Source organism: Stenotrophomonas sp. 3(2025), assembly GCF_052665395.1.
Map to the genome: position 1 here is coordinate 113,610 of NZ_JBQOIF010000008.1, position 55,275 is coordinate 168,884.

Consider the following 55,275-nt stretch of genomic DNA (forward strand, 5'->3'; position numbering starts at 1 on the left):
GGTCGCTTCTTCCTTGCTGATCTTTCCGTCCTTGTTCTTGTCCATCGCAGCGAACGCGGCATCGATCGAGTCAGCCTGCTTGCTGAAGCGTGCCTGCTGATACGTAGCAAACTCGCCCTTGTCGACGCGACCGTCCTTGTTGCTGTCCATCGCGGTGAAGGTGGAATCGATATAGGCCTGTTTCGGGTCGGCTGGCGCCGCCTGTGCAAGCAGCGGGGCGGCGCACAGCGCGATCAGCAGGGCGGTCTTGTTCATATGCATTGCATGTAGTCCTTGATCGAGGGAGTCAGCGGCAGGGGTAGGTGTAGCCATCGCGGTCGCGATAGCTGTCGGTACGCCGGTCGTAGTTGCCGTAGCGGTTCATGCAGTAGTCGGCGCGCTCGCGTGTTTCCCGCTCGCGCTTCGCCGCTGCCGCGATCACGCCCGCTACCACAGCCGCGCCCACGACGCCCACCACCACGCCCGTGGTCTTGGCATCGTGCCGACGCTCACGCTCACGCTCCCGCTCGCGGCGCTGCCAGTCATCGCGTTCGCGGTCACGATAGTCCTGGTTCCACTGCGGGTTGTAGCGGTCGCCACGCTGCGCATGGGCATCGCCGGAATACGGCATCAGCACCAGCAGTTGTGCGGCTGCTGCCAGCAGCAGCGCAGTCCTTCCTGTTTTCAGAAACATCGTCCAGCTCCTGTGCGGACATCGTCGGTAGCTGCAGTACACACCGCAGACATTGCGCGAACCTGCCGTCACCGCAGGCAATTGCAACGACTACCGGATCAGTGCTTCCACCGGGTCCAGCTGCGCCGCGCGACGTGCAGGCAGGAAGCCGAAACCGATGCCGATCAGGCTGGAGCACGCGAATGCCGCAATGATCGAGCTCGCCGAGAACACCAGGCTGAAGCCTACGTCCGCCAGTGCCAGCACCGCGCCCAGCAGCAACGCCACACCAATGCCCAGCACACCACCAAGCAGGCACACCAGTACCGACTCGATCAGGAACTGCTGCAGGATGTCGCTGCGGCGCGCGCCCACGGCCATGCGTACGCCGATCTCACGGGTGCGCTCGGTCACTGATACCAGCATGATGTTCATCACTCCTATACCACCCACCACCAGCGCGATGGCGGCAATGGAGCTGATCATCATGGTGAGGATGCCGGTGGTCTGTTCAATCGAGTGGCGGATCTGCGCGTTGTTGCTCATGTAGAAGTCGGTACTGCCGTGGCGGCGGGTCAGCAATCGTGCGATGGCCTGCTCGGCCGCTTCCATGCTGATCGCATCGGATACGCGCACGGTGATGCTGGACACATGGCTCTGGCCGAGCATCCGTGCCATGGCGGTGGTGTAGGGCATCCATACCCGTAGCAGCGAGGCGTCGCCGGCGGCGCCGGCATCTTTCTTCACTACACCCACCACGCGCACCGGCACGGTGCCCAGCAGCAGGGTCTGCCCGATGGGGTTCTCGGCTGCTGCGAAGAAGCGCGCGCGGGTGTTGGCGTCGATGATCGCCACCTGCTGGTACCCAGCCACACCCTGCGCGCCGAAGAAGGTGCCTTCGCCCAGCTTCAATCCATGCACGCGGAAGTACTGTTCGCTGACGCCCTGCACCTGCACGCTGGCGGAGCGGTTGCCACGCATCGCGGTACCCGTGGTGGCTACGCCAGGGGTGGCACTGTCCACGAACGGTTGCCCTGCCAGGGCCACGCTGTCACCTGGGGTAAGGGTCTCCACCCGCGCCGCGTGCAGGTCGCCAAAGCCGGAGCCTGGATAGATCTCGATGGTGCTGGTACCCAGCGAAGAGATGTTGGACAGGATGGCCTGACGCGCGCCCGTACCCAGCGCGACCACCGACACCACCGAGGCGATGCCGATGATGATGCCGAGCATGGTCAGGAAGGTACGCATGCGGTGTGCATTCATGGCGCGCAGGGCCATGCGGAAAGCCTCGGAGAAGCGATCGCGCACGGCCTGCCAGCCGATGCCATCGTTGCGTTGCGGCAGCGCGGACGGCGCCATGCCCGCTGCCGAGCCAGCACCCGTGGCACGATCATCGACAATCCGACCATCGCGGATCTCGATGATGCGCTGGGCGTGTTCGGCCACCGCCATGTCATGGGTCACCAGCACCACGGTGTGGCCTTCGGCATGCAGCTCGCCGAGGATCTTCATCACTTCCTTGCCCGACTGTGTATCCAGGGCGCCGGTCGGTTCGTCGGCGAAAATCACCGCACCGCCATTCATCAGTGCGCGGGCAATCGACACGCGTTGCTGCTGGCCCCCCGACAGCTCGCCGGGCAGATGTTGCATGCGTTCCCCCAGGCCCAGCCGCGCCAGCAGTTCGGCGGCCCGCGCGTGGCGCGCGGGGGAGGGCATGCCGGCATAGATCGCCGGCACTTCCACGTTGCCCAGCGCGGTCAGGTCGGCCAGCAGGTGGTAACGCTGGAAGATGAAGCCGAAGTGTTCGCGGCGTAGTTCGGCCAGTTCATCGGGCGACATCTGCGCGGTCTGGCGTCCTGCAATCTGGTATTGGCCGGCAGAGGGCCGATCGAGGCAGCCGAGTATGTTCATCAGCGTCGACTTGCCCGAGCCGGACTGGCCGACAATGGCCGCCAGTTCACCGGCATGGATGTCCAGGTCCACACCGTCCAGTACCACCAGCGTCTGCTCGCCGGCGGCGAATTCACGGCGCAGCCCACGTACGCTCAGCAGAGGCTCGCTCATGGGGGCGCTCATCGGGGCTGCGCGGGTGCGGCGGCGTCTTCGTCGCCGGCTTGAGCAAGAACGACCTGCTCGCCTTGCTTCAAGCCGCTGCGTACTTCCACCTGGATCTGGTCATCCAGCCCGATGGCGATGCGCCGCGCCATGGTGCGCCCGTCTGCACCGCGAACCTGCACGCTGTAGCTGCCGTCGCCGGCCCGCGCACCCAGCGCGGCGGAGGGGATGGTCAGCACGTTGTTGGCACGGCCGAGCACGATGCGCACCTGGGCGGTCATGTAGCTGCGCAGGCGCCCATCACTGTTGTCCACGTCGAACTGGCCGTTGTAGTACATGGCGGTACGGCTGCCGGCGGACAACGCCGGTGACGTGAGGCTGGATGCATCTTCGTTGGTGATCGATTCGGGCGCGGGCGCAATGTCGCGCAGCGTGCTGCTGTAGCGGCGGCCCGCATCGCCAAGGATGGTGAAGAAGGCCTCCTGGCCGACCGTGGTGTGCACAACGTCGGCCTCGGAGATTTCGGCATAGACAGTCATCACGTCCTGGTTGCCCAGCATGACGATGGTGGGTGCGCTCTGTACCGCGTTCACCGTCTGCCCCTGACGGGCGACCACCGCCAGCACCGTGCCATCGGTAGGCGCGGTGATGCGGGTGTATTCCAGATTGGTCTGCGCGATGTCCACCTCGGTCTGCCGCTGCACGATCTCCCCATCCAGCGCTTTGATCTGTTCGCGTGTCGCCTCCACCTTGGCGGTGGCTGCGTCGAAGTCCGCGCGGGCAACCAGCTGCGATGCGACCAGCCGTTGCTGCCGCCGCAGGGTCAGTTCGAACTGGCGCAGATCGGTGGCCAGTGCATCGCGGTTGGCGCGTGCGGTGCGCTGCGCTGCCTGCGCACTCAGCAGTGCATTGCGCTGGGTACGGGAGTCGATGTCGGCAATCGGGTCACCTGCCTTCACCTTGTCGCCCAGCTTCACGTGCAGGGTTTCGATGCGTCCGGAAACCTGCGCGCCCACGCTTACCAGCCGTGATGGCTTCAGGGTGCCGGTGGCTTCCACCACCTGTTCGATGTTTCCGCGCACCACGGGCGCGAGCTGCAGCGGTGGTGGCGGTGCCGGTCGGAGCCAGAGCCAGGCAGCAATGGCAGTGCACAGTACGGCACCGGCGGTCATCAGCAGTCGGCGGTGTTTACGCGGTGGCGTGCTCATTCGCACTGCATCCAGAAGGGGCAGGTCATCGGTGGTCCTCGCGGCAGGAGAGATGCACGCGCCGGGTACCGGGCGTGGATGGCCGTCGAGTCTCAACGTGATGGATTGCGTGAACCTTGCGGCGCTGTCGTGGTTGTCAGGTCACTTCCATGGCGATGACCAGCGCCACGGCGACGAACTGCAAGGCACTGCCCAGCACCAGCAACGCGTTGCGAAGGCGGTTGGACGTCATGCGCAGGCTGCAGAGCTGGCACAGCGTGCCGATCACCAGCCCTGCGGCAGCGAGTGTGCTGGTCGGCTGCGCGTGCACGCGATGTATCACCAGCGGGACCCACGCGCTGGCCAGCATCATCCACGCTGCATGCCTGTCTACGTTGCGCAGAGCAGCAGGGAGGGTTCGCGCTGTAGTTGATCGCCATGCGGACAGCGCATGCAGCACGGCATGTGCGACGACGAAGAGCAGCACTGCGCTGGTCAGTGCTGCGTGTGCATGGCGGTGCGTTGAAACCACCAGTGCACTGCCGGGCAGCAACAGGAACAGCGCGGCAAAAAGGCGCATCAGCACGTTCGGACGCTTCGCCGCAGGGATCGCGCGCAGCCACTGTGGCCAATGCGGCAGTCCGCGCGCGCGATCGGCATGCGAGCGTCTATTCCACGCAGCCGCGGTCAAACCAGATGTAGCTGGTGTCGCGCGGGATCGGGTAGAAGAGGAGGGTGGAGGAACTCCTTCGGTCACGTGCAGGCTTCCTGTCAGGATGGAACGCGATGGCACCGCAGATGCCATCGATTCGATGCTGCGCAGCGAACATTGCCGCAACCTTGCGTGTCATCGCTGTCTGCAGCGCATGGACAGGCGGCAGTCACCGATGTGCGGACGTCCTCAGTGCTCTAGCGATGGCGCAGAGGCAACGCCCGGGTGCTGTGGGAATTCGACGCGGATCAGCGCGCCGCCACCGGGGGCATCCAGAATAGTGACATGGCCACCGTGACGGTCGATCACCTGCCGCACCAGGTTCAGTCCCAGGCCGGCGCCGGTCTGCCGTGGGCGCAGTCGCTGGAACGGCTCGAACACACGTTCGCGCTGGTCCACCGGAATGCCGGGGCCATCGTCTTCCACTTCCAGGCAGCTGCCCTGCACCCGCACGATGATCTGGCGGCCACCGTGCTCGGCGGCATTCAACACCAGGTTGGAGATCACCCGTTCGACCGCGCCAACCTCACCCAGCACCGGGAAGTGTGGTTCCACCGCCACCGCCACCGTCTTGTCCGACTGGATCAGCAGGGGCGCTAGATCGGCCGCCACCCGTTTGGCCACCCGGGCCAGGTTGAGGGTTTCCTTCGGACCGTCCTTTTCCATGCGATGAAGGTCCAGCAGCTGCTCGGCCAGGGTCGCCAGACGCGCGACTTCCACGGCCAGGCTGCGCGAAGTCGAATCATCCGCGGCATCGATCTTTACCCGCAGGATCGCGATCGGCGTGCGCAACTCATGCGCCGCTGCGGCGATGAAACGGCGTTGCCGCTCGTGTCCTTCATCCAACCGACCCAATGCATCGTTGACGGCGGTTACCAGCGGCGCGATCTCCACCGGCACCGCGGTCTCGGTCAGGCGGATGCCACGACGGCTGGCCGAGATGTTGCGGGCTTCCTGCGCGATGCGCTCGACACCGGCCAGTGCCCGCCGCACGATGATCGGCGTCAGGATGATGGTGGCCAGCGCAAGCAGCAGGAAGATCGGCAGAGTGATGATGTGCGCGGCCAACGCCATCTGCATGGTCAGCGAATCGGTTTCGCCATGGGCCATGATGGTCAGCTTGCCGGCCGGTCCGCTGTGCTGGCGTACCACCACGGCCAGGCCATCGCTGCGATCACGCCCGCGCAGGTCGCCATAGGGAATGCCATCAAGGGCGCCGACCAGCGAGGCATAGGCCGGTGGCACATGACCGAAGGTGACGTGGTGCCCATGCTCGTCCTCGGCGATGAACCATGCGCCAGGGACGATCTTCAGCAGTTCGGACAGCTCCGGCGTGTGCTGCACGTACAGTTCGCCGTTGCGGTCGCGGTGCACCGCCTCGGCCGCCACCGGTGCGAAGGTCTGGATGGTGTAGTAGCCACCGCTGTCGGCACGAACCAGCACCATCAGCAGGGCGAAGAAGGCCACCAGCAGTGCGAGCAACTGGTAGATCAGCGTCTTGACGATCAGTGGGCGCTTCAACGACGGGCGACGCGCCATCACTTGCTTTCCCGCATCAGATAGCCAACCCCGCGAATGGCGTGGATCTCCACGCCCGCATCGGCGTCAGCGAGTTTTCGGCGCAGGCGCGAGACGTGCGAATCCAGGGTGTTGGAATGGATGCCGTCGTCGAAGCCATACACCGCCATCTCGATGGATTCGCGCAGCACGGTGCGGCCCAGGCGCCGTGCGAGGGCGGCCAGCACCCGGATCTCGCGCCGCGGCAGCTCCAGCCGTTGGCCGCCCACACTGGCCTCGCCCGAGGCGGGGTCGAACACCAATCGGCCGATGCTGATGGACTCCACCTGCAATCCGCTTGGACGACGGCCCGCAGCACGGATCCGCGCGAACAGCTCCTCCAGCGCGAAGGGTTTGGCCAGGTAGTCATCGGCGCCTTCATCCAGCCCGGCAATCCGGTCCGGCAACTGGCCCAGCGCGCTCAGCACGATGATCGGCACCCCGGGGTTGCGCTCGCGCAGCACCGAAATCAACGCCAGGCCATCGCCATCAGGCAGGGTGCGGTCCAACAGCACCAGATCGTGCAGGCCGCACAGGGCCGCCTCCCGCGCCAGTGCCAGGGTATTGGCCACGTCCACCACATAGCGCTCGCGCTGCAGGGCAGACTTGAGGGTGGCGGCCAGTTCGGCTTCGTCTTCGATCAGCAGGATGTGCATCAGCAGGGCTTGGGCAGGGTGGGGCCGCAGAAGGGCGGTTCGGCACGCGCCGGCACCGTATTACAGGAACATTGCGTGAACATGGCGTGCCTGCACAGCCGCCGGCAGGTCATGCAGGGACGCGATGACGCCGTGGGGACGGCGCAAGGTTCACGCAATCCAGGCGCTCCAGCCTTGGCACCCATTCGCAGTTCCCATCCCTGGAGTCACCATGAAGTTGTTCGTTCCGCTGCTGTTGCTCGCCACGCTGACCGGCTGCACCACCGCCAAGATGACCGTCACCCCCGACGGCCGTCGTGGCGTTTCCATCGACTGCAGCGGCTCCAGTTCCTGGAGCGGTTGCTACGAGAAGGCCGGGCAGATGTGCCCCGGTGGCTACGTGGTCTTCAGCAAGGATGGCGACGAGGGCAACGCCATCGCGGTCGGCAACAAGAACGGCTTCACCTCCACCCAGATGGCCACGCGCTCGATGCTGGTGTCCTGCTCGGGCTGACGCCGGTCGGGGAAGTGGCCATGCCACTTCCCCGTCGCGTTGCTCTGCAGCGCTGGCCTAGAAGCTGTAACCGGCCTGCACATACACCCGGCGCGGCTCGCCCGGGAAATGGCCGTTGCGCTCGATGAATCCGCTGGCGGCATACACCTTGTCGAACAGATTCTTGACGTTGGCCTGGAACTGCCACTGCTTCCACGTGGTTTTCCAGCTCATGTCGAACACGGTGTACGGCTTCACGCGCTGGCCATCCAGGCTGATGCGCTCATCCACGTAGTCGGCACCGAAGCCAATGGCCGAGTTGATCGCCGGCAGGTCGTAGCGCGTCCACAGCCCCAGCTTGTTGCGCGGTGCATTGGCGAAGCGATCGCCGGAGGCGTTGGTGATGCCATTGGGGCCTGCGTCTTTCACCCGCGCATCGTTGTAGGCGTAGGTCAGGTTCAGCACCCAGCGCTCGGTCACGTCGGCCAACAGATCCATCTCCATGCCGGTGCTGCGCACCAGGCCCAGCGCCGCCAGTTGGTTCACACCATTGATGACCTCGCCAGTGGCCTGCACGATGTTGCTGCGGTCGATACGGTAGGCCGCCAGGTTCAGGCTCAGGCGCTCGGCAAGCAGCGATTTCATGCCCACTTCCCATTGCCTGCTGCGCTCGGCATCGAACGGGCCGCCTGCGGCGGAACTCTGGTTGGCCGCCGACTGCGGCACGAAGCCGCTGGCCACGTTGGCATACAGGTTCAGTCCATCGCGAACGGTGAACGTACTGCCCAGGCGCCAGCTGATGTCGTTGCCATCCACGCTGCTGCCGGCAAGGCGGTCATCGTCCTTGAACCCATCCCAGCGCAGGCCGGCCAGCACGTGCCAGCGCGGGGTCAGGGCCAGCTCGTCCTGCAGGTAACCGCCATAGCGCCTGCTGCGCGTGCTGGTGCTGCGCCAGGGCAGGCTGGACAGGTTGTAATCGTGCCAGGTGCTGGCGCCATACACCGGATTGAACAGGTCGATGCCACGCACCGGGCCGGCGCCGCGCGCGAGGTCGGCGCTGTTGGCGGTCTGCGCGGTGAAGTCCGCATCCAGCTGGTACACGTCCGCACCGAACAGCACCTTGTGTTCCACCGGACCGGTGCTTACCCGCCACACCGCATTGGCGTTGGCGGTGAACGCCTCGTTGTCGCGGATCTGGTTGCGCAGCTGCCGGGTCATCCATTCGGCCACACCATCGCGGTCGCGGTCGATCAGGCCCATCGGCTCGTGGTACATCTGGTGTTCGTTGTTGCTGAACCAGCGCGCGGCAATATCCACGTCCAGGTTGTCGCGCGGCGCGAAACGGTACTGTGCCAGCGCCACCTTGGCCCGCATGTCCAGGAAGTCGCTGGCCTCGTTGTGGTTCCAGCGGCGGTCGGTCAGGAAATTACCCCTGTCATCGACCGGAACACCGCGCAGGCGATTGCCGCCCAGGTTCTGGGCAATGTCGGTGAACTGCAGCACCAGCTCGCCGGTGTCGCCCACGTCGAAGGCCAGCGAGGCATCGCCGATCACGCTTTCACTGTCGGTGTTCCAGCGCACGCCCTGCTCGTTGTCGCCATACAGGCCGGCGCGGTAGCGCACCGTGCCGGCTGCATTCAACGGCCCGGTACCTTCGATCGAGCCGGCGCGGAAATCCTTGTTTCCCATCTGCAGTTCAACGCGGCGTTCGGCAGTGGCCTTCGGCTTGCGGGTCACGTAGTTGATGACGCCGCCAGCGTCGCCACCCCCGTACAGTGCGCCGGCCGGCCCCTTCAGCACTTCCACCCGCTCGATGTTGAACAACTGCGGTACCGAGAATCCCGCATAAGGGTCGCCCCGCAGCCCGTCATACAGCACGTTCTCCTGGCGGAAACCGCGCAGGGTCACCCCGGCATAGCTGAAGTAGCTGATGCCGCTGATGCTGCGATAGAGATCGGTCACCTGGCGTGCGGCCTGGTCGTCGATCAGCTCGCGCGGCAGCACCTGGATGGACTGCGGCACCAGTTCCAGCGGCGTATCGGTACGGGTGCCGACAGCCGCGTCATCCACCCGGTACAACGTCTGTGCGCGGCCACGCACCTCCACCTTGTCCAGCTCCTGCACGCGGCTGGGCGGGGCGTCGGCCGCGTATCCGGGGGTGGCGAAAGCCAGTGTCGTCGCCAGGCACAGAATGCTGCGGCGGGGCAGGAAATGGGGCATCGGCGTATCGGGCTTGTCTGCAAATGAGAAAGATTAGCATTTGCAATGAACGGGTGCCCATCCCCCGATTGCGCTATGGACGCGCGGACGGATCCGTATACGGCGTACCAGCCAAAGCCACCAGCACGCCGGTGGCGCCGCGCACGATCAGCGGCAGCATCGCCTGCCGCGGATCGCCGCCGAACGACAGGACGCGCAGTCCCTGTTCATAGGCGGCCACCATCGACGCCATCAGCATCGAGGCGCCCAGTCGCGCCTCGGCATCATCCGCGGGCCGCCGCGCCGACGCGGCCATCAGCTGTGCCAGGTCGTCGGTCAGCAGCGCCTGCAGCTGCCGCGCATGGGCCACCAGTACGGTGCTTTGGGCCACGGTTTTCCAGAACGACGCCGCACCGGCGTTGATCCGCAGCAGCGGATGGCCGGTGTCCAGCAGTTCCCGCACCAGCCCTTGGAAGGCGGCCAGCGGCGTCATCGACGTGCGCACGGCCATGCCCTCGCGCAGCAGCTGGCGCGCTTCCTCGTCACGGTCGAACACCAGCTGTTCCTTGCTGGCGAAGTAGTTGAACACCGTCTTGCGCGAAACCCCGGCGGCATCAGCAATCTCGCTCATCGACACCGCCTCGAAGCCGCGCTCGATGATCAGCCGGGTAGCGACGTCGGAAATCGCCTGTCGGGTCTCGGCTTTGCGCTGCTCGCGGCGGCCGGGTGGCGGGGGCATGGGCGGGTCACTTGTGGAAAAGTACACCGAGTGTAACATTGTGGCCGCCAGAGTGCCGACCGGGTGCTCACGAGGATTTCCAATGCGGTACGACGTCGTCATTGCCGGGGCTGGCCCGGTGGGACTGCTGCTGGCTTGTGAACTGTGTCAGGCAGGAAGCGCGGTGCTGGTACTGGAGCAGGCGGCCTCGCCGGATTCGCCGCTGAAGCGCCTGCCGTTCGGGCTGCGAGGTTTGAATGCCCCGACGCTGGAGGCGCTCGACCGGCGCGGTCTGCTGGACGCGGTGGCAGCCGGCCAGCTGCTGAAACCGGAGAAAGGCCCGCCGCCGCCGGGAACCGCGCACTGGCTCTCGCAGCCACGCAAGCTGGGTGGTCACTTCGCGGGTATTCCGTTTGCACTGGACAATGTCGACAGCGGTCGCTGGCCGTGGCGCCTGCCCAGCCCGGTCGGCACGCAGATGGCGGTGGAACTGCAGGCGCTGGAGGCCGTGCTGGCCGAGCGCGCGCAGGCGCTGGGCGCAGTGATTCTGCGTGGTGCAGGCGTGCAGAGCGTGCGGATGGGGGCCGACGAGGTCCAGGTCGAGGCGGGCGGACAGGCCTTCCGCGGGCGCTGGCTGGTCGGCTGCGATGGAGGCCGTAGCACCGTGCGCAAGCAGTGCGGTTTCAGCTTTGCCGGCACCGATCCAGAGTTCACCGGCCACTCGCTCAGTGTTGAACTGGAAGATCCGACGGTACTCAGCCCGGGGCGTCACACCACCGCGCAGGGCATGTGCAACTTCAATCCGCCGGGCACGATCGCCCTGGCCGACTTCGACGGCGGCGCGGGCCACCGCCAGCCACTTGATCGCGAATCGGCACAGGCGCTGCTGCGCCGCATCTCCGGCCGCGAAGCAACGATCACCGCACTGCATCTGGCCACCACCTGGACCGACGGCGCACGGCAGGCCACCGTCTACCGTCGTGGCCGCGTGCTGCTGGCCGGCGATGCCGCACATGTGCATTCGCCGCTGGGTGGGCAGGGTCTGAATCTGGGCCTGGGCGATGCGATGAACCTTGGCTGGAAGCTCGCCGCCGTCGTGCGCGGCGAGGCAGCTGATGCGCTGTTGGATACCTATCAGGCCGAACGCCATCCGATCGGCGCGCGCGTGCTGGAATGGTCGCGCGCGCAGGTCGCACTGATGCGCCCCAGCGCAGGCTCGCGTGCACTGGCTGCCATCGTCGCCGATCTGGCCGAAACGTGCGATGGCGCCACCTATCTCGCCGAGCGCGTATGGGGCGTGGGCCAGCCGCTGGATCTGGGCCATACCCATCCGCTGGTGGGCCGCAGCACGCCGGATTTCCTGCTGGCCGATGGTCGCCGCATGGGCGAACTGTTGCGGGCAGGGCAGGCGGTGCTGCTGGTGTTCGATGCTGATGCCTCGTTGTGCGAGGCGGTTGATGTCGAGCGGGCCCGCATCCTGTCCATCGCGCAGCCCGCTGTCGATTCGCTGGGCCTGTCGGCGCTGCTGGTTCGTCCGGACGGCATTGTCGCCTGGGCCAGTGATGGCGCCGATGCGGCAGGACTGGCGCAGGCGGTACAGGAATGGACGAGCTCAGCTGGCAGGGAAGCAATTGCCTGAGTTCCGGCGCAGCCCGCGCAGGGCTGCGCCGCCGTCTTTCAGAGATCCTTCTTCTTGCCGCTCAGGTCCAGCGGCTGGTCACTGCCTTTGCGTTCGCTCGACCAGACCTCAATGCTCTTGCTGCATCGGCTTTCGCGGGCGGCAACCTCAGGCGGCAGGTCCTTCACATGCGGCGACTCCTGGCAGGCTGCGTGCATGGCCGAGTCATCATAGGTGGCACAGGCGCTGATCGAAACGAGTGCAAGGACACAGAGGGCGGAGCGGAGCAGGGGCTGCAGGAGGCGCATGGGGGGATCTCAAGAGGGCCGGTCTGGCCATCGAATTCAATCCGTGACCTGACTCACGCGCAATCCGACTGGCAGCACTTGTTATTGAGTAACAATTGTGGAAGTGCTCAAGGGTTGCCCGCTGCACAATCAGGCAATGCAGATCAGGAACACCGTCGACAGCGCGAGCATCAGCACGAACACGCGCCGGCTCAAGGCCAGGCAGGTCAGGCAGGCCGCCAGCGCCCATGCAGCCAACACAGCACACCCCAGCAGCCACAGCGCCACCGTCATCATCGAGCCTGCCGCCGCCGCGGAGAGTGCAAAGGCCTTGAACAGCGCCACGCCCAGGACGCTGCCCAGCGCGCCGGCCCGCAGGGCAATCGCATCGTGGCAGGTGGGGGAAAGCTGGCGGTGCATGAGGGCTGTGTCGCGCTTTGGGAGAGGGCGTGCGCAACTCTGCAGCAAGGCGGATCTACGCCGCGTGTTCGTCGCACCGCCAGCGCGCACATGCCGTGATGAGCTGACCACCGCATGTGCATGCTGCCTGCCAGTGCTGCCCGGTCAGCGCGCCGGTTGGGAGGCCAGCCTGTCGCGCCCACGCGGGGTCAGATCGATATCCGCATCTTCCGCCTGCACCGCCAGGCCTTCCTTCACGGCCCACGTCGCTGCATCGCTTCCTACTGGGCGCGCATCGGCAATGGCGCGCAGGATGGTGAGCTGTTCTTCAGTCAACGGCATGGTACGTCCTCATACGCCCAGCAGGGGCGGCAGTTGCCAGTCCGAAAGGCGCGCATTGCTGATGGCCTGATGGCAGCCACAGGCATCACAACGGAACAGGGTACCGCCCGGCAGGTGCAACAGGTTTGCGTCCTGGGCGCAGGTGATTTCCGCACAATGACGGCATGACACGGTAAGCGAAATGATGCGCTCCACGTCGCCGGAAATGTTGAACGCGGCCTCGAAGGCATGGATGGCGAAGTGGCCGGTGTCCGGCATGGTGTTCTCGGTTGCAGACAGGTGTCTCCATCCTCGTTTTCCCACCGTGATGAGGCTGTCAGGCCAGCGCGGTGGCGAAGTCAACGAGGTCCGCTGCTACGCTTCAGGACTGCGCATGCGGCTGGGATAGCATGCAGGTTGAATTTCCACTCGCCGCTGGCAACGGAGTAGCCTGCAATGGACATCGAACTGGACGGCAACCGCATCCACAGCGAGCGGGCATTCCACGAGACGCTGGCGCTCGCACTGGGTGTCGAGCGCGGTTATGGGAACAATCTCGACGCCCTCTGGGATCTGCTGAGTGCCAGCGTCGAGCGACCGCTGCAGCTGACCTGGAGCGGCCATCAGGTTTCCAGAGAGGCGCTGGGGCCTCGCTTCCAGCAGATCGTCGACGTGCTTGAGCGGGTGCAGCGCCAGGATGAGGCCATGGCACTGGACGAACGCTTCAGCTATTGCCTGCGGTAGGTTCGGTGTGCAGCCGCTGCCAGTGCGGTGCTACCTGTTGCCTCCAGGGCAACACCGTCGCCTGGGCGACGGCTGACGAACCGTGCGCAGTTCAGCGGCTGCCGGCGATGGCAACCCTGCGCTTCTCCAGCATCACCGACACGCACCACAGCAGCAGGCCGCCGACCGCCGTCGCCGCACCGACGTAACCGGTGGTGGCCGGGCTGAAGCCGGCGCTGATCGCCATGCCGCCCAGCCACGGGCCGAGTGCATTGGCGGTGTTGAACGCCGCATGGTTGGAGGCGGCGGCCAGGGTCTGCGCCTCGCCGGCCACGTCCATCAGGCGCGTCTGCAACACCGCAGCCAGGGCGCCCATCGTGCCCACGGTGATGATCATCGGTCCAATGGTCCACACCGATTCTGCAGCAAGCGGGTACAGCAGCAGCATCACGATCGACCACACCAGCACCACGGCGGCGGCCTTGAAGTGGAATTTGTCGACCAGCCAGCCGCCGGCGATGTTGCCGATGATCGCGCCGATGCCGAACACGCCCACCGCCAGCGGCATCCACGATTCGGCCACGCCGGTCACCTGCACCAGGGTCGGTGCCAGGTAGGTGAACACGCAGAACATGCCGGCAAAGCCCACCGCACCGATCGACAGCGCCAGCCAAACCTGGGTGGTGTTGAATGCCCGCAGCTCGCGCATCGGCGAGGTCCGCACCTCATCCGGATCGGGCAGCAGGAAGCGCGCGATCATCGACACCGTGGCGATGGCCAGCACGCTGACCAGGGCGAAGGCAGTGCGCCAGCTCAGCTGCTGGCCCAGCCAGGTAGTCAGCGGATTGCCGATCAGGATCGCCACCGACAGCCCCAACAGCACGCGCGACATCGCTTGCCCGCGCTGGCCGGCCGGGCTGATCGCTGCGGCCACCAGCATCGCCACGCCGAAGTAGGCACCATGCGGCAGGCCAGCGACGAAGCGCGCCACCAGCATCGTGCCGTAGTTCGGCGCCAACGCGCTGGCCAGATTGCCGACGGCATAGAACCCCATCAGCGCCAGCAGCAGCTTGCGGCGCGGGAAGCTTGCGCCGACGAAGGCCAGGATCGGTGCGCCCACCACCACGCCGATGGCGTATGCGCTGATCAGGTGGCCGACCTGCGTCTCGCTGATCGACAGGCCGCGGCTGATCTCCAGCATCAGGCCCATGCTGGCGAATTCGCTGGTGCCGATGGCAAAGCCGCCCAATGACAGGGCGAGGATGATCAGGGTGCGCTGGCGCGGCGTCAGCCGAGCGGCCAGGGGGGAATTGGGGCTCATTCGGGGGCGCAAAGGGGCGGGGAAGCGCCCCATTGTACTGCTGCACCGCAACAGGCATCAGCCGGGCTGGGGGTAAATCAGTGTTCGATGGGTGGTGCTGCCGGCGTGGCCGGCTGGCCAAGCGCCGCCAGGGCCCGTCGATACTTGTCACGCAGGCGCTCGGCGGTGGCGGCATCCAGCGATACCAGCCGCGCTTCATCGGCATTGTCGGCGATGTCGGCCAGCTTGACCTTCAGTGCCAGCGGATCCGCCGAAATTCGTGCGTAGTACGTGTCGGCATCCGCCGCAGACGTCCGGCTCAGCAGCCGGACCGCGTCCTGCAACGGGGCGGGAAAGGCCTGCACCCGCCCAGCGAAGGCCGGGCAGTCCTCGATCACATCATGCAGCCAGGCCACCGCCTCGGCTTCATCATCGCCGCGCACGGCAGCGGCCACCCGGCCAACGTGGCCGATGTAGGGGTGTCCCGCCTTGTCGACCTGGCCGGCATGGGCCTCCAGCGCCAGCATGCGTGCACGTGCTACCCAGTCCATTGCGATCTCCCCGGTGCAAGCGTGTATTGTCGTACGGACTGTCTGCATGCCGCCACCACGGCCGTGCAGGCATCATCGGACGCTGCAGGAATGGCATCTGGATTCCATCAGGGAGATGAGACATGCAGGAATACACCCATCAGCTGGAACTACGCGGCCGCTTCCGTCTGGTAGCGGTGACCCACGAGCCGGTGTACGCTCCCGGCGATGTGGTCGGCCATGCGGTCATCGTCGACGGTGGGGAACGTCTGACCGACCTGATGTCGTTGGCCGATGCGCGCCGGTACCTTGAGGAACTGGTGCGGGAAGAGGGCGTGGAGCCCGGGCTGGAGAATGAAGTCAACCTGCGGAGGAAGGCGTCGCAGCGACGCCGCCGCTAAGCCGTCGCGCCCTCGGGCGCATCATGGAGGATTCGGGTGTTGTCCAGTAAGAAGTATCTGCTCATCGCCATCATCACGCTGGCGACCCTGCTGCTTGGGTTCGTGCTTTCCGGTTACCTGACGCTGCTGCTGCTTGGTCTGGATACCAAGCTGCTCACCTGGAATACCTATTACCAGTATTTCCACGCCATCGGCCAGCCGCAGGTTGCCCCGTTCGTGGGCAAGATCAAATGGGCCGGCTACCTCGGCTTCGGCCTGCCGCTGCTGGTGCTGGCCATCGTCGGCCTGGTCATGCTGCTGAAGAAGGACAAGCGCTCGCTGCACGGCGACGCGCGCTTTGCCACCAGCGCCGATCTGGCCAAGCATGGCATGTTCAAGAAGAGCGGCCAGAGCATCGTGGTCGGCAGCCATGGCGGCAAGCTGGTGCGCCTGGACGGGCAGCAGTTCGTGATCCTGGCGGCCCCGACCCGTTCGGGCAAGGGCGTCGGCGTGGTCATCCCGAACCTGCTGGAGTACGGCGAATCGCTGGTGGTGCTGGACATCAAGCAGGAAAACTTCGACCTGACCAGTGGTTGGCGCGCCAGCCAGGGGCAGGAGATCTACCTGTTCAACCCCTTCGCCGAAGATCGCCGCACCCATCGCTGGAACCCGCTCAGCTATGTCTCCGACGACCCGGCGTTCCGTGTCTCGGACCTGATGAGCATCGGCGCGATGCTGTATCCCGATGGCTCGGAAGACCAGAAGTTCTGGATCAGCCAGGCGCGTAATGCTTTCATCGCCTTCACCCTGTACCTGTTCGAGAACTGGGATGACGAGCGCAGCAGCGGCTTCCCGGGCGGGCAGGGCACGCCGACCCTGGGTGCGGTCTACCGCCTGTCCTCCGGCGATGGCAGCGACCTGAAGAAGTTCCTCAAGGGCCTGTCCGAGCGCCCATTCCTCAGCAGCAACGCGCGCTCGGCATTCGCCAACATGCTGTCCCAGGCCGACGAGACCTTCGCCTCGATACTGGGTACCTTCAAGGAACCGCTGAACCCCTGGATCAACCCGGTCCTGGACAAGGCCACCAGCACCAACGACTTCCTGCTCACCGACGTGCGCAAGAAGAAGATGACCATCTACATCGGCATCCAGCCCAACAAGCTGGCCGAAAGCCGATTGATCATCAACCTGTTCTTCAGCCAGCTGATCAACCTCAACACCAAGGAACTGCCCAAGTCCAATCCGGACCTGAAGTACCAGTGCCTGTTGTTGATGGACGAATTCACCTCGATCGGCAAGGTCGAAATCATCGCCTCGGCGGTGTCCTACATGGCCGGTTACAACGTGCGCCTGCTGCCCATCATCCAGAGCATGTCGCAGCTCGATGCCACCTATGGCCGCGAGGTCTCGCGCACGATCATCACCAACCATGCGCTGCAGATCCTGTACGCCCCGCGCGAACAGCAGGACGCCAACGACTATTCGGACATGCTGGGCTACACCACCATCCGCAAGAAGAACGTCACCCACGCGCGTGAAAAGACCCATAGCTTCACCGAGGAGCGTCGCGCGCTGATGCTGCCGCAGGAGCTCAAGGCCATGGGGCCGGACAAGGAAGTCTTCCTGTACGAAGGCATCCCACATCCGGTCAAGTGCGACAAGATTCGCTATTACAAGGACCGCTATTTCACGTCACGTCTACTGCCAAAGGTTGACGTGCCGATGCTTGATGTCTAAGTTGAAGCCTTGAAAGTGTGACGGATGCACGCGTTCACGGAAGTGAATTAGTGAGGCGCGTCAAAGAAACGCCATACGTTGGTCAAAATTCAGATTTGTCTGACATCGAATTGACGCGTAGTTGTGCGACTCTATGCGTGGCTTGCGGATCTGTGTGATTCGTCATGCTTTCAGAGTGGCCAGGAGTTTCAGCCATGGGAACAGGGATGGTTCCGACGTTGGTGAGGGTGCGTGAAAGGGGCCTCGGATGAGGTTGCTTCACGCGACTTGGTTGGCAGCTTTCGAGCTGCAGGGGAACCGTGCCCATGTGCTGTTAAGCAGTGCATTCGTTACGTTTCCGGCGTGCATCGCGCAGTGCCGGACGACCAAGGGACCAACATCGGGACTGCTTTTTCGTACGTCAAAGTGAAGCCCGTATGAATCAGGCGTTTATTGCAAAAATGTCCATCGCCGCAGTGGCGGCGTTGATGGTGGCCGGTTGTGCCACCAAGCCCGCCCCCGACTTCGGAGGACGCTGGAAGCCGGTCAACCGTTTCGCGACGGCTCCGACCGAGATTCCGCTGTACTCCAGCTACGTCTATCAGGCGTCGCCAATGGATCGCACGCTGAAGGCCATGCTCGAGCGCTGGGCCAAGGATTCCGGCCGCACGCTGGACTATCGCCTCAGTTCGGATTTCACCCTGTATGGCGCGGTGTCGGAGATCGACACCACCAACGCACAGCAGGCCGTGATCGATCTCACGGCGGCCTATGCGGCGCAGGGCGTTTCCGTCTCCATCGTCGGCAACCAGATCGTCGTGCAGAGCGCTGGATCGACGCCGACCGCGTCGGCCCAGGATCCCGAAGCCAGCAGCGGCAGCTGAGACCGCGTCGAAATCATCGAACGTGCCGCACCCCGCGCCTGGCGCAGGGGCGTCGCGCCCATTGATGTTTCAGCAGTACGGAAGAACCCATGTTCCGCAAGAAGGATGCAGGCAACAGCCCCAAGGTCGAGCAGTCGGTCGCCAAGGCGGTCAGCTACGAGATCACCGTGGCCGACATGGCCCGGCGCAGCGAGCGCCGTGCCTGGTGGGTCGCCACCGGTTCGTTGCTGATGTCGCTGGCGCTGGCCGGTGGCTACTACTACATGCTGCCGTTGAAGGAGAAGGTGCCGTTCCTGGTGATGGCTGATGCCTATACCGGTACGGCAACGGTTGCGCGCCTGCGCGGCACGTTCCAGGGCGAGACGATCACCAGCAACGAAGCAGTCAACCGCAGCAATGTCGCCCAGTACGTGCTGGCGCGTGAGTCGTACGACTCGGCGGTGATGGGCCTGCGCGACTGGGAGCTGGTGTTTGTGATGTCCAGCGGTCCTGTCGCCCAGAGCATGCGTCAGCGCTATGCCGGCAACAACCCGCAAAACCCGTTCGTGATGTACGGTCGCGAGAAAGCGATCCGGGTCAAGATCCTCAGCATCACCCCCTTGGGTACTGAGGCGAACGGCAGTTTCCGCGGCGCTTCGGTGCGCATCCAGCGCAGCCTGCTCGACAAGCGCAGTGGCGCGGCGACCTATCTGGACAACCAGCTGGTGACGATGCGCTTCGAGTACAACCAGAACCTGGCGTTGTCCGAACAGGATCGTGTACTCAATCCGCTGGCCTTCCAGGTCACCGAATACCGCGTGGACAACGATTACGCACGTGGCGTGCCGGTGCCGGACGATGGCGCGATGCAGGCGCAGGCGCAGGCGCAGCAGGCCGCGCAGCAGGCCGCGCAGCAGGCACAGGGCATCTATGATCCGAACAACCCTGCCGCGGCAACCATGATTGATCCTGCAACGGGCCAACCTGTGGCAGTGCCAGTCAATGAGCAGGGGCAGCCGATGCAAGGCCAGCCGATGCAGGGCCAACCGATGCAAGGCCAGCCGATGCAGGGGCAACCGATGCAGCAGGGGCAGGCCATGCCGCCGGCGCCGAACAATTCCACCGGAAATGCTGATGGAGCAAGCAACCGATGAGTAGTCGAAAAGTCAGGGGGAGCGCATTGGCGCTGCTGTCGTTGCTGTCGCTGGTGTTTTCCACCGCGGCGATGGCACAGGCGGTAGACCATTACGAGTATGAGAAGGACCGCATCTATCCGGTTCGCACCGGCCTGGGCCTGACCACCCAGATCGAGCTGAGCCCGAACGAGAAGATCCTCGACTACAGCACCGGCTTCAGCAGCGGCTGGGAGCTGACCCGCCGCGAGAACGTGTTCTACATCAAGCCGAAAAACGTCGATGTCGACACCAACATGATGGTGCGCACCGAGACCCATTCGTACATCTTCGAACTGAAAGTGGTGGCGACCGATTGGCGCCAGCTCGAGCAGGCCCGTCGTGCCGGCGTGCAGTACAAGATCGCCTTCAGCTACCCGAACGACACCGTGTTCGGTGTTGCCCAGGAGGCCGTGGAGGAAGAGGCGCAGCCGCTGTTGAGCACAGAGTTGGCCAAGGATCGCCAGTACAACTTCAACTACTCCTATTCGACCAGCAAGGCGAAGAAGATGGGGTGGCTGATTCCGGTCAACGCGTACGACGATGGTCGTTTCACCTACCTGAAACTTCCGAACTCGCCGGAGTACAAGACCGGCATTTTCCCGGCCGTATTCGGCCGTGAGAAAGAGTACGGCGAGGATTTCGTGGTCAACACCACCGTTGAAGGCAACACCTTGATCGTCCACGGGACCTACCCGTACCTGGTCATCCGCCACGGCGATTTCGTCGTTGGTCTGCGAAGGAACGTGAAGAAATGAGCCAGCAGAACACTCCCGGAAGCGATCCAAACAACGGGCGCGACGATAGCCAGAGCCCGTACGGCAGCGTTTCTGGCGCTGCGCCCGAGGCGTCGTCCAATCCCTATTTCGGCAACACCCAGGCCGGCCCTGCGCCGGATCTGGACGCTGGTGCACCGCAGCTGCGCTCGGCCGAGGAACAACGCCTGAACCGCAAGGCGCTGCTGTTCCTGGGCGGCATCGTGGTGCTGCTGGTGGTCATGGGCTTCCTGCTGTTCCGCAAGGGGCAGGAAGACAAGGATGCCCCGGCGGACGTCAACAAGACCGCGCGCGCAGTGACGCCTGAGCTGCCGACGGCTACACCACCGCCGCAGGTTGCTGCCGATCCGATCCAGATGGTGCCGCCGCTACCGCCGCCGCCGCCGCTGGATTCCACCCCGCTGTTCGTTCCCCAGTCCGATTCGGCACGCGAGATGGACCGTGGCCCGACTTTGCTGGACCGTCGCATCGGCTCCGGGAGCGGGGTGGGTGGTGGTGATGGACAGGATGGCAACGGGGGCAATGGCGGCCGCGGCATGGATGAGTACACTCGTGCCATGCTGGCCCAGCTGCCCAACAACCAGGCGGCGCCGGCAAAGGTCCGTCGCGGACCGGACGTGGAAGACGTGTCCAGCGCCAGCTTCATCCGCAGCCCGGATGCCCTGCTGGTGCGCGGCACCTATCTGCGCTGCGTGCTGGAAACCCGCATCATCACCGATATCGCCGGCTATACCTCCTGCCTGGTGACCGAGCCGGTCTATTCGATCAACGGCCGCAACCTGCTGCTGCCGAAGGGTTCGAAGATCTATGGTGCATACGGTGGCGGCCCAACCGGGAAGCGCGTGGAAGTCATCTGGGATCGCATCACGACCCCGAACGGCATCGACGTGGCCATGTCGAGTCCTGGCGTGGACCAGCTGGGTGGCGCCGGTCATCCGGGTCAGTACAGCGCTCACTGGGGTAGTCGCATCGCGTCGGCCCTGATGATCAGCCTGATTGCTGACGCCTTCAAATACGCTGCCGCAGAGCACGGTCCAGAGTCGACCACCGTCGCCAGCAACGGCTTCGCTGTCCGCTCGCCCTATGAGAGCGCCACCGCGCGCACCATGGAGCGCTTGGCCAATGAGGCCCTCAGCGAAGGTCGTCGTCCGCCGACTGTCACCATCAACCAGGGCACGATCGTGAATGTCTACGTCGCAAAGGACGTTGACTTCACCGGCGTGCTGAACCCGCGCCGGTAACCCGGAACCCTCATGGACGCCGAAGTGTCGCCCCTCGCCCTCGTCTCCAGCGATTTCCTGCGCTATCAGTACGAAGTGCTGGGCATCGCCGAGTACATGACTTCGCCTGACGTGACGGAAATCTGCATCAACCGTCCGGGCGAGCTGTACCTGGAGACGCGGGCAGGGTGGCAGCACGTGGATGTGCCGGGCCTGACGTTCGAACGGGCCCGGCAGTTCTGCACCGCGGTGGTCAACGAGAGCAACACTGGTCAGCGCATTACCGATGCCGACCCGGTTGTGTCGCTGACCTTCCCGACCGGGCAGCGTGCACAGTTCGTGATCCCGCCTGCCTGCGATGCGGGCAAGGTGTCGATCACGATCCGTCTGCCGTCCAAGCACACCAAGTCACTTACCCAGTATCACGAAGATGGTTTCTTCAACCAGATTCTTGAGCAGGATGGAAGCCTCAGCGAGCAGGATCGCGAACTGCTGGAGCTGAGGCAGCAGCGTGAGTACGCCGAGTTCTTCAGGCGTGCGGTGATGTACCGCAAGAACATCGTCGTCTCTGGCGCCACCGGTAGCGGCAAGACCACCTTCATGAAGGCGCTGGTCAACCATATTCCGGACAGCGAGCGCCTGGTCACCATCGAAGATGCGCGCGAACTGTTTCTGACTCAACCCAATGTCGTGCACCTGCTCTATTCCAAGGGCGGGCAGAGTGCCAGCAACGTGACGGCCAAGAGCTGCATGGAAGCCTGCCTGCGCATGAAGCCCGAACGCATCATCCTCGCCGAGCTGCGTGGCGATGAGGCGTTCTACTTCATCCGTAATTGCGCGTCTGGTCACCCCGGCTCGATCACCAGCTGCCACGCTGGCAGCCCGGAACAGACCTGGGACCAGCTGGCGCTGATGGTGAAGGCGTCGACCGAAGGTTCGGGTCTGGAATTCAATGTCATCAAGCGTCTGTTGATGATGACCATCGACATCGTCGTGCATATCAAGGCGCATGCGGGTTCGCGCTATATCACCGGTATCGATTTCAATCCTGGGCGCGCCCAGGGGCAGGAGGGCTGAGCGATGTTGCCAGGACTTGAAATGATGGCGTGCCCCGAGATGGCCGTCTCGATGGACGTCATGCAGCACGTCATCAATGTGGAATCCTCGCGCAACCCCTACGCCATCGGCGTGGTCGGTGGTGCACTGGCGCGCCAGCCCAAGGCGCTGGACGAGGCCCTTGCCACCGTGCGCATGCTGGAGGAGAAGGGTTACAACTTCTCGATCGGCCTGGCCCAGGTCAATCGCTACAATCTGGCCAAATACGGCCTGGATTCGTACGAAAAGGCCTTCCAGCAGTGCCCGAACCTGCAGGCGGGTTCGCGCATCCTGGCCGAGTGTTACAAGCGCTCGGGCAAGGATTGGGGCAAGTCGTTCAGTTGCTACTACTCGGGCAACTTCGAAACCGGCTTCCGCCACGGTTATGTGCAGAAAGTGTATGACTCGATCCGTCGTGGACAGCAGGTTGCCTCCAATGGCGTTGCGCCGATCGACGTGATCAATCGTGGTGAGCGCCGTACCGTCAAGGTGGAGCACCACCCGCAACGGGCGTCTCCAGCACAGGCACGCATCGTCGCCCAGGCCAGTACTCCGGTGTATGTGCCGTCCAACGATCCGGCACGAGCCTATACCGTCTATCCGTCCACCGGTGCGATGGCGCGCAGCAGTCTGGTCAATCTTGCCGATCAGGCGCTGTCACGCGTTGTGCTGGGCTCGGTGGATCGAATGATGCAGCCGGAAGGCCCGGCAGGCGCAGGCTATCCGCAGTCGCCGCAGCAGATTCCGCAGCAGAATCCGCAGCAGAATCAGCAAGTCAGGCAGGGGCAGGGTGTGCCTGTCATGCCGCAGCAGCTTCCCGGAGCGGTCGCCGGCGACGATGCCCCGGTCATGCTGCGCCCATGGAGCGAGCGGAACGCACCTGTGGCGGGAAACGGCAACGTATACAACGCGCCAGCGGCAGCGCCGGTGCAACAGATTCCCGCAGGGGATGCGGCCTTCGTGTTCTGACGAAGTCGTGGTACGGCCAGTCCCCCGGCTGGTCGATTCAGTTGTGTTAGTCCATCAACAAGGAAATCAATCCATGAAGCGATCCAATCTCGACCTCGTCCAGGCCCAGCGCACGCTGAAGACCCTGCTGATGGCCACCTTCTTTGCTGGCGCCGTGTTTGCTCCGCAGGTGTTTGCCTCCGGCGCCACCGATTTCGGTGGCACCGACGAAAAGGTCTGCGGCTTCTTCAACAACATCAATGGCCTGCTGAATATTGCCTCGATCGCCGTGGTGACCATCGCGGTCATCTTCGCCGGCTACCAGATTGCGTTCGCGCACAAGCGCATCTCTGATGTCGCGTCGATCCTGATCGGCGGCGTGCTGATCGGTGCCGCAGGCCAGATCGCCCGCATGCTGCTGGGTGATGGCAGCGACGGCAAGTGCGGCGGCGGCGCTGCTGGCGGTATGGCCCTCCACATCCAGAACGCCATCCAGTACTACAGTGCATAAGAACGTTCTGTTCCGGGGTTGCACACGCCCAGCGATGTTTCTGGGCGTCCCCTACCTGCCGTTCTTTATGGTGGCCGGCGGGTTGCTGCTCTTGAGCATGTACACGAACTTCTGGTTCCTGCTGACCATTCCGGTGGCCATCTTCATCATGCGTCAGATGGCCAAGCGTGACGAAATGATCTTCCGGCTGCTGGGCCTGAGGCTGATGTTCAAGCTCCGGGTTCGCAACGTGCAGGAACACGAAGGAATGTGGGTGTTCAACCCGAATCATTACCGCAACAAACCGGCCCGAATGGATTGAGGGCTGGACCGGACCAGGTGGGCGTCGGACGCCCACCTGGTCCACTCCGAATCTTCGTCGGCAGTACCCTTTGGAAGCAGTCGTATGTTCAGCCCAGATACGTCCATCAGCGAATTCATTCCTCTGTCCTCGCATGTAGCCCCGAATGTGGTGAAGACCACGGGCGGCGACTATCTGTTGACCTGGCACCTGGAAGGGTTGCCGTTCGTGGGGCGCGAGGAGTGGGAGCTGGAACATCGGCACAACACCTTCAATCGGTTGCTGCAGACGCTGCGCGCGCCGGATTTCGTCAACGTCGCCTTCTGGGTGCATGACATCCGCCGTCGCCGCACGTTGAAGGGCAAGAGCAGCTACAAGCAGCGCTTCAACCAGGACGTGTCCGACCAGTACATGGGCATGCTGTCCTCGCAGCGCATCATGCAGAACGAGCTGTACCTGACCATGCTCTACCGGCCGGTAGTGGCCGGCAAGCGCTTCGTGGAGAAGTCGGCCAACGTCGACAAGCTCCGCGCCGAGCAGGAACAGGCCGTCGAGAAGCTGATGGAACTGGCTGGCAACGTCGAAGCCGTCATCCGCGACTACGCGCCGTACCGCCTGGGCATGTACGAAGCCAAGAATGGCGTGGTGTTCTCCGAGACCCTGGAGCTCTTCGGCTACTTGATCAATCGCATCGATGAGCCCGTGCCGGTGCTGTCGGCACCAGTGAAGGACTACCTGCCGGTCAGCCGGCACATGTTCTCGGCCAAGACCGGCGACTTCGTGATCAACACGCCCAACGGCGTCAATCACTTCGGCGCCATCCTCAACATCAAGGAGTATGCCGAGGGTACCTACCCGGGCATCCTCAATGGACTGAAGTATCTGGACTTCGAGTATGTCATCACCCATTCGTTCAGCCCGATGGGGCGCCAGGACGCGCTGAAGGTGCTCGACCGCACCAAAGGCATGATGATTTCCTCCGGTGACAAGGCCGTCAGCCAGATCGTCGAGCTCGACCAGGCGATGGACCATCTGTCATCTGGCAACTTCGTACTGGGCGAGTACCACTTCATCATGGCGGTCTATGGCGACAGCCAGGCCAAGCTGTCCCAGAACGTGGCTACCACCCGTGCCGAGCTTTCCAATGCCGGCTTCGTGACCACCAAGGAAGACTTGGCTGTCACCTCGTCGTTCTATTCGCAGATTCCGGCCAACTGGCGCTTCCGCACTCGCCTGGCCAACGTCAGCTCGCTGAACTTCCTCGGTCTGTCGCCACTGCACAACTTCGCCACCGGCAAGCAGCACAACAATCCGTGGGGCGACTGCGTCACCACGTTGCAGACGACCAACGGCCAGCCGTACTACTTCAACTTCCATGCCACCCATCCGTCGGAAAACTCGCTGGGTGAAAAGGCGATCGCCAACACCATGGTGATCGGTAAGTCGGGTACCGGTAAGACCGCGCTGATCAACTTCCTGCTCAGCCAGGTGCAGAAGTACGAGCCATCGCCGACCATCTTCTTCTTCGACAAGGACCGCGGCGCGGAGATCTTCGTGCGTGCTTGTGGTGGTAACTATCTGGCCCTGGAGAACGGCGCGCCGACCGGCTTCAATCCGTTCCAGTGCGAGAACAACGAAAGCAATGTGCAGTTCCTGGCCGACCTGATCAAGGTGTTGGCAGGCAAGCGTGAGTACAGCTCCCGCGAAGAAGAGGATATCTACCGCGCTGTCGAGAGCATGCTTGACACGCCGATGCACCTGCGCAGCATGACCAACTTCCAGAAGAGTCTGCCCAATATGGGGGACGATGGGCTATACGCGCGTATGCGCCGCTGGACCTCAGGCAACTCGCTGGGCTGGGTGTTCGATAACCCGGTGGATACCGTGGACCTGAGCAAGGCCAACATCATCGGTTTCGATTACACCGACATCATCGACAACCCCGAAGTGCGCGTGCCGGTCATCAACTACCTCCTGCACCGTCTGGAGTCGCTGATCGACGGTCGTCCGTTGATCTACGTAATGGACGAATTCTGGAAGATTCTGGACGGTGAGGGTGGCCTGAAGGAATTCGCCAAGAACAAGCAGAAGACCATCCGTAAGCAGAATGGCTTGGGCATTTTCGCGACGCAGAGCCCGGAGGACGCGCTGAAGAGCGACATCTCGGCGGCGCTGATCGAGCAGACTGCCACGTTGATCCTGCTTCCGAACCCGAACGCCAGCAAGAGCGACTACATGGACGGCCTGAAGCTGACCGAGGCCGAGTTCAAGGTGGTCACCGCCTTGGATGAGCGCTCGCGCTGCTTCCTGGTCAAGCAGGGTCACGCGTCCAGCGTGTGCCAGCTCAACCTGCGCGGGATGGACGACATTCTGTCGGTGATCTCGGCGTCCACTGACAACATCGACATCATGCATCGCGTATTGCAGACGGCTGCGGTACGCGCACGAGTGACGGTGGATGAACTGACGCCGGAACAGTGGCTTGAAGATTTCTACAAGAATCGAAAGGGCTCGGGCAAGGCGGCTGTCGCAGCGCGCGACACTGTTACCTGATCCGCGAGACGGCCTGCCCGAAGACTACGAGTTCCGATCAATGGAGACTGATATGAACAATACCAAGCAAACTTCCTCGCCCCGCCGCCGCGGGCCCCGTCTTGCAGCGATGACCGTGGCAGCCATGATGGCGCTCGGCACCGGCAATGTCAGCGCCTGGATTCCCGTGCAGGAGACTGGTACCAGTCTCATCCAGCATCTGCTCAATCAGATCAACACCTACAAGACTGAGGCGACCGCCTACGCGGCCAAAGCGCAGGACGCGGCCGAGTACATCGAGCAGAACACCCGCTGGATCCGCACGCTGGAGCAGTATCGCCAGGCGCTGATCCAGGTGCAGGCGGCGGTGAACAGCTTCGGCATGCCCGACAGCGCGCCGCTGGTGCCGGTGGCGCCGAACTATCTGGTTGCCGAAACCTGCGGCAAGGCGCTGGACTTCAGCCTGGAGTCCGCCTTCAAGGTGTTCGTGTTCAATCCGCAGGCGGATGTGAAGGAGCAGCAGATGCAGATCTGCGTCAACATCCGGATGATGCAGAACCGTAAGTACAACGACGCGATCGATTTCCTGACCCAGACCGTTCCGCGCATCAACAACTCCTTGAACCGCATCCTCAAGATCCGCCTGACCAACAACGATCAGGGCACCGTGCAGGGTGCCGACAGCGAATCGATCCGCACCGCCAATGATATTGCCGCACTTGCCCAGAGCTGGGAAGCACGGATGAAATCCTATGATTCCTATATCGAGGTCATGGAGGCCAACCAGAAGGTGGTGGCGCAGGCCGCATTGAAGGGGGATCCGACCAAGCAGCTGATCAGCGACATGGTCAAGACCACCGCACTGAAGGCCGCGCTCAGCGTCAAGTGATTGCAGGCCGCTAATACGTAGACAGGCGCTGCAAAGCAATGCGGCATTTCATGCAGTAACGGAATTACCAAGGGATTGTGGAAATGACGATCAGGTGGCTGGCCAACTTTGATTTCTCAGGCGGATTGCAGGATCTGCTGGGCTACGCTGTGCGTGTCCAGTCGATCGGCGATTTCGTCTTCTTCAAGCTGATCATGGATTACCTGCGCGACAGGATCAGTGACTATGGCATCGACCTGATGGGGCGCATGATGTCCTGGGTCGGTGGCATTGCCCTGGTGCTGATGACGCTGTGGGTACTGATCCAGGGCTTCCGGATCGTCACCGGCCGCAGCCGCGACTCCATGATGGTGCTGGTGACCAATATGGCGCGCGCGGCGTTGATTGTGAGCGTTGCCACCAGCATGGCGATGTTCGGCAGCAACCTGCAGAAATTCCTCAACGAGGACGTCAAAGGCCTGATCACCCACGTGGTGACCGGCAAGGACCAGCAGCCGGAAGACCAGATCGACAAGAGCTTGGCCTGGATGCAGGTGGCGCTGTCGAGCATTGATGGCATCAAGATCCTGAATGATCCAGGGTTGCAGGCGGACAAGACCCGGGCGCTGTGGTTCATCGGCCTGGGCACGGGCGGCCCGGCGGTCACCGCTGGTGCGATGTTGCTGCTCTACGAGGTCGCGCTGGCGCTGTTTATCGGCCTGGGTCCCTTGTTCATTCTGTGTCTGCTGTTCGACCAGACCAAGCAGCTGTTCCAGCGATGGCTGTTCTACGGCATCGGCACGATGTTCTCGATGGCGGTACTGGCAGCGATGGTATCGATCGCGCTGGACATGGTGATTCGTGTCTCGGCCGCGTTCTGGTCCACCGCCCTGGTCAACAAGTTTTTGCTCGACGGCGCCTCCAGCGACGGCATGACCAGCCAGGCGATGCAGCAGGGCGGCATGGGCCTGATCCTCACGACCCTGATCCTGACCGCTCCCCCAATGGCGGCGATGTTCTTCCAGGGGACCTTGGGTGGTTTCGCGCCATACTCCCAGATCGGTGGATCGGCAGCGGGCCAGCCAGGTCCGCAGGGGCAGCCGCCGGGGTCGTATACGCCGGCAGCACCTGAAAAAAGCGGTGGACAGGTGAGCGATGTCAGCGCAGGTAGGGCGCATGTTCCACAAGTATCGACGACTCCCTCCAGCCAAGGCGTAACACCGGGAACCTATGGCGCAGCAAAAAACTAAGTGGTCATACTCGTAGGACGGAGACGCCGATATGCTTTTCAGTAAATCCAGTTCAATGATTCTAGGCGCGCTGGTAGTAGCTGCAGGCCTTCTCACCCTCTCTGTTGGTGTAAGGGCAGAGGGGCGTTGTCCGCCGGGTCAATATCCAATCGGTGATAGTCGTGCGCCGGGGTGCGCACCCATTCCTGCGGGCGGCGGGACTGCTCCAGAAGCCAGGGCGACAGGCCGCTGGATCAAGACCTGGGGATCATTTGCACTTTCCCCTAGTGGAGAGTCCGGTGTCGCAAATGGCCGACGTCGGAAGGCGGATGCAGAGCGGGACGCTGTGGCGATCTGTTCGCAGGCCGGTGGAAAGAACTGCAAGCCGGCCTTTACCTACAAGAATCAATGTGCGGCAGCAGCTGTTCCCAACGCAGGAAATGGCGGCACATCATTTGGGCGATCAGCCACGCAGGAAGTCTCAAAGGGGCTTGCGCTTAAAGAATGTCAAGCCGGTGGTGGTGACGATTGCCAGATTATTTACTCTGGTTGTACGGAGCCAGAGTTCGAAGCGTTCTAGGATTGTGTCATCTTCATCCGCCGCTGTTGCCCCACTTTCATGGTCAATATTCAACTGAAGGTTCCAGTTGGTGATTGCGCATGCCAAGATATTCCCGAAAGCTGGCTATTGCATTGGAACGCAGCAGCTTAGTAGGCACTAAGCAGGCGTGAGAGGCTGCTTGCTCTGCTTGCAAGAAGGGCATGGCGAGCATTGATGGCATCAAAATCCTGAGCGATCCAGGGTTGCAGGCGGACAAGACCCGGGCGCTGTGGTTCATCGGCCTGGGCACGGGCGCCCGGCGGTCACCGCTGGTGCGATGTTGTTGCTCTACGAGGTCGCGCTGGCGCTGTTCATCGGCCTGGGTCCCTTGTTCATTCTGTGTCTGCTGTTCGACCAGACCAAGCAGCTGTTCCAGCGATGGCTGTTCTACGGCATCGGCACGATGTTCTCGATGGCGGTACTGGCAGCGATGGTATCGATCGCGCTGGACATGGTGATCCGTGTCTCGGCAGCGTTCTGGTCCACCGCCCTAGTCAACAAGTTCTTGCTCGACGGCGCCTCCAGCGACGGCATGACCAGCCAGGCGATGCAGCAGGGCGGCATGGGCCTGATCCTCACGACCCTGATCCTGACCGCTCCCCAATGGCGGCGATGTTCTTCCAGGGGACCTTGGGCGGTTTCGCGCCATACTCCCAGATCGGTGGATCGGCAGCGGGCCAGCCGGGTCCGCAGGGCCAGCCGCCGGGTTCGTATACGCCGGCAGCACCTTCGAATAGTGACGTGCGGCAGACCGAGGTTCATTCAGGAAATATGGTGAGGAACTCGATGCCTCCGAGCTCAACCGGCGAAACAAGAACTGCCCCGAGTACGATAGGTGCTGCCAGATCTAGTGATTAATGCTATTAGTTACATCCGTTGAAGGTGCGTAGCCATGCCAAAAAAATCAGTTGGAAAGTTGATTTGCAAATTGCTCGTTCTTTCGGCACTTTTTCTTGTTGCTGAATCCTCTGTGGCAGAAGGGCGATGCCCGCCTGGCCAGTACCCGATAGGTGACAGTCGGGCACCGGGATGTGCGCCAATTCCTGCGGGTAGCAGCGGAGATACTGGACCCAGAGCGACGGGGCGGTGGATCAAGACTTGGGGCGCCATCGCAATGTCCAATTCTGGGGCATCAGGTGTTTCGGTCGGGAAGGTAAAGAAGAGGGAGGCTGAAAAAGTAGCAATGGTTGAGTGCGAAGCGACCGGCGCACGTGATTGCGACATCGCTTTTACGTACAAGCACCAGTGTGCGGCGGCCGCGACTGCGAGCTCGGGCACTCAAGGTACGAACTTTGGGAGCGGAGAGACTGTTGATGTTGCCAAGAAGGTCGCTACTGAACTCTGTCAGTCTCGAGGGGGACAGAGTTGTGGTGTCGTGTATTCGGCATGCACAGAACCAAAGTTCGAGGCTTTCTAGATAATTTTTTTTGCAGCCGCACCGCGACAATAGGTGCGTTGAAGCGGGATTCTCGGCCTCTTGATCGGATGCGATCTGCCTTCAAGCTTGAGAAGAGGATTTCATGAGGGTTATTTTGATTTTGTTGTTGTGCCTAGTGACATTCTTGACTTTTGCCGAGGGTAGATGTCCTCCTGGCCAGTATCCAATAGGGGACAGCCGCGCTCCAGGCTGCGCTCCAATCCCTGCTGGTGGTGGCGGAGCTGCGGAAGGGCCGCGTGCCACTGGCCGTTGGATAAAGACATGGGGAGCGATTGCAACCTCCTCTACCGGCGCCTCGGGAACAGTCACTGGTGAGGTTAAGAAATCAGACGCCGCGAAGAATGCAGTTTCTGAATGTGCTAGCTCAGGGGCGCGAGATTGCCGAGTTTCGTTTACCTACAAGAATCAGTGCGCTGCGGCGGCTGTTCCTAGCTCTGGAACCCCTGGGACTAGCTTTGGCAGTGCAGCTACGGAAGAGCTTGCCAAAGGCGTAGCTACTAAATTGTGCGATTCCCGCGGCGGACGTGGCTGTGATGTTGTTTACTCAGCCTGCACAGAGCCAAAATTCGAAGCGTTTTGACGCATCGATAGCTGGCATCCCGATGGTGGCGCTGGCTGCAGCGCCAATGATGGCGATCTTCTTCCTGGCTGGCAGCGATGATCTCAATCTCGCCGTACATGGTGTGTCGGCAGCGCTCTGATCGACTGCGTCGGTCAACAAATTCCTGCTCGATGGCGCCTCCAGCGACGGCTTGCCCAGCCAGACGATGCCGCAGCGGGGGCATGGGATTGATCCTCATGACCCTTACTGCGCCCCCCAATGGCGGCATGGGGTTGATCCTCACGACGCTGCGCCGGACCATTGCTAGGGTGCGACTGCTTAGAAACAGGACTCAGTCAACGCAAGATCTCTCGCCATGGACATATCGTGATCACATCAGTCAACGTGACACGGTAGGCTGTGCTGCAAAGCACTATCCGCGTTGCATTGGTCTTCACGCTATTCGAAGGAACGAATCATGCAGAATCCCTCCGCCTTCCGTGTAGTGATGCTAGTCGGCGGACTGGTGCTCGGTTCGTCAGCACACGCCGCCGATAGCTGGGTCATTTTCGCCGGTGGCGACAAGCCCAATCGTGAGGCGTGGGTGGTGGATGCGCAAACGCTCAGCAGCCGCTCGGACCTGATGGCTTTCCTGCAGACCGCCACGCAGGAAGAGCAGAACGCGTACCTGAAGCAATTGCGCCGAAAGAAGCCGCCAAAGCCCGGCGAGCGCGTTGCTGGCCCGGATCCGGTATACGAGATCCAGGTCAATACGGTTTACGAGAACGCGACCAAGCCGAATCGACTGATCAGGAAGTACTCGGTGAACTGTGCGCGTAACACTGTGGCCATGAAGATGAGTCTGGTGCAATGGCGCGACCGTGCAATCGAGGATGTTCCACCGGAGAGATTCGATCCGACCAGCGAGGCGGTCGAGCCGTGGCAGGTGCAACTGGTGCGGTTTGCCTGTCTCGTTGGACCTGACCCCGAGGCCAAAGTGCCCGCGGAAATGATGAAGCGGGGCTTCCTGCCTATCGGTGACGTCGGCCAATCACCCGCGAATTTCGTCTGGGGGAACCTCTGGAAGGACGGCACGCGTCCGGCGTTCACCTATCGGCCGACCGACGCCGAGCTGGACCGTATTGAGCGTAACCTGGAAGCAAACCTGGCACGCGGTCAGCGGGAAACGACCCGCGTGCTGGATGAGTCGGTTCGTGCAGCCAACCGTGTGGGTCGCAACAACCTCATGGACATGTGGATCGGCAAGACCGAGCAGGAGTTCGTGCGGACATGGGGAACGCCGGACCGCGTGGAGAACGGGTCTGATGGATCGCGCACCTTGTACCTCCATCGTGGTGAGCGCGTTCAGGGGTTGAACGTATACGGGCATGTCGTCAGTGACGTGAACAATCGCTGCGATATCACGGTGCTGACGATGGACGGCTACATCCGTGACTACGCCACCCAAGGGGCTACCTGCGCGCAGCAATTGCGCTGACCGCGATTGTCGGCCACGGCCACGGCCTGAGGCTGTCAGGAGGCAGGAAAGCCATGAGACGAATCCAACACGTTTCTAGCCGTGACTTCTGTGGATTGCAGGCCTGCTGCCTTTTCCTGTCTTGGCGGAAGGCAATCGCACGCCGGGCAGGTATCCAATAGGTGGCCAGGGCGTGCCGGGCTGCGCGGCCATCCGGCGAGCATCACGGACCCTGCGTGCAACATCCCGCGCGGGGCGGTTCAATGAAACCGCCAGCGTTGTCGCTGTCATTCCGGAGCAGCGCGCGGTCGTTGTCGCCCTGCTGCAATGCAGCGCGAAGGCGGCATGGAAGCAGATGTCACAGGATCAGTGCAGGATTGCCACCACGGTCTGCACGGCGCGTCTGTTCATCAGGTAAGGCACCGTTCACGCTTAGCCCATTTTTTTTGTGATCAATTCCGCTTTTCGCTTTTCCTGCTCTTCGACGCAATAGACCTCCTCGCGCTAAGCTCTCCTGGCGTCAGAAAAATGACGCTTCGGCGCTACCGATTGCAGGAGCTTTTCCGTCCATGAGGACCCTGTCTGCCCGTCCGACGGGTGACGCTTGCCACCATCGCTGCCACGGTGCTCCCGGAGCTATCATCCGCATCTGCAGGGTGACCGGCGCGGCCGGGCAACGCCACCGTGCCCGTCATCAACGCGGGCATCGGCAAGACGACATTGAAGGAGTGGGAGGGGATGGACGACAGGTTTGGCGCACACATGGACGATGCCCTGGCATTCGTTCCGTCCGGTGCGAACCTGCTGGAAGCCGTCAGGGGCGAGCTCAACGGCGATGGCATCGAGTACCAGCTGCTGGTCATCGACCAGCCGACGCCGGAAGGGCTGGTGCCCGGCCAGCACGGCCCAAACCGGGTGCTGCTGTTGCTGCGCGGTGACGGGCGCGGGCGCTGGCAGCTGGCCGCGCGCAACGACAAGCTGGTGCCGTGTTCCACCCGCGGTGGCCTGGCTGGCGACCCTTTTGCGTATGCAATGGTTGAGGAAGACACCTTCAGTGTGATCACCAACGGCGGCAGCCGCGAGCGCTGGAGCAGCACGTACCGGTTCCGCTACGCATCGGCGGACAAGGCGTGCTGGGTGGACGGGGTGAGACGCAAGGTCGTGGATATCGAGACCGAGGCGACCAACATCCGGGATTTCTCGGTGGCGGAACTGGGCAGGGTGCGGTTCGAGGACTTCGACCCGTCCAGTGTCGCCGAGGTGTCGCTTCCATGAGCCAAGCTCCAACCGGCGGAAAGGAATCCGCGCTGATGAACATCCAGGAGTTGCACTGTGTCGACCGATAGAGAGTCGCAACTGCTGCGGCAGGCGACGAAAGCCGGCATCGACTCCCCCCTTGAACTGGCCAATTTCATGGCCCAGGCAGGGCACGAGTCGCGCGGCCTGAGCCGGCTCAACGAGAGTTTCAACTATACCCGGGGCATCTCGCAGATCCCGGTCGAAGCGGCGTGGCGCAATGGCACCGAGGCGCTGGAGTCCGCGCGCCAGGAAGCCCTGCGAGGGCGTCCGCATGATCTGGCCGAGCTGATGTATGGCGGCCGGATGGGCAACGACGCGCCCGGAGATGCGCTGAAGTACCACGGGCGCGGTTATCTGCCGCTGACCGGCAAGGAAAGCTACGAGCGCGCCGGCAGTGCGCTGGATCTGGACCTGGTCAACCAGCCCGAGCTGGCATCGCAGCCGGAACATGCAGGTCGCATCGCGGTGTGGCAGTGGCAGAACCGCGTTCCGGAACACGCGCGCGAGGACGTGCGCGAGGCGACCTACGCCATCAACGGTGCCGTCAACGGGGTGGAGGACCGACTCAAGCGTTTCGAGGCGTGGCAGCAGAAGCTGACCCCGGACGTGATGGACCGGCTTGCCCGCGGCGAAGTGGGCGAACCTGCACAGTTGCCTGAGCGCGCGCGCGACATGTCCGATCCGGCCCATGCCGGCAACCGGTTGTTCACCGACGCGCGGGGTCATCTTCAGCAGATGGGGCCGCAGAGCGGCCTGCGCAGCCAGCAGGAACTGGACAATGCGGCCGGCGCCCTGGCGTTGAGCGCACAGAAGGCCGGGATGAGCCGTATCGATCACGTGGTGGCCGGTACCGACGGCAGGGCGCTGTTTGCGGTGCAGGGCGTCATGGGGGACCCGGCGATGCAGCGCTCGATGGTGCAGCGTGAGGCCGCTGCCCAGTTGCCGCTCGAGCAGAGCAGCCAGCAGTTGGCGGCTGAAGCCTCTTCCCGACAGGAACAGACCGCTTCGGTCACCCGCGAGCAGGAGCAGAACCGCCCGCGATCGCTGTAATCTGGGCACCGCCCGGCAGGTCGGAGACCGGCGGGCCCATCGCACGACACCGAGCACCCTCGGGTGCCTACATGGATCTCTTTGTAAGGACACAACATGCGAAATACTTTCCTGCGTTCCCAAGTGGCCCAGCGTGGTCGCGCTCCGGCACTGTGGCTGCTGCCGCTGGGACTGGCTGCCGCCATGGCCCACGCACAGCAGGCACCCGACGCCCCGGCGGCTCCCGCCGTCGAGGAGGCGGTGCCAGCACCGGTAGTGGCCGCGGCGGACGCGCAGACGCCCGCTGACGCCGCAACTGATGCCGTAGCTGCACCGGCTCCCGTCGCCGCGGCTGAGCCGGTGCCTGCCCTGGTAGTTGCACCTGTGCCGTCCATGCCCCCGGCGCCCGAACCCGCACCGCAGCCGCAACCGGCGACGGGCGTCGCTCCGGAAGCCGTCGCCGCTGAACCCGCGAGTGCACCGGCACCTGCGGCAGCACCGATTGCGGCAGCACCTATGGCACCGCCGGCCGACGTTGCCTCCACCAATGCTGCGCCTGTCGCAATGGCTCCTGTCGCAGCCCCACCGGCTCCCGCGCAGGTGCCGGCCCCGGCTGCCGCCGTCGCACAGTCGCCCGACACCGCGCCAGCCTCTGCGCCGGTCCCGCCACCCGCGCTGGCCCTCGTCGCACCGCCGATCATCCCGTTGGCACCGGACCAGGCCGCCGAGCGCCAGCTCGGTGCGCGCTGCCCGGTCGATCTGGCCGGTCGCCTGGCACCGCAGGGCGATCTGATGATCGGCGCCTGCCAGGGCGCGTTGCCGCCGCACCTGGCGGCGCTGCTGGTGGCCTTGCCTGAGCAGGACATCCACCTGCCGCGCAGCTGGCGCGAGCGCGAAGTGCGCCAGAAGGCGTGGTTCAAGGCCGTGGCCGGCATGGGCCAGCGCCCGGACTTCATCGCCCGCCTGGGAGATATCTGGGTGCGTTCGTTTGAAGGTGCGGATGCGTCGACGACCACCTACCTGGTCTCGGCGCCGTTCGACTGTGCCGATGGCGCACTGCCAAATGAAAACACCGCAGAGCCCGTCCGACTCGCAGCCGGCAGTTGCGGGCAGGCCTACGTCCGCCAGCGCGTGTACCAGGTGGGCAGCGATGGCGTCCCGCAGGACATCACTGCAATGGCAATGCCGGCGGCACCGTCGATCGCCGAGGCCGATCGTGCCCGTCACCGCACCCGCGAAGGCAGGATCAGCCTGGACCACAGCAAGTTGCAGTACGGGCCGGCCATGCGCTGGTTCGTGCAGTACCCGGAATCACCGCAGAAGACCGGTCCGCACAGCTTCAGTGACTGGAACCGCGAACACCTGGCCTTCGTGGTGTGGAACGGCAACCGCTTCGAGCTGCGCGATACCATGACGCGCGCGCAGTGGCCGTGTGATCCGGTGGCGCCGGGCGACAAGGCCTGTGGCGGCTTCCCGGACTCGGGCCCGGATGCGTACGTGCTGGCAGGGCCGGCGGCGAACTCGGCGGTCTCCAGCCCCTGATCGACCGCAGAAATGACGGGAGCCGGCAGTGCCGGCTCCCGTTTTCATTCCAGCAAGCGTCTCAGGCGTGCAGGCTGCGCTGGGTCGCCTGGGTCTGTTCCAGATGCTGCTCGCGTGCAAGGGCTTGGCCGGCAGCCTGCTGCTCGATGCGCTGGCTGCTCTGCTCCAGCGGCGTGTTCATCGCAACGGCTGTGTCCACCGATACACGCAGATGGGCAGGGTCACCCCCCTGGCCCTGCACCGCGAAGCTGCGCGAGGCATCGGCGTTCATCACCACTTCGTCGATGCGCTTGCCGCCCGCGGCATGCATTTCGGCGGCCAGGCTGCCGGCCAGCTGCGTACTCATCACATCCGGCACGCGGCCGACGCGCACGTCCTGTGCATGTACGCCACGGATCGCGTCGTTGAATAACGGATTGCCCAGATGATTGGCATCGTCCAAGCGCAGCATGCTGGTGTGATGGCCGTTCTTCTCCGCTTCGCGGCGTGCCGGCTCACCGGGCTGCAGCGGGCCACGGATGTGGTCGTACAGATCGATTGCTCCGCCAGGGATGCCGCGTGCAGTACGGGTGACGCCGCGGCGCAGTGATTCCACGTCGTCGCGGTACTCCTCGATCATCTTGGCGTTGTCTTTCGCCAGTTGCTGCGTTTCCGGATGCTTCAGTACCGAGCCGTCGTTGAGGAAGTTGCCCAGTTTGTGCGCGCCGAACGAACTGCCTGCTGCAAGGATTGGACGATCCGGGATCAGGTCGCGCAGCGGGTGGTTGCTGAAGCCGGCCGCTGACAGCCTCTTGATCTCATCCGGGTTGGCGTAGATGCGTACTTGGCCGAAGTGGGGCGAGGCAGCACTGACCGGATCGGACGCCATGACGTGGTTGATCATGGTGTTGCCGCCTTCGGGGATGCGGTAGCTGAGGCTGACCGCACCATAGGCGTTGAAGGTCTCACCCTTGACGTTGAAGTGGTGCGAGGTGATCTGGGCAAGGGCGCCGCCGAGGGAGTGGCCGGTGACGGTGACCTGGGGAGTATGTCCACCATTCAAGCGGGACTGAAGTGCGGCAGATTCAAGCGTTCTCTGGGTCAATGCGATCGCGTCAGGTGCCTGTACATTGGTGCGCGCTACCACCATGCCGCCATCGGTCAGGATCGCATCGCGGGCAATATCCTCCGTGCCACGATGGGCAATGACGATCTCTTTGCTGTCTACGCGCTGATAGACGGTGCCCTGATAGCCGTTGAGCCGGTTGTCGACATGCTCGAGTATTTTGTACTCATGGCCGTTGAGCGTGACCTTTTCTTCCTGGCCGGGTGCACGTCGGCCGACGGCGCGGTCCTTGTAGGCGTCATCGGATAACGCAGCGTAGTCCTGGGAGGTGATGGTCACGGTGCCACCTCACTCGCAGAAAGGCTGATCGTGAACAGCTTGTCCTGCAGGTCGGCGGCATAGCCGCTGCGATCAGGCTCACCACTGGCCGGGAAATTGGGAACGCGATCTGCCCGCGGATAGACCAGTTCCGGATAGTAGAGCGTATGCGCGCTGCCGTCGGTCAGCGGCTTGGCATCGACGAAGGTCAGGAAGCGAGTTTCGTCTTCGGCGCCGGTTGCTTTCAGCATGGCACCGGCTCCGCTGAATTCCCATCTGCAGACGCCGCGGCCGTAGTAGTCCTCATCCAGCATACGGTCCACATACAACGTGCCGCGATACTCGCCATCGGCAACCTTGCGCAGCTGCACCGGTTCCTGGCTGGTGATGCGCGCTGCGGTGCCTGTGGCGGGCTCGATGTGACCGCACTGGTCTTCGTTGATGACGTCGTACTGCGCGACGCCCTCGACCACCGCGAAATCGCCGGGGGCATCCTTCAGGCGCAGCACCAGTTCATAGGCCTTGCGCGGGCTGGGGTTGAGCTTGGCGAGGCCACGCCCGCCCTGGGCGACATCGGCTTCGGCAGCGGCACGTTCCTGGTTCATGGCGGACTCCGGGTTGCAGGCGGTCAATAAAAGCAGAGCAAGGCACGGAAGCATCTTGGGGCGCAATGTCGGCCTCCCTGGGGCATAGAGGGATATATGGAGCAGGCCACTCTCCGCGCGAGATTCTGCGCAGTGATCATGGTTGAGAGTAACGCGTCACGCAGATCGACCTGGTAGCGCGTCGGGTTTTTCTCGCCGCTTGCGCCATGTCCGGCAATCTCTTCGATGCGGGGGGGGACATGCATCAGGAGCGATTCGACGTTCATGCGCTCCCTTTGGCGTGATACGGCGTGGTACATCCATGTCCATGCATCCTTCCCTGTTGACAGGTCCGGCGATTATGGAGTGCCCGGGAAAGCTGGCGCCAGCCGTCTCTGGACAAGGGGGGCGATTTATTGACGCATTCGGCGAAGGGTGATGCCAGGGAATCGACTGCGGCACAGGCGAATCGATAGCGCCAAGGCGTTTCAATGTCACGATCGGCTCTCACTATCAATTTGTGACTTGAATCATGAATTCACACCTTCCTTACCCTGACAAAGTGCCTGCCATGAACCTTGCAATCCGCGCAGAATCCATCGACGACCATGTCGCCATTCACAAGCTCACCGAAATGGCGTTCCGCGATGCTGTCCACAGCAGCCATACCGAACACCACATCGTCGACGCATTGCGTGAGCGCGGCGAGCTGAGCATCTCGCTGGTGGCAGAGGAAGCGGGCCAACTGGTGGGTCATGTCGCGCTGTCCCCGGTCAGCGTGCAGGACGACAGCCAGGGCTGGTTCGGGCTCGGGCCGATTTCGGTGCTGCCGCAGCAGCAGGGGCGCGGCGTGGGCACGGCATTGATGCGGGCCGCGATCGAGGCGCTGCGCAAGAAGGGCGCGCGCGGCTGCGTGCTGTTGGGCGAGCCGGCCTACTACGGGCGCTTCGGCTTCCGTGCCGTGCCGGATCTGGTACTGCCCGGCGTGCCGGCGGCGTATTTCCAGGCCCTGTGCCTGCAGCCACCGATGGCACAGGGGGAGGTGCGTTACTCGCCGGCGTTCGACGTGGTTGCCTGACCGGGGAACGGCCGGCGTTCCAACCGCCGGTCAGCCTGGATGGCGCAGGTGGATGAGGGGATACGGACGACCCTGCGAATCCACCGGCGAGCGCCCGGTTTCGATGAAACCCATGCGCCGATAGAAGCCCACGGCCTGCGCATTCTGCGCGTTGACGTCGGTGGTCAGTTGCGGCTGCAGTGCCAACGCATGCTGCAGCAGCTGGCGGCCGATACCGGTTCCGCGCACGTCGGGATCGATGAACAGCGCTTCCATGTGCGAGCCGTCGATCAGCATGAAACCCTGCGGCTGGTCCTGGTCGCCGACGGCCACGACCATCGGGGCCTGTGGCAGGAAGCCGGCAACTTCAGCATCGATCGCCTGGCGGTCATCGGTACTGAGGAAATCATGGGTAGCATCGACGGCGCGACGCCAGAGATCGACGAGAGCGTCACCATCGGTGACGCGGGAAGGGCGCAGGGTGGTCATGGGATCGGCCAAGGTGCTTCGGAGTACCCGGATTGTACCGGTGCGACACCCGCAAAACAGAAAGCCCCGCCGAAGCGGGGCCTTGGATGTCACTGTTTGCTGCGCCTTACTGCACGGTGCAGCCGGACAGTGCCGGGAAGCCGATGACTTCGCCATTACCGGTGCAGGCGAGCGTGACCTTCTGGCCCTTCTTCAGGCTGGCAGCCACGTCCTTGGGCAGGTCGCTGGCCTGCACGAAGCCGAACGGCTTGGCGCTCAGCTGCACGACCGGCTTGTCCATGAAGTCCGAGCTGATGGAGTCGACCGTGCCGGAAACCAGCAGCGCCTTGCCCTTGTACTTGCCATCGGCGGCGATCTCGTTGTCCTGGTAGTCGCTGAACATCGTGGTGGCGGTCACCTCCACAGCCGAGGCGGAGGGCGTAGCGGCATCGTTGGTGACGGCGGTGGCTGCCGGCTCTGCAGCCTTGGCGGCAGCATCTGCCTCCGCGGCGGCTGAAGAGACGCTGGCTTCAGCAACGGCCGCATCGTACTGGCCCTTGCTCTGCGCACTGATGCCGCTCACGGTGCCGGCAAAGATCGCCAGGCCGACGAAGTACACGATCGGCGAAACGATGATCGAGCCCAGCAGCTGGAACAGGCCCTTCATGGCGCCGCCCTTGGCCATCGCGACGATGGCGAGGATGAAGGCCACCAGGTTCAGCGGCCAGCCCAGGAACAGGCCCAGGCCGGGGAACGGGACGAGGAAGCACAGCCAAGCGATCGCCAGCGTGATCCATGCGGCTTTTCCGGCAGGACTGGCCTGCACGGTGGTTTCTGCAACTGCGTTCAAAACTACCCCCTGTAGAGATCGAAAGGTGAAATCGCTGCCGGCAAGCAGCAGTGCACAGTCGTCAGATGACGAAAATGCGATCGTAGCGTGAAGGAGTCTTCACGGCAGATCAAGCGGCGATGCAGCGTTTGCCGGTGCGGCGCTCCGCATCGGCGCAGCGGAAGCGCCAGAAGGCCTGCGCTACACTACGCGCGCGCTCATTCCTTGAATCCGAGAAACGCCATGACTGATACCTTGGGCGTGCCGGTGCACGACATCGACGAGAGCTGGATGCGCCACGCATTGGCATTGGCCGAACGTGCGCAACGCGAGTTTGACGAGATTCCGGTCGGCGCGGTGCTGGTGGGAGCCGACGGCCAGCTCCTGGGCGAGGGCTGGAACCTCAACATCGCCTCGCACGACCCCAGCGCGCATGCCGAGATCGTGGCCATGCGCGAGGGCGGGCGGATGCTGGCCAATCACCGCCTGATCGGCAGCACCCTGTATGTCACCCTGGAGCCGTGCGCGATGTGCGCGATGGCGATCGTGCACGCACGCGTGGCGCGCTTGGTCTACGGTGCCAGCGACCCCAAGACGGGCGCCTGCGGCAGCGTGTTCGATCTGGTCGCTGACGCCCGCCACAATCACCGGGTGGAGGTCCATGCCGGTGTGCTGGCCAAGGAGGCGGGCAACCGCCTGACCAACTATTTCAGGGCCAAGCGTGGCAAGCCGCCGCTGCTGCTGGAGGACCACGCTGGCGAGGGCTGAGTGGCGAAAGGGTATGATGGCCGCCACTTCCCATTACCGGCCGGCCTCGTGCCTGCCCAGCAACGAGGCGACACGATGGCAGAGAACGGCGCGGCCAACGAGCGGCTGATCTGGATCGACCTGGAAATGACCGGGTTGGATACCGACAACGATTCGATCATCGAGATCGCCACCGTGGTCACAGATGCCCAGCTCAACGTGCTGGCCGAGGGCCCGGAGTTCGCCATCCATCATCCCCTGGAAACGCTGGAAGCGATGGACGAGTGGAACCGCAACCAGCATCGTCGTTCGGGCCTGTGGCAGCGCGTCATCGACAGCACCACCACGCTTGGCCAGGCCGAAGCGCAGACCGTGGCCTTCCTGGCGCAGTGGATTCCGGCCGGCGTGTCACCGATGTCGGGTAACTCCATCTGCCAGGACCGCCGCTTCCTGCACCGGCAGATGCCGCGGCTGGAAAAGTACTTCCACTACCGCAACCTGGACGTGTCCACGGTGAAGGAACTGGCCAAGCGCTGGGCGCCAAGCGTGGCTGCGGGCGTGGGCAAGAACAGCAACCACACTGCACTGAGCGATGTGCACGATTCGATCAACGAGCTGCGCCACTACCGCCAGTTCATGGGCGCGCTGTCGGGACTGCCGAGCCCGTGAGGGGGAGTGCCAGGCGCTGGCCGGCAATCGCCTGATCCCCGCCGGCCGCGCAGGGTTGTCGTCCGGCGGCCGGCACCACCCTGCGTTCAACTCCCTGTCGCTAAGATCGGCCGCATGAACGAGCCCATTCTGCTGCCCCGCGATATCGTCCACGACGCGGGTGACTGGTCTGACCTGCAGCGGGCGGTCGCGCTGCTGGAAGCCCCCACGATCACCGCGCGCATGGCCAACCTGGTCGGAACGCCGCTGGAGTTCGCGGTGAAGGCGCTTCCCACCTCGGTGTCCAACCGCATCCATGGTGCGGTGCAGGCGGCGTTGTCCAAATCCGTGCAGGCCGCGCTGTGGAGCATGGACAACACCCCGGGCAAGAGCGCCTCGACGCGTTGGCACAAGCTGGCGGCGGCGACGTCCGGCGCGGTGGGTGGGGCGTTCGGTTTCGCTGCGCTGTTCATCGAGCTGCCGGTGTCGACCACGATCATGATGCGCGCGGTAGCCGACGTTGCCCGCAGCGAAGGCTTCGATCTATCGCAGTTCAGCACCCGCCAGGCCTGCCTGGAGGTGTTTGCACTGGGCGGCAATTCGCCGCGCGACGATGCCAGCGAGACCGGCTACTACCTCGCCCGTGGTTTCACCACCGATGTCATGCGCCACCTCTCGGCCGAACTGGCCGGGCGCGTGGTGACCGGACGTGACCTGACCCTGGGCGTGGCGCCGAAGGAAGCCGGCAAGCTGCTGGCCAAGGTGGTGGAAAAGGTCGCCGCCCGTTTCGGCGTGGTGGTCACCGAGAAGTTTGCCGCGCAGGCGGTACCGATCGTCGGTGCGGCAGCCGGCGCGACGCTCAACACCATGTTCACCGACTACTACCAGGACATGGCCCGCGGCCATTTCATCGTGCGCCGGCTGGAGCTGAAGTACGGCGAAGAGGTCGTGCGAGACTGCTACGACCGCATCGCACACGGCGGGGCGTTGATCGAGCCGACGTTGTAATCCACGCCACGCGTGGATGCGGCATCGTTGCCCCGGCGGCACAACTGTTTTGCGCGGACGCGCCTGTTGCGCGCGCAGCGCCATCCCCATCCTTGCCGGCAATCCCCCGTAAGAGAGTGCCGCCATGTTGTTCACCCCCCACCGCCTGGGCGCGCTGACGCTGCCCAACCGTATCGTGATGCCGCCGATGACCCGCTCGCGTGCGGCGGCCGGCAATGTCGCCACCGTGCAGATGGCCGAGTACTACGCCCAGCGCGCTGGTGCCGGGCTGATCGTCAGCGAAGGCACCCAGATCAGCCCGCAGGGCCAGGGCTATGCCTGGACCCCGGGCATCCACAGCGACGAACAGGTGCAGGGCTGGCGCAGGGTCACCGATGCCGTGCACGCGGCCGGTGGGCGCATCTACGCCCAGCTCTGGCATGTCGGCCGCGTCTCCCATGTGGCCCTGCAACCGGACGGCGCGGCGCCGGTCTCTTCCTCGGCCCTGCTGGCCGACGGGGTGAAGGTCTTCGTCGACCCCACCGGTGCCGGTCCGGAATCCGGCGTGGGCGAGATGATCCAGCACTCGATGCCGCGCGCGCTGGGCGAGGACGAGATTCCGGGCGTCGTGGCCGACTATGCGCAGGCTGCCCGCAATGCCCTGGCTGCCGGATTCGATGGCGTCGAGCTGCACGGCGCGAACGGCTACCTGATCAACCAGTTCATCGACTCGCAGGCCAACCAGCGTACCGATGGCTATGGCGGCGCGCTGCGCAATCGCCTGCGCTTCCTGCGCGAAGTGGTGCAGGCGGTGGTCGATGTCGCTGGCGGCGAGCGTGTCGGCGTGCGTCTGGCGCCGCTGACCACGCTGCAGGGGGCGGTGGATGACACGCCGCAGGCGACCTATCTGGCTGCCGCACACCTGCTGGGCGAGCTGGGTGTGGGTTACCTGCACATCGCCGAGGCCGACTGGGAGGATGCCCCGTTGATGCCGGTCGCGTTCAAGCAGGCGCTGCGGATGATCTATCCGGGAACGCTGATCTACGCCGGCAAGTACACTGCCGAGCGTGCCAGGCAGGCGCTGGAGGAAGGCTGGGCCGACCTGATCGGCTTCGGTCGGCCGTTCATCGCCAATCCCGATCTGCCCGATCGCCTGCGCAGCGGCGCGGTGTTGAATTCGCCCGATCGCGCGACGTACTTCGGTGGTGGCGCGGCGGGATTCACCGACTATCCGGTGCTGGAAGAGGCAGTCGAGGCCTGAAGCAGCGTCCGCCGGGCATGGCCCGGTGCTACCGATGACAGTGGATGGGTGCCGACCGTTGGTCGGCACTGCCGATCAGGGCTTGTCGCGCACCAGTGCATCGGCCTCGACCACGCCGCCATCCCTGCCATGCAGGTACAGGTGCATGTCCTGCTGCGGATACGGGATGTTGATGCCGGCCTTGTCGTAGCCCAGCTTGATCTGTTCGAGCAGGGTGACCTTGGTGCCGAAGTGATCGGCCGACTTCACGTAGCAGCGGATGCCCAGATTGATCGCGTGCGCACCCAGCTCGTACACCACCACGTCCGGTGCCGGCGTCTGCAGCACGCGCGGGTCGGCCTTCATCAGCGCCAGTGCGGTATCACGCGCCAGCTGGATGTTGTCTTCGTAACCGATGCCCACCACCAGCTCGACGCGGCGGGTGGGCTCTGCGGTGAGGTTGATGATCGGTGCGGCGGTGATCAGCGTGTTCGGAATGGTGGTGTGCTGGTTGTCCGCGCCGGTGATCACGGTCTGGAAAATGCGTACCTCGCGAACCGTGCCGGTCTGCCCGGCGATGGTCACCACATCACCCACGCGGAACGGACGCAGGGTCACCAGCATCACGCCCGAGGCGATATTCGACAGCGAATCCTTCAGCGCCAGGCCAACGGCGAGGCCGGCGGTACCGAGCACGGCCAGCAGCGGAGTGATCTGCACGCCCAGCGTGCCGATGGCCAGGATCACCACGATCACCAGCGAGGCCGCGTAGACCACGTTGCGCAGGAAGCTGCCCAGCATCGGGTCCACGCCCATGCGCGAGGTGGCGCGCGGCATGGCATTGGACAGCCGTCGTGCGAGCCACATGCCGACCAGCAGCACCACGATCGCGGCCAGCAACGGCACGCCGTAGGTCTCCAGCAGGCGTTCCCAGTCGAGTGAGCGGAACCAGGAGGTCGTGGCGGGGGAGGGTGGGGCAGCGGCGATCATGCGGACTCCTTTGCAACGGGAACAGGTGCGACGGAAACATGGCGTACGCGGACGCCAGAAACAGCAAGCCCCGCAGAGGCGGGGCTTGCGTGCAGCTTCAGTATGGGCAGGCGTCGATGAAAGCGACGTCAGCCATCACACGTCAACAGGTCACCCCTTGGCCTTCAACTTGGCCAGGCGCAGCCAGGTATCGACCACGGTGTCCGGATTCAACGACACCGACTCGATGCCTTCCTGCATCAGCCATTCGGCCAGATCCGGATGATCGGACGGGCCCTGGCCGCAGATGCCGACGTACTTGCCCTTGGCACGTGCGGACTTGATCGCCATCGACAGCAGCTTCTTCACCGCCGGGTTCCGCTCATCGAACAGGTGCGCCACGATCGACGAATCGCGGTCCAGGCCGAGGGTCAGCTGGGTCAGGTCGTTGGAACCGATCGAGAAGCCGTCGAAGATCTCCAGGAACTCATCGGCGAGCAGCGCGTTGGACGGCACTTCGCACATCATGATGATCTTCAGGCCGTTCTCGCCCTGCTTCAGACCGTTCTGGGCCAGCACCTCGACGACCTTGCGGCCTTCTTCCAGGGTGCGCACGAACGGGATCATGACCCACAGGTTGTCCAGGCCCATCTCGTTGCGCACGCGCAGCACGGCCTTGCACTCCAGTGCGAAGGCGGCCGAGAAGCTCGGATCGACGTAACGGCTGGCGCCGCGGAAGCCGATCATCGGGTTCTCTTCGTGCGGCTCGTAGTTGCTGCCGCCGATCAGGTTGGCGTACTCGTTGGACTTGAAGTCCGACAGGCGCACGATCACCGGGTTCGGCGCGACCGAGGCGGTCAGGGTGGCGATGCCTTCGGCCAGACGGTCCACGTAGAAGCCGACCGGGTCGGAATAACCGGCGATCTTCTCGTCGATCTTCTTCTTCGTCGCCGCATCCTGGCGGTCGTACTCCAGCAGCGCGTTGGGGTGGATGCCGATGTGGCTGGCGATGATCATTTCCAGGCGCGCCAGGCCGATGCCCGCGTTCGGCAGCTGGCCGAAGTCGAAGGCACGTTCCGGGTTGGCCACGTTCATCATGATCTTCAACGGTGCCGGCGGCATGTTGCCCAGATCGGTGGTGGTGCGCTCGAAGCCGAGCTTGCCTTCGTAGATGAAGCCGGTATCGCCTTCAGCGCAGCTGACGGTGACCAGCTGGCCATCCTCGATGACCTTGGTGGCGTTGCCCGAACCGACCACGGCCGGCACGCCCAGCTCGCGCGCGATGATCGCCGCGTGGCAGGTACGGCCGCCGCGGTTGGTGACGATCGCCGAGGCACGCTTCATCACCGGCTCCCAATCGGGATCGGTCATGTCGGCGATCAGCACGTCGCCCGGCTGCACGCGGTTCATGTCTTCCAGCGTCTTCACCACACGTGCCACGCCGGCACCGATCTTGGCGCCCACGGCGCGGCCTTCGGCGAGAACGTTGCCGCCCTTCTCGGTCAGTGCGAAACGCTCGATCTGGGTGGCATGGCTGCGCGACTTCACGGTCTCCGGGCGCGCCTGCACGATGAACAGCTTGCCGCTGACACCGTCCTTGGCCCACTCGATGTCCATCGGGCGGCCGTAGTGCTTTTCGATGGTCAGCGCCTGGCGCGACAGTTCGGCCACGTCTTCATCGTTGATCGAGAAGGTGGTGCGCAGTTCGGCCGGGGTGTCCTCGATCCTGACGCGCTCGCCGGGGACATCCGAGTACACCATGCGGATCGCCTTGCTGCCGAGCGAGCGGCGCAGGATCGCCGGCTTGCCGGCCTGCAGGGTGGGCTTGTAGACGTAGAACTCGTCGGGGTTGACCGCGCCCTGCACGACCATTTCGCCCAGGCCGAACGAGGAGGTGACGAACACCACGTCGCGGAAGCCGGATTCGGTGTCCAGGGTGAACAGCACGCCGGACGCGCCCACGCCCGAACGCACCATCAGCTGCACGCCTGCGGACAGGAACACGTCCTCGTGCTTGAAGCCGTGGTGCACGCGGTAAGCGATGGCACGGTCGTTGTACAGCGAGGCGAACACTTCCTTGACCTTGTGCACGACATCGTCGGCACCGGTGACGTTGAGGAAGGTTTCCTGCTGGCCGGCGAAGGACGCGTCGGGCAGGTCTTCGGCGGTGGCCGAGGAACGCACGGCCACGGCCACGTCGCCGCCGCCGTTGTCGGCGCTCAGCTTGGCGTAGGCAGTGCGGATGTCCTGGTCCAGCTGCGGCTGCAGCGGTGCATCGATCACCCAGCCGCGGATTTCCTTGCCGGCTGCGGTCAGCGCGTTGACGTCCTCGACGTCCAGCGTGGCCAGCTTGTCGAAGATGCGCTTGGACAGGTCGTTGTGCGCGATGAAGTCCTTGAAGGCTTCAGACGTGGTCGCGTAGCCCCCCGGAACGGAGACGCCCAGACCGGCAAGGTTGCCGATCATCTCGCCCAGCGAGGAATTCTTGCCGCCTACGCGGGCCAGGTCGGCCAGACGCAGTTCGTGCAACCACAGGATGTTCTCGTTCAAGCGCGATGCTCCGTTTGGCCATCGCCCGAGGCGGGCTTTGATGGCCGCGTCCGTAGGAAGAAGCCGATATGATGCCGGGCAGACCACCGTCGGCACAAGCTTGTGTTGGCGGCCCTTTTAGGCTTCGTAGGGGGTAAATGCGCGCATGTCGACCATCCGTCCGGTGTTCTACGTTTCCGATGGAACCGGTATCACCGCTGAAACCATTGGGCATAGCCTGTTGACCCAGTTCTCCGGGTTCAGCTTCATTACCGACCGGATGTCATTTGTCGATGATCCCGAAAAAGCCCGCGAAGCCTGTGCCCGGATCCAGGCGGCGGGGGAGCGCTACCAGGTCCGGCCGATCGTGGTGAACTCCTGCGTGGACCAGAGCCTGAGCCTGATCCTGGCCGAAAGCGGGGCGCTGATGCTGGATGTGTTCGCCCCGTTCATCGAACCGTTGGAGCGCGAATTGTCCAGCTCGCGCCTGAACCGGGTCGGCCAGGCCCACGGCATGGTCGACTTCGACACCTACCACCGGCGCATCAACGCGATGAACTTCGCGCTGACCCACGACGATGGCATCGCGGTGAACTACGACGATGCCGACGTGATCCTGGTGGCGGTGTCACGGGCGGGCAAGACGCCTACCTGCATCTACCTGGCCCTGCATTACGGGGTGCGAGCGGCCAACTACCCGTTGACCGACGAGGATCTGGAGAGCGACCGCCTGCCGCCCCGTCTGCGCAACTACCGGCGCAAGCTGTTCGGCCTGACCATCGACCCGGATCGCCTGCAGCAGATCCGCCAGGAGCGCCGGCCCAATTCGCGCTACGCCAACCTGGACACCTGCAAGCGCGAGGTGGCTGCGGCGGAGGTCATGTTCCAGATGGAACGCATCCCGACCCTCAGCACCACCCATACCTCGATCGAGGAGATCTCCAGCAAGGTGCTCGGCACGCTGGGGCTGCAGCGCGAACTGTATTGACGGGTGCGCCACGACCAACGGTCGTGGCCTACCTGCGCGGTTGACGGGTGCGCTACGACCAACGGTCGTGGCCTACCTGCGCGGTTGACGGGTGCGCTACGACCCAGGGTCGTGACCCACCTGCGCGGTGGGTATCGACCGTTGGTCGATACAGGGCCCCTTTGGCCGGGACCGATCAGTCCCCACGTTGAAGGGCCAACGTGTAGGATCAGCCCATGGCCCGAGCATTGCCCCGTACCGAGCGCATTCCCCGCCTGAGCCGGCTGAGCTGGCTCATGGGGCTGTACGCAGAGAACTACCGTCACCTGGTGCGCCTGTTCGCGCCGGCCGAGCTGGTGGCGGGAAGCTACGTCTCTTCGGTGGGCGATGGCCTGGACGTGCGCCTGGACGTGATCGAGTGCCACCGGTACACGGTCGAGCTGCGCCTGACCTATGACCTGGCCGACCCGGTGACCGGTGAACCGGACCCATCGGCCTTCGTCCGCCTGTACCGGGACGCGCGCCAGGCCGAGACCACCCACTGCTACGTCGGCCGCCGCTGGCAGGACACGATGGGCCTGTACCCACCGCCGGCCGAGCTGATCAGCCATCGCATGCGGATGAACACCTTCCTCGGCAAATGGCTGGAATACCTGGCCGAACGCGGCCATGGCGTGGCCACCCTGCGGCGTGATCCAGACGGCAACACCGTGGGTGAGGGCGACCGTCGCCTGTCGCTGGTGCGTTGATCGGCCATAATCCACGGCTGACCCGCCGCCGGACCCGCACATGCCGTATACCCCGATCGTCGCCACCCTGGGCTATGTGCTCTCGCCCGATCGCCGCCAGGTGCTGATGATCCACCGCAATACCCGGCCGGGCGACCACCACCTGGGCAAGTACAACGGCTTGGGCGGCAAGGTCGAGCCGACCGAGGACGTTGCCGCCGGCATGCGCCGCGAAATCGCCGAGGAAGCCGGTATCGACTGCACGGCCATGCGCCTGCGCGGCACCATCAGCTGGCCGGGTTTCGGCAAGCACGGTGAAGACTGGTTCGGTTTCGTGTTCGTCATCGACAGCTTCGAGGGTGCCCCGCACGGCGGCAATCACGAGGGCACCCTGGAGTGGGTGGACGTGGACAAGCTGGACCAGCTGCCGATGTGGGAGGGCGACCGCAACTTCCTGCCGCTGGTGTTCGATGCCGATCCGCGACCGTTCCACGGAGTGATGCCTTACCGGGATGGGCGCATGCAGAGCTGGTCCTTCAGCCGGCTGTGAGGCATTCCGGAGGCCGTTGCGTTCGCCGGGCATGGCCCGGCGCTACCCATCGGGCGCAGCCTCGGTAGCGCCGGGCCATGCCCGGCGGGGAGAGCTTCAACGCCGATGTGCCAGCAGCAGGTGGAAGTGCTTTTACCGCTGCTGGCCGTCATTGCCGGCCGTGCATTCGCGACGCGAGCGCCATGCCGTGACGGTGAAGCCGGACACCCGCAGCGCCAGCTCCACTGCGTCCAGCTCATGCAGTTCAAAGTCCTCGGCAAAGGGCAGGCTACGCATGAATCCGGCATCGCCAAAGGCCAGGCATAGCCGGCCGCCGCGATGCAGCACCCGTGCCAGTTTCGGCCAGCGCAACTGCGCGGCCAGGGTGCGTGCATCCAGCATCAGCATCGTCCGTCGGCAAGGAGTCGGGCGTGGCGGCGGCGGGTCCGCCGCAGACCATAGCGCTGGCGGACCGGCTTGGGAAGTAGGGAAACCCCGGCTTGTGGTGATGAGGAAATGTCCAGCGTCGCAGTCGGTGAGAACCAGTTGTCCACAGGGGGTGTGGATTACGCGTGGGCAACTTTGTGGATAAGCGCTGACAGGCGCCACCCCCCTAGGCTGTCAAGATGGGTGGCGAAAAATTCACCGCCGGTGAGGATCGGTGAGTGTCGGGTGAAGGACAGGGGCAGCCCACGCTGTTGCCGGTGGCGGCGCTCGCGGTACCCTGTGGGCCTTGATGCCCCGTGAGACTTCATGAAACGTCACTTCTCGATGCTGCGCGAGTTCCATCTGGCGGACTGGTTCACCCTCGCGAACGCTTTCTGCGGCACCGGCGCGGTGTTTGCCGCCATGCGTTTCCTGCAGGATGGCGAGCGCGGCTACCTGATGTTCGGCATGGCGCTGATCCCGCTGGCTTTCATTTTCGACGCACTGGACGGCCGCATCGCGCGCTGGCGCAAATCCAGTTCGACTCTGGGCCGTGAGCTCGACTCGCTGTCGGACGTCATTTCCTTCGGTGTCGCACCCGCAGCGCTGGCCTATGCCTGTGGCATGCAGGGCGGCTGGGACTGGCTGGTGTTGAGCTACTTCGTCTGCTGCGGCGTCAGCCGCCTGGCCCGTTACAACGTGACCGCCGAGGCGATGAGCGGTGACGAAGGCAAGGTGAAGTACTTCGAGGGAACGCCGATTCCCACCAGCCTGGCGCTGGTGATCGTGCTGGCGATCGCCGCCGGCACCGATGCCATCGGCCGCGACCTGTGGCTCGGCCAGTGGCAGATTGGCCCTTGGCAGCTGCATCCGTTGGTGCTGCTGTTCGCGTTGTCCGGGTCGCTGATGATCAGCAAGACCCTGCGCATTCCCAAGCCATGACCCAGCCCTGCGGAGGAGCGCGATGACCAGCTCGGCCAACGACGCCGGCAGCAGCGATTTCGAAAATCTGGCCCGCCAGTACTTCGGCGCCTGGGGTGATGCCTTGCGCCATGCCGCCGTGCCGGGAACCCCGGCTGGCGACGACCCGGGCAGCTGGAAGCGCCTGTTCGACTGGTGGGGCCAACTGCTGCCCGGGACCGGTGCTGCCGCGCCGGAAGAGGCGGTGCGGCGGTTCCGCGAACAGGCTGGCAGCTGGTACGGCACCATGCAGGAAGTCGCTGCACGCTTTGCCGGCCGCGATGCCAGCAGTGCCGAGGTCGCCCAGGCCTGGCGTGAAGCGGTGAAGGGGCAGGGCGACGGCATGCTGCAGTGGATGCTGCAGGGGGCCCGCGGCAGCACCCATGTGGACGCTGCTCCGCCCGAGTTCACGGCGTGGTTCCAGCAGTTGCAGACGCTGGCTGGCCCTTGGCTGCAGAGCCCGGCGTTCGGGCCCGGCCGCGAGCACCACGCGCGGTGGCAGGCCCTGCTGCGCGCGCAGGAGGAGTACCAGCAGCATTCGCAGGCCTACGTCGAGCAGATCAAGCAGGCACTGGAAGAGGCCTTCGACCTGTTCGAGCAGCGCCTGGCCGAACACGAGCAGCCCGGCAGCCAGCTGACCAGCGCCCGGGCGATGTTCGATCTGTGGATCGAAGTGGCCGAGGAGGCCTACGCCAAGGTCGCCATGTCCGAGCCGTTCCAGCAGGTGTATGCCTCGCTGGGCAACGCACAGATGCGCCTGCGCGCAGGCATGCAGCGCGAGGTAGAACAGATGAGTGAACGCATCGGCCTGCCCACCCGCAGCGAGATGGATGCCGCCCACCGTCGCATCGCCGAGCTCGAGCGCAGCCTGCGCCGGGTGCAGGCACAGGTGGCGGCGCTTGCCGGTACCGATGCCGTCGATCCGGTGGCCCAGCCGGCGCCTGCCAGGGTCAAGCCCGTCGCGCGCAAGCCTGCAGCGAAGAAGGCTGCAGCGAAGAAGGCTGCAGCGAAGAAGCCTGCCGCGAAGAAAGCGCCAGCGAAGAAGGCCACCACCCGCGCGACCACGCGGAAGTCGTAAGCCATGAAAGGACCGCTGGGCTTCAATGCCGATGACCTGATGCAGGAGACCCTGGCCATGCAGCGCAAGCTGATGGAAGGGTTGAAGCTGTTGCCGCAGGTGGAGGATGTCGGCTATGGCGCCACCGCCCGCGAAGAAGTCTGGCGCGATGGCAAAGTGGTGCTGTATCGCTTCGTCGGCGAGAACGCGCCGGTGCGGCGCACACCGCTGCTGATCGTGTACGCACTGGTCAACCGCCCCTACATGGTCGACCTGCAGGCCGATCGCTCACTGGTGCAGAAGCTGCTGGCCTTGGGCCAGGACGTGTACGTGCTTGACTGGGGTTATCCGGACCGTTCCGAGCGCTACCAGACGCTTGAGGACTATCTGCTGCGCTATATCGATGGCGCGGTGGATGCGCTGCGCGCACGCAGTGGAGGCCCGGTCGACATGCTCGGCATCTGCCAGGGCGGCGTGTTCGCCCTGTGCTACGCCGCACTGCGGCGGCAGAAGCTGGGCAATCTGATCACCATGGTCACCCCGGTCGACTTCCAGACCGCCGACAACATGCTGTCGCACTGGGCCCAGCAGGTGGATGTGGATCTGCTGGTGGATACGCTGGGCAACATCCCGGCCGATCTGATGAATGCCAGCTACCTGATGCTCAAGCCATTCCGCCTGAACGTGCAGAAGTACGTGGGCCTGCTCGACATCCTCGATGACAAGGCCGCGCTGGAGGATTTCCTGCGCATGGAAAAGTGGATCTTCGACTCACCGGACCTGGCGGGTGAAGCCTTCCGCGAGTTCATCAAGCAGTTCTACCAGGGCAACGGCCTGGTCAATGGCACAGTGTGCATCGGCGAAGAGGCGGTGGATCTGTCGCAGGTGACCCTGCCGGTGCTGAACATCTACGCCGAACAGGATCACCTGGTGCCACCGGATGCATCGCGCGCGATGCGTGGCCGGCTGGGCACGCAGGACTACACCGAATCCAGTTTCCGCGGTGGGCATATCGGCATCTACGTCTCCGGCCGCGCACAGCGCGAAGTGCCGGCGACCATCGACAACTGGCTGAAGGAACGCACGCCATGAAGTATTCCCCTCTGCTCGCGCTTGCCCTGGCCCTTGCGCCGGGCGTCGTCGGTGCTGCGCCGAGCGCCGATGCGCGCCGCGAGATCGCGCAGTTGATCGGGAGCCTGGACGGCTCCCAGTGCCAGTTCCAGCGAAACGGCAGCTGGTACGGTCCGGCCGATGCGCGTTCCCACCTTCAGCGCAAGTACGACTACCTGCTGAAAAAGGATATGGTCGACACTGCCGAGCAGTTCATCGAACGTGCGGCGAGCCAGAGCAGCATGAGCGGCAAGGCTTACCGGATCCGCTGCCCCGGCCAGCCCGAACAGACCTCCGCGGCGTGGTTCAGCGCCCGCCTGCAGGCCTTGCGCCAACGCACGCCGTAGACATTGCAGGCGCTACAGTGGCAACAGCCAGTCAGCCGGGAGACCTCGCCATGAACGCTGTGCCGCGCACCCTGTCGCGCTCGCTGAACGACCGCATGATTGCCGGGGTGATGGGCGGCATCGCCCATCGTTTCGGCTGGAACCCGACCCTGGTACGGGTGCTGTACGTGGTGGTCTCGCTGGCGTCGGCCGCTTTCCCCGGCATCCTGGTCTACCTGCTGCTATGGCTGCTGATCCCCAACGAGGCGGATTGAATACCGCGTCCCGTCCCTGGCCGATCTGGCTGCGCGCGCTGCAGGTGCTGGGTGCGCTGTGGACCGTGCCCAATACCCTGATCGGCCTGCTTGGCGGTCTGGCCGGGTTGCTGGGGGGGGCGAAGATGCGCTGGAGCGGTCGTGATTGCGCGGTGGTTTTCGATCACTGGCCCTGGGGCCCGGGCGGAGCGATCACCTTGGGCAATGTGATCCTGCACACCGGCCACGACCTGGGCATGTGCTGTCGTACCTACGCGCATCAGGCGGGGTGGGGCGTGGAGCCGTTGATCCGGCTGGATGACCATGAGCGTGCGCACGTGTACCAGTATCTGGTGCTGGGGCCGCTGTACCTGCCGGTGTATCTGCTGTGTGGTGGTGTCAGTGCGCGTAATCCGTTCGAGCGTGCGGCCGATCATTACGCGCGGTTCGGGCACGGCTGGTGGCCGTAGATTCCAGCCAACGGCGCAGCCCCTCGTGGGTGGGTCGCGAAATGCGATTCATGTGATTGGGCCGGGCGGGGTGGGGTCGCGGGCCACGCCGTAAACCCGTACCGGGGGGCTCGATGGCGCCCTC

At 64.2% G+C, this 55,275-nt stretch carries 60 protein-coding genes and 2 pseudogenes (1 of these 62 cut by a window edge); 39 read left to right on the forward strand and 23 right to left on the reverse strand.

All coding sequences use genetic code 11. The annotated features are described in order from the left end of the window. The 8 genes from ACUXVE_RS08545 to ACUXVE_RS08580 all read right to left on the reverse strand — a co-directional run. A protein-coding gene (locus tag ACUXVE_RS08545) for an EF-hand domain-containing protein (protein ID WP_134833383.1) crosses the window boundary here: on the reverse strand, positions 1-255 show its 5' portion. 123 nt of this gene lie to the left of the window's left edge; 255 of the gene's 378 nt are visible here — the first part of the coding sequence; it begins with the start codon at positions 253-255; its stop codon lies beyond the left edge, outside the window. Between the two features lie 31 nt (positions 256-286). Then, positions 287-673: a hypothetical protein gene (locus ACUXVE_RS08550; RefSeq protein ID WP_445514211.1), complete on the reverse strand. Its 387-nt coding sequence runs from the start codon at positions 671-673 to the stop codon at positions 287-289. A gap of 90 nt (positions 674-763) precedes the next feature. Then, positions 764-2,716, reverse strand: a complete 1,953-nt coding sequence (locus ACUXVE_RS08555; protein ID WP_445514212.1) for a MacB family efflux pump subunit — start codon at positions 2,714-2,716, stop codon at positions 764-766. A gap of 8 nt (positions 2,717-2,724) precedes the next feature. Next, entirely contained in the window at positions 2,725-3,915 is a 1,191-nt protein-coding gene (locus ACUXVE_RS08560) for an efflux RND transporter periplasmic adaptor subunit (protein ID WP_445514213.1), read from the reverse strand. A 136-nt stretch (positions 3,916-4,051) separates the two neighbouring features. Beyond that, positions 4,052-4,474, reverse strand: a complete 423-nt coding sequence (locus ACUXVE_RS08565) for a hypothetical protein (protein ID WP_222390891.1) — start codon at positions 4,472-4,474, stop codon at positions 4,052-4,054. An 88-nt stretch (positions 4,475-4,562) separates the two neighbouring features. Then, positions 4,563-4,745, reverse strand: coding sequence for a hypothetical protein (locus ACUXVE_RS08570; protein ID WP_445514214.1), 183 nt, complete (start codon positions 4,743-4,745; stop codon positions 4,563-4,565). Between the two features lie 50 nt (positions 4,746-4,795). Next, entirely contained in the window at positions 4,796-6,145 is a 1,350-nt protein-coding gene (locus ACUXVE_RS08575; RefSeq protein ID WP_445514215.1) for a sensor histidine kinase, read from the reverse strand. Then, on the reverse strand, positions 6,145-6,819 hold the full coding sequence (locus ACUXVE_RS08580) for a response regulator transcription factor (RefSeq protein ID WP_025878734.1): 675 nt from the start codon (positions 6,817-6,819) through the stop codon (positions 6,145-6,147). Before ACUXVE_RS08580 ends, ACUXVE_RS08575 begins: the two co-directional genes overlap by 1 nt. 211 nt (positions 6,820-7,030) lie before the next feature. Here ACUXVE_RS08580 and ACUXVE_RS08585 point away from each other — a divergent pair, with 211 nt between their 5' ends. Continuing rightward, the gene (locus ACUXVE_RS08585) at positions 7,031-7,312 is read left to right on the forward strand and encodes a hypothetical protein (RefSeq protein ID WP_059064492.1); all 282 of its coding nucleotides are present in this window, start codon (positions 7,031-7,033) and stop codon (positions 7,310-7,312) included. A gap of 57 nt (positions 7,313-7,369) precedes the next feature. Here the strand turns inward: ACUXVE_RS08585 and ACUXVE_RS08590 are convergent, their stop codons facing one another. Further along, the gene (locus ACUXVE_RS08590; RefSeq protein WP_445514216.1) at positions 7,370-9,511 is read right to left on the reverse strand and encodes a TonB-dependent siderophore receptor; all 2,142 of its coding nucleotides are present in this window, start codon (positions 9,509-9,511) and stop codon (positions 7,370-7,372) included. A gap of 73 nt (positions 9,512-9,584) precedes the next feature. Continuing rightward, the gene (locus ACUXVE_RS08595; protein WP_445514217.1) at positions 9,585-10,229 is read right to left on the reverse strand and encodes a TetR/AcrR family transcriptional regulator; all 645 of its coding nucleotides are present in this window, start codon (positions 10,227-10,229) and stop codon (positions 9,585-9,587) included. 82 nt (positions 10,230-10,311) lie between these two features. Between ACUXVE_RS08595 and ACUXVE_RS08600 the strand changes: the two genes are divergently transcribed. After that, entirely contained in the window at positions 10,312-11,847 is a 1,536-nt protein-coding gene (locus ACUXVE_RS08600) for an FAD-dependent monooxygenase (RefSeq protein ID WP_445514218.1), read from the forward strand. 38 nt (positions 11,848-11,885) lie between these two features. On the opposite strand, the gene ACUXVE_RS08605 is transcribed toward ACUXVE_RS08600, so the two are convergent. The 4 genes from ACUXVE_RS08605 to ACUXVE_RS08620 all read right to left on the reverse strand — a co-directional run bounded on the left by ACUXVE_RS08605 (position 11,886) and on the right by ACUXVE_RS08620 (position 13,112). Next, complete coding sequence (locus ACUXVE_RS08605; RefSeq protein ID WP_445514219.1) at positions 11,886-12,134, reverse strand: hypothetical protein; 249 nt, start codon at positions 12,132-12,134, stop codon at positions 11,886-11,888. A gap of 129 nt (positions 12,135-12,263) precedes the next feature. Continuing rightward, positions 12,264-12,533, reverse strand: a complete 270-nt coding sequence (locus ACUXVE_RS08610; RefSeq protein WP_132824804.1) for a hypothetical protein — start codon at positions 12,531-12,533, stop codon at positions 12,264-12,266. 144 nt (positions 12,534-12,677) lie between these two features. Then, the gene (locus tag ACUXVE_RS08615) at positions 12,678-12,854 is read right to left on the reverse strand and encodes a hypothetical protein (protein ID WP_222389008.1); all 177 of its coding nucleotides are present in this window, start codon (positions 12,852-12,854) and stop codon (positions 12,678-12,680) included. Between the two features lie 9 nt (positions 12,855-12,863). Further along, positions 12,864-13,112: a hypothetical protein gene (locus tag ACUXVE_RS08620; protein ID WP_025878727.1), complete on the reverse strand. Its 249-nt coding sequence runs from the start codon at positions 13,110-13,112 to the stop codon at positions 12,864-12,866. Between the two features lie 177 nt (positions 13,113-13,289). On the opposite strand from ACUXVE_RS08620, the gene ACUXVE_RS08625 reads away from it, so the two are divergent. Further along, positions 13,290-13,577: a barstar family protein gene (locus ACUXVE_RS08625; RefSeq protein ID WP_222389009.1), complete on the forward strand. Its 288-nt coding sequence runs from the start codon at positions 13,290-13,292 to the stop codon at positions 13,575-13,577. 91 nt (positions 13,578-13,668) lie between these two features. On the opposite strand, the gene ACUXVE_RS08630 is transcribed toward ACUXVE_RS08625, so the two are convergent. Both ACUXVE_RS08630 and ACUXVE_RS08635 read right to left on the reverse strand, forming a co-directional pair. Further along, entirely contained in the window at positions 13,669-14,877 is a 1,209-nt protein-coding gene (locus ACUXVE_RS08630; RefSeq protein ID WP_445514220.1) for an MFS transporter, read from the reverse strand. Positions 14,878-14,954: 77 nt separating this feature from the next. Further along, positions 14,955-15,407 (reverse strand): phosphohydrolase, encoded by a 453-nt coding sequence (locus ACUXVE_RS08635; protein WP_445514221.1) that lies wholly within the window; start codon positions 15,405-15,407, stop codon positions 14,955-14,957. Between the two features lie 122 nt (positions 15,408-15,529). On the opposite strand from ACUXVE_RS08635, the gene ACUXVE_RS08640 reads away from it, so the two are divergent. From ACUXVE_RS08640 to ACUXVE_RS08745, 22 genes and pseudogenes are all read left to right on the forward strand, one after another. Next, positions 15,530-15,787, forward strand: coding sequence for a hypothetical protein (locus ACUXVE_RS08640; protein ID WP_025878723.1), 258 nt, complete (start codon positions 15,530-15,532; stop codon positions 15,785-15,787). Between the two features lie 36 nt (positions 15,788-15,823). Then, positions 15,824-17,503 (forward strand): type IV secretory system conjugative DNA transfer family protein, encoded by a 1,680-nt coding sequence (locus tag ACUXVE_RS08645; RefSeq protein ID WP_445514222.1) that lies wholly within the window; start codon positions 15,824-15,826, stop codon positions 17,501-17,503. Between the two features lie 416 nt (positions 17,504-17,919). Continuing rightward, positions 17,920-18,366, forward strand: coding sequence for a hypothetical protein (locus tag ACUXVE_RS08650; RefSeq protein WP_025878721.1), 447 nt, complete (start codon positions 17,920-17,922; stop codon positions 18,364-18,366). Between the two features lie 89 nt (positions 18,367-18,455). After that, positions 18,456-19,499: a virB8 family protein gene (locus ACUXVE_RS08655; RefSeq protein ID WP_445514223.1), complete on the forward strand. Its 1,044-nt coding sequence runs from the start codon at positions 18,456-18,458 to the stop codon at positions 19,497-19,499. Continuing rightward, complete coding sequence (locus ACUXVE_RS08660) at positions 19,496-20,275, forward strand: TrbG/VirB9 family P-type conjugative transfer protein (RefSeq protein WP_176020365.1); 780 nt, start codon at positions 19,496-19,498, stop codon at positions 20,273-20,275. Before ACUXVE_RS08655 ends, ACUXVE_RS08660 begins: the two co-directional genes overlap by 4 nt. Next, on the forward strand, positions 20,272-21,534 hold the full coding sequence (locus tag ACUXVE_RS08665) for a TrbI/VirB10 family protein (protein ID WP_445514224.1): 1,263 nt from the start codon (positions 20,272-20,274) through the stop codon (positions 21,532-21,534). The genes ACUXVE_RS08660 and ACUXVE_RS08665 overlap by 4 nt, the downstream gene beginning before the upstream one ends. Positions 21,535-21,546: 12 nt before the next feature. Then, positions 21,547-22,590, forward strand: coding sequence for a P-type DNA transfer ATPase VirB11 (gene virB11 / locus ACUXVE_RS08670; RefSeq protein ID WP_132824812.1), 1,044 nt, complete (start codon positions 21,547-21,549; stop codon positions 22,588-22,590). 3 nt (positions 22,591-22,593) lie between these two features. Further along, on the forward strand, positions 22,594-23,577 hold the full coding sequence (locus ACUXVE_RS08675; RefSeq protein WP_445514225.1) for a lytic transglycosylase domain-containing protein: 984 nt from the start codon (positions 22,594-22,596) through the stop codon (positions 23,575-23,577). 73 nt (positions 23,578-23,650) lie between these two features. Further along, positions 23,651-24,067: a TrbC/VirB2 family protein gene (locus ACUXVE_RS08680; RefSeq protein WP_222389030.1), complete on the forward strand. Its 417-nt coding sequence runs from the start codon at positions 23,651-23,653 to the stop codon at positions 24,065-24,067. Next, positions 24,060-24,368: a type IV secretion system protein VirB3 gene (locus tag ACUXVE_RS08685; RefSeq protein WP_154880788.1), complete on the forward strand. Its 309-nt coding sequence runs from the start codon at positions 24,060-24,062 to the stop codon at positions 24,366-24,368. Before ACUXVE_RS08680 ends, ACUXVE_RS08685 begins: the two co-directional genes overlap by 8 nt. Before the next feature lie 84 nt (positions 24,369-24,452). Continuing rightward, positions 24,453-26,900 carry a VirB4 family type IV secretion/conjugal transfer ATPase gene (locus tag ACUXVE_RS08690; protein WP_154880786.1) on the forward strand — a complete coding sequence of 816 codons (2,448 nt, stop codon included), beginning with the start codon at positions 24,453-24,455 and terminating at the stop codon, positions 26,898-26,900. Further along, complete coding sequence (locus ACUXVE_RS08695) at positions 26,830-27,768, forward strand: hypothetical protein (protein ID WP_445514226.1); 939 nt, start codon at positions 26,830-26,832, stop codon at positions 27,766-27,768. The genes ACUXVE_RS08690 and ACUXVE_RS08695 overlap by 71 nt, the downstream gene beginning before the upstream one ends. Positions 27,769-27,851: 83 nt before the next feature. After that, positions 27,852-28,997, forward strand: a complete 1,146-nt coding sequence (locus ACUXVE_RS08700; RefSeq protein WP_445514227.1) for a type IV secretion system protein — start codon at positions 27,852-27,854, stop codon at positions 28,995-28,997. Between the two features lie 55 nt (positions 28,998-29,052). Then, a complete protein-coding gene (locus tag ACUXVE_RS08705) occupies positions 29,053-29,556 on the forward strand; it encodes a DUF4189 domain-containing protein (RefSeq protein WP_222390902.1) in 504 nt (167 codons plus the stop codon). A gap of 182 nt (positions 29,557-29,738) precedes the next feature. Then, positions 29,739-30,435: pseudogene (locus ACUXVE_RS08710) on the forward strand (type IV secretion system protein); the annotation flags it as partial. Between the two features lie 34 nt (positions 30,436-30,469). After that, on the forward strand, positions 30,470-30,994 hold the full coding sequence (locus tag ACUXVE_RS08715) for a DUF4189 domain-containing protein (protein ID WP_445514228.1): 525 nt from the start codon (positions 30,470-30,472) through the stop codon (positions 30,992-30,994). Between the two features lie 103 nt (positions 30,995-31,097). Further along, entirely contained in the window at positions 31,098-31,595 is a 498-nt protein-coding gene (locus ACUXVE_RS08720) for a DUF4189 domain-containing protein (RefSeq protein ID WP_445514229.1), read from the forward strand. Then, positions 31,549-31,716: a hypothetical protein gene (locus ACUXVE_RS08725; RefSeq protein ID WP_195763023.1), complete on the forward strand. Its 168-nt coding sequence runs from the start codon at positions 31,549-31,551 to the stop codon at positions 31,714-31,716. Before ACUXVE_RS08720 ends, ACUXVE_RS08725 begins: the two co-directional genes overlap by 47 nt. 318 nt (positions 31,717-32,034) lie before the next feature. Further along, on the forward strand, positions 32,035-33,054 hold the full coding sequence (locus ACUXVE_RS08730; RefSeq protein WP_445514230.1) for a hypothetical protein: 1,020 nt from the start codon (positions 32,035-32,037) through the stop codon (positions 33,052-33,054). Positions 33,055-33,771: 717 nt separating this feature from the next. Further along, positions 33,772-34,308: a hypothetical protein gene (locus tag ACUXVE_RS08735; RefSeq protein WP_032952144.1), complete on the forward strand. Its 537-nt coding sequence runs from the start codon at positions 33,772-33,774 to the stop codon at positions 34,306-34,308. A gap of 57 nt (positions 34,309-34,365) precedes the next feature. Next, entirely contained in the window at positions 34,366-35,382 is a 1,017-nt protein-coding gene (locus ACUXVE_RS08740; protein WP_445514231.1) for an XVIPCD domain-containing protein, read from the forward strand. A gap of 543 nt (positions 35,383-35,925) precedes the next feature. Continuing rightward, complete coding sequence (locus ACUXVE_RS08745; RefSeq protein WP_445514232.1) at positions 35,926-36,903, forward strand: hypothetical protein; 978 nt, start codon at positions 35,926-35,928, stop codon at positions 36,901-36,903. Between the two features lie 61 nt (positions 36,904-36,964). On the opposite strand, the gene ACUXVE_RS08750 is transcribed toward ACUXVE_RS08745, so the two are convergent. Together ACUXVE_RS08750 and ACUXVE_RS08755 are read right to left on the reverse strand one after the other, a co-directional pair. After that, positions 36,965-38,287, reverse strand: a complete 1,323-nt coding sequence (locus tag ACUXVE_RS08750; protein WP_445514233.1) for an XVIPCD domain-containing protein — start codon at positions 38,285-38,287, stop codon at positions 36,965-36,967. Then, positions 38,284-38,937 (reverse strand): hypothetical protein, encoded by a 654-nt coding sequence (locus ACUXVE_RS08755; RefSeq protein ID WP_222389044.1) that lies wholly within the window; start codon positions 38,935-38,937, stop codon positions 38,284-38,286. Before ACUXVE_RS08755 ends, ACUXVE_RS08750 begins: the two co-directional genes overlap by 4 nt. Before the next feature lie 484 nt (positions 38,938-39,421). Here ACUXVE_RS08755 and ACUXVE_RS08760 point away from each other — a divergent pair, with 484 nt between their 5' ends. Continuing rightward, a complete protein-coding gene (locus ACUXVE_RS08760) occupies positions 39,422-39,928 on the forward strand; it encodes a GNAT family N-acetyltransferase (RefSeq protein ID WP_445514234.1) in 507 nt (168 codons plus the stop codon). Positions 39,929-39,958: 30 nt separating this feature from the next. Here ACUXVE_RS08760 and ACUXVE_RS08765 read toward each other — a convergent pair whose 3' ends face one another. Both ACUXVE_RS08765 and ACUXVE_RS08770 read right to left on the reverse strand, forming a co-directional pair. Further along, entirely contained in the window at positions 39,959-40,396 is a 438-nt protein-coding gene (locus ACUXVE_RS08765) for an acetyltransferase (protein WP_445514235.1), read from the reverse strand. A gap of 106 nt (positions 40,397-40,502) precedes the next feature. Continuing rightward, entirely contained in the window at positions 40,503-41,225 is a 723-nt protein-coding gene (locus tag ACUXVE_RS08770) for an OB-fold protein (RefSeq protein WP_220387492.1), read from the reverse strand. 222 nt (positions 41,226-41,447) lie between these two features. Between ACUXVE_RS08770 and tadA the strand changes: the two genes are divergently transcribed. The 4 genes from tadA to ACUXVE_RS08790 all read left to right on the forward strand — a co-directional run bounded on the left by tadA (position 41,448) and on the right by ACUXVE_RS08790 (position 44,847). After that, positions 41,448-41,972, forward strand: a complete 525-nt coding sequence (gene tadA, locus ACUXVE_RS08775) for a tRNA adenosine(34) deaminase TadA (protein ID WP_445514236.1) — start codon at positions 41,448-41,450, stop codon at positions 41,970-41,972. Positions 41,973-42,047: 75 nt separating this feature from the next. After that, positions 42,048-42,620: an oligoribonuclease gene (gene orn / locus ACUXVE_RS08780; RefSeq protein ID WP_025879267.1), complete on the forward strand. Its 573-nt coding sequence runs from the start codon at positions 42,048-42,050 to the stop codon at positions 42,618-42,620. 114 nt (positions 42,621-42,734) lie between these two features. After that, positions 42,735-43,607, forward strand: a complete 873-nt coding sequence (locus ACUXVE_RS08785) for an EcsC family protein (protein ID WP_093819144.1) — start codon at positions 42,735-42,737, stop codon at positions 43,605-43,607. A 124-nt stretch (positions 43,608-43,731) separates the two neighbouring features. Further along, the gene (locus ACUXVE_RS08790; protein WP_445514237.1) at positions 43,732-44,847 is read left to right on the forward strand and encodes an alkene reductase; all 1,116 of its coding nucleotides are present in this window, start codon (positions 43,732-43,734) and stop codon (positions 44,845-44,847) included. A 75-nt stretch (positions 44,848-44,922) separates the two neighbouring features. Here the strand turns inward: ACUXVE_RS08790 and ACUXVE_RS08795 are convergent, their stop codons facing one another. Continuing rightward, positions 44,923-45,816: a mechanosensitive ion channel family protein gene (locus ACUXVE_RS08795; protein ID WP_445514238.1), complete on the reverse strand. Its 894-nt coding sequence runs from the start codon at positions 45,814-45,816 to the stop codon at positions 44,923-44,925. Between the two features lie 150 nt (positions 45,817-45,966). Beyond that, positions 45,967-48,345, reverse strand: coding sequence for a phosphoenolpyruvate synthase (ppsA, locus tag ACUXVE_RS08800; RefSeq protein WP_180830985.1), 2,379 nt, complete (start codon positions 48,343-48,345; stop codon positions 45,967-45,969). Positions 48,346-48,490: 145 nt separating this feature from the next. Between ppsA and ppsR the strand changes: the two genes are divergently transcribed. The 3 genes from ppsR (at position 48,491) to ACUXVE_RS08815 (ending at position 50,569) form a co-directional block, all read left to right on the forward strand. Further along, positions 48,491-49,312, forward strand: coding sequence for a posphoenolpyruvate synthetase regulatory kinase/phosphorylase PpsR (gene ppsR / locus ACUXVE_RS08805; RefSeq protein ID WP_025879262.1), 822 nt, complete (start codon positions 48,491-48,493; stop codon positions 49,310-49,312). Between the two features lie 215 nt (positions 49,313-49,527). Beyond that, positions 49,528-50,040 (forward strand): DUF1249 domain-containing protein, encoded by a 513-nt coding sequence (locus ACUXVE_RS08810; RefSeq protein ID WP_099784603.1) that lies wholly within the window; start codon positions 49,528-49,530, stop codon positions 50,038-50,040. A gap of 40 nt (positions 50,041-50,080) precedes the next feature. Next, positions 50,081-50,569 carry an NUDIX hydrolase gene (locus ACUXVE_RS08815; protein WP_093819148.1) on the forward strand — a complete coding sequence of 163 codons (489 nt, stop codon included), beginning with the start codon at positions 50,081-50,083 and terminating at the stop codon, positions 50,567-50,569. A gap of 132 nt (positions 50,570-50,701) precedes the next feature. On the opposite strand, the pseudogene ACUXVE_RS08820 reads toward ACUXVE_RS08815, so the two are convergent. Further along, positions 50,702-50,908 (reverse strand): annotated as a pseudogene (locus tag ACUXVE_RS08820) (methyltransferase); the annotation flags it as partial. A 393-nt stretch (positions 50,909-51,301) separates the two neighbouring features. Between ACUXVE_RS08820 and ACUXVE_RS08825 the strand changes: the two are divergent. Genes ACUXVE_RS08825 through ACUXVE_RS08850 form a run of 6 tightly spaced genes read left to right on the forward strand, consistent with a single transcriptional unit; the run spans position 51,302 to position 55,151 of the window. Next, complete coding sequence (locus ACUXVE_RS08825) at positions 51,302-51,916, forward strand: CDP-alcohol phosphatidyltransferase family protein (protein ID WP_093819149.1); 615 nt, start codon at positions 51,302-51,304, stop codon at positions 51,914-51,916. Between the two features lie 22 nt (positions 51,917-51,938). Next, positions 51,939-53,012, forward strand: coding sequence for a class III poly(R)-hydroxyalkanoic acid synthase subunit PhaE (gene phaE / locus ACUXVE_RS08830; protein WP_445514239.1), 1,074 nt, complete (start codon positions 51,939-51,941; stop codon positions 53,010-53,012). Between the two features lie 3 nt (positions 53,013-53,015). After that, positions 53,016-54,083, forward strand: coding sequence for a class III poly(R)-hydroxyalkanoic acid synthase subunit PhaC (locus tag ACUXVE_RS08835; protein WP_445514240.1), 1,068 nt, complete (start codon positions 53,016-53,018; stop codon positions 54,081-54,083). After that, the gene (locus ACUXVE_RS08840; RefSeq protein WP_222389056.1) at positions 54,080-54,448 is read left to right on the forward strand and encodes a YfeK family protein; all 369 of its coding nucleotides are present in this window, start codon (positions 54,080-54,082) and stop codon (positions 54,446-54,448) included. The genes ACUXVE_RS08835 and ACUXVE_RS08840 overlap by 4 nt, the downstream gene beginning before the upstream one ends. Positions 54,449-54,498: 50 nt before the next feature. After that, positions 54,499-54,702 carry a PspC domain-containing protein gene (locus ACUXVE_RS08845; RefSeq protein WP_025879254.1) on the forward strand — a complete coding sequence of 68 codons (204 nt, stop codon included), beginning with the start codon at positions 54,499-54,501 and terminating at the stop codon, positions 54,700-54,702. Then, complete coding sequence (locus ACUXVE_RS08850; RefSeq protein ID WP_025879253.1) at positions 54,699-55,151, forward strand: hypothetical protein; 453 nt, start codon at positions 54,699-54,701, stop codon at positions 55,149-55,151. The genes ACUXVE_RS08845 and ACUXVE_RS08850 overlap by 4 nt, the downstream gene beginning before the upstream one ends. Positions 55,152-55,275: the final 124 nt, after the last annotated feature.

Coding starts and splice junctions, on each gene's coding strand:
- ACUXVE_RS08555 (WP_445514212.1), bottom strand. CDS start 2,716: ATGAGCGAGCCTCTGCTGAGCGTACGTGGGCTGCGCCGTGAATTCGCC.
- ACUXVE_RS08815 (WP_093819148.1), top strand. CDS start 50,081: ATGCCGTATACCCCGATCGTCGCCACCCTGGGCTATGTGCTCTCGCCC.
- ACUXVE_RS08580 (WP_025878734.1), bottom strand. CDS start 6,819: ATGCACATCCTGCTGATCGAAGACGAAGCCGAACTGGCCGCCACCCTC.
- ACUXVE_RS08560 (WP_445514213.1), bottom strand. CDS start 3,915: ATGAGCACGCCACCGCGTAAACACCGCCGACTGCTGATGACCGCCGGT.
- ACUXVE_RS08785 (WP_093819144.1), top strand. CDS start 42,735: ATGAACGAGCCCATTCTGCTGCCCCGCGATATCGTCCACGACGCGGGT.
- ACUXVE_RS08615 (WP_222389008.1), bottom strand. CDS start 12,854: ATGCCGTTGACTGAAGAACAGCTCACCATCCTGCGCGCCATTGCCGAT.
- ACUXVE_RS08595 (WP_445514217.1), bottom strand. CDS start 10,229: ATGCCCCCGCCACCCGGCCGCCGCGAGCAGCGCAAAGCCGAGACCCGA.
- ACUXVE_RS08720 (WP_445514229.1), top strand. CDS start 31,098: ATGAGGGTTATTTTGATTTTGTTGTTGTGCCTAGTGACATTCTTGACT.
- ACUXVE_RS08660 (WP_176020365.1), top strand. CDS start 19,496: ATGAGTAGTCGAAAAGTCAGGGGGAGCGCATTGGCGCTGCTGTCGTTG.
- ACUXVE_RS08730 (WP_445514230.1), top strand. CDS start 32,035: ATGCAGAATCCCTCCGCCTTCCGTGTAGTGATGCTAGTCGGCGGACTG.
- ACUXVE_RS08790 (WP_445514237.1), top strand. CDS start 43,732: ATGTTGTTCACCCCCCACCGCCTGGGCGCGCTGACGCTGCCCAACCGT.
- orn (WP_025879267.1), top strand. CDS start 42,048: ATGGCAGAGAACGGCGCGGCCAACGAGCGGCTGATCTGGATCGACCTG.
- ACUXVE_RS08600 (WP_445514218.1), top strand. CDS start 10,312: ATGCGGTACGACGTCGTCATTGCCGGGGCTGGCCCGGTGGGACTGCTG.
- ACUXVE_RS08640 (WP_025878723.1), top strand. CDS start 15,530: ATGCAGGAATACACCCATCAGCTGGAACTACGCGGCCGCTTCCGTCTG.
- ACUXVE_RS08570 (WP_445514214.1), bottom strand. CDS start 4,745: ATGACACGCAAGGTTGCGGCAATGTTCGCTGCGCAGCATCGAATCGAT.
- ACUXVE_RS08825 (WP_093819149.1), top strand. CDS start 51,302: ATGAAACGTCACTTCTCGATGCTGCGCGAGTTCCATCTGGCGGACTGG.
- ACUXVE_RS08810 (WP_099784603.1), top strand. CDS start 49,528: ATGGCCCGAGCATTGCCCCGTACCGAGCGCATTCCCCGCCTGAGCCGG.
- ACUXVE_RS08700 (WP_445514227.1), top strand. CDS start 27,852: ATGACGATCAGGTGGCTGGCCAACTTTGATTTCTCAGGCGGATTGCAG.
- ACUXVE_RS08630 (WP_445514220.1), bottom strand. CDS start 14,877: ATGAGCCCCAATTCCCCCCTGGCCGCTCGGCTGACGCCGCGCCAGCGC.
- ACUXVE_RS08585 (WP_059064492.1), top strand. CDS start 7,031: ATGAAGTTGTTCGTTCCGCTGCTGTTGCTCGCCACGCTGACCGGCTGC.
- ACUXVE_RS08605 (WP_445514219.1), bottom strand. CDS start 12,134: ATGCGCCTCCTGCAGCCCCTGCTCCGCTCCGCCCTCTGTGTCCTTGCA.
- ACUXVE_RS08795 (WP_445514238.1), bottom strand. CDS start 45,816: ATGATCGCCGCTGCCCCACCCTCCCCCGCCACGACCTCCTGGTTCCGC.
- ACUXVE_RS08675 (WP_445514225.1), top strand. CDS start 22,594: ATGTTGCCAGGACTTGAAATGATGGCGTGCCCCGAGATGGCCGTCTCG.
- ACUXVE_RS08575 (WP_445514215.1), bottom strand. CDS start 6,145: ATGGCGCGTCGCCCGTCGTTGAAGCGCCCACTGATCGTCAAGACGCTG.
- ACUXVE_RS08845 (WP_025879254.1), top strand. CDS start 54,499: ATGAACGCTGTGCCGCGCACCCTGTCGCGCTCGCTGAACGACCGCATG.
- ACUXVE_RS08590 (WP_445514216.1), bottom strand. CDS start 9,511: ATGCCCCATTTCCTGCCCCGCCGCAGCATTCTGTGCCTGGCGACGACA.
- phaE (WP_445514239.1), top strand. CDS start 51,939: ATGACCAGCTCGGCCAACGACGCCGGCAGCAGCGATTTCGAAAATCTG.
- ACUXVE_RS08835 (WP_445514240.1), top strand. CDS start 53,016: ATGAAAGGACCGCTGGGCTTCAATGCCGATGACCTGATGCAGGAGACC.
- ACUXVE_RS08735 (WP_032952144.1), top strand. CDS start 33,772: ATGGACGACAGGTTTGGCGCACACATGGACGATGCCCTGGCATTCGTT.
- ACUXVE_RS08610 (WP_132824804.1), bottom strand. CDS start 12,533: ATGCACCGCCAGCTTTCCCCCACCTGCCACGATGCGATTGCCCTGCGG.
- virB11 (WP_132824812.1), top strand. CDS start 21,547: ATGGACGCCGAAGTGTCGCCCCTCGCCCTCGTCTCCAGCGATTTCCTG.
- ACUXVE_RS08655 (WP_445514223.1), top strand. CDS start 18,456: ATGTTCCGCAAGAAGGATGCAGGCAACAGCCCCAAGGTCGAGCAGTCG.
- ACUXVE_RS08715 (WP_445514228.1), top strand. CDS start 30,470: ATGCCAAAAAAATCAGTTGGAAAGTTGATTTGCAAATTGCTCGTTCTT.
- ACUXVE_RS08760 (WP_445514234.1), top strand. CDS start 39,422: ATGAACCTTGCAATCCGCGCAGAATCCATCGACGACCATGTCGCCATT.
- ppsR (WP_025879262.1), top strand. CDS start 48,491: ATGTCGACCATCCGTCCGGTGTTCTACGTTTCCGATGGAACCGGTATC.
- ACUXVE_RS08635 (WP_445514221.1), bottom strand. CDS start 15,407: ATGGACTGGGTAGCACGTGCACGCATGCTGGCGCTGGAGGCCCATGCC.
- ACUXVE_RS08650 (WP_025878721.1), top strand. CDS start 17,920: ATGAATCAGGCGTTTATTGCAAAAATGTCCATCGCCGCAGTGGCGGCG.
- ACUXVE_RS08725 (WP_195763023.1), top strand. CDS start 31,549: ATGTTGTTTACTCAGCCTGCACAGAGCCAAAATTCGAAGCGTTTTGAC.
- ACUXVE_RS08665 (WP_445514224.1), top strand. CDS start 20,272: ATGAGCCAGCAGAACACTCCCGGAAGCGATCCAAACAACGGGCGCGAC.
- ACUXVE_RS08620 (WP_025878727.1), bottom strand. CDS start 13,112: ATGCCGGACACCGGCCACTTCGCCATCCATGCCTTCGAGGCCGCGTTC.
- ACUXVE_RS08680 (WP_222389030.1), top strand. CDS start 23,651: ATGAAGCGATCCAATCTCGACCTCGTCCAGGCCCAGCGCACGCTGAAG.
- ACUXVE_RS08565 (WP_222390891.1), bottom strand. CDS start 4,474: ATGCGCCTTTTTGCCGCGCTGTTCCTGTTGCTGCCCGGCAGTGCACTG.
- ACUXVE_RS08840 (WP_222389056.1), top strand. CDS start 54,080: ATGAAGTATTCCCCTCTGCTCGCGCTTGCCCTGGCCCTTGCGCCGGGC.
- ACUXVE_RS08765 (WP_445514235.1), bottom strand. CDS start 40,396: ATGACCACCCTGCGCCCTTCCCGCGTCACCGATGGTGACGCTCTCGTC.
- ACUXVE_RS08690 (WP_154880786.1), top strand. CDS start 24,453: ATGTTCAGCCCAGATACGTCCATCAGCGAATTCATTCCTCTGTCCTCG.
- ACUXVE_RS08550 (WP_445514211.1), bottom strand. CDS start 673: ATGTTTCTGAAAACAGGAAGGACTGCGCTGCTGCTGGCAGCAGCCGCA.
- ACUXVE_RS08745 (WP_445514232.1), top strand. CDS start 35,926: ATGGCTCCTGTCGCAGCCCCACCGGCTCCCGCGCAGGTGCCGGCCCCG.
- tadA (WP_445514236.1), top strand. CDS start 41,448: ATGACTGATACCTTGGGCGTGCCGGTGCACGACATCGACGAGAGCTGG.
- ACUXVE_RS08705 (WP_222390902.1), top strand. CDS start 29,053: ATGATTCTAGGCGCGCTGGTAGTAGCTGCAGGCCTTCTCACCCTCTCT.
- ACUXVE_RS08625 (WP_222389009.1), top strand. CDS start 13,290: ATGGACATCGAACTGGACGGCAACCGCATCCACAGCGAGCGGGCATTC.